Raw genomic sequence first — 57,671 nt, 5'->3', positions numbered from 1 at the left:
CACGGTGAGGTCCGCGTCGCGGGCGATGTCGCAGACCCTTCGGACGAGTTCGGGCGGCGCCAGGGTGCCGGTCGGGTTGTCCGGCAGGGTCAGCACCAGCAGCCCCGGCCGCCGCCCCTGTTCCCGGATCCGGGCCAGCGTCCCGGCCAGCGCGGCCGGTTCGGGCACGCCCCCGCACTCCGGCGGGATGTCCACCCCCCAGGCCCGGCGCCCCAGCAGCCGCGCCTGCGGCCCGTACGTCACCCAGGCCGGCCGGGGCAGCAGCACATCGCCCGCGACGGCGGCGACCAGCGCCATGAGCAGCGGTTTGCTGCCGGGCGCCACGACGATCTGGCCGCCCTCGGTGGGCAGCCCCCGCCTCCGGTGGTACCCGGCGACGGCGGCCAGCACCTCGGGGCGTCCCGCGACCGGCCCGTAGGCGGTGTGCCCGGCCGCTTCGCCGAGCGTGCGCACCAGACCGGCGGGCAGCGGCAGCCACGCCTCCCCGAACCCCAGGTGCAGCACCCGCTGCCCGGCGGCCCGGAGCCGCGCGACCTCCTGGTCGAGGGCGAGGTTGGGCGATATCCCGGAAGTCATCGCGCCACCCCCGCCCGGACCTCGCCGGTCAGCGCCGCGTGCAGCGGCTCGTCCTCGCCCGTCTCGCACCGCAGGTCGTCGAGCCAGGCGGCGGTCGGCGACCAGGGCGCCCGGAACGGACGCCCGACCAGCCGTGGGTCGCGGGCCTGGAGCAGCCGCAGCCGGAAGTACCGCCCCTCGGGGAGGTGTTCCACCCCGTCCACGACGGCCTTGCCGACGGTGGTCGACATCACCGGGCCGCGCACGGTCCGGGCCAGACCGGGCAGTTCACGGTAGGCGTCCTGGAAGATGTCCACCGCGCGGGCGAGCGGCACCCGGTAGTAGGCGTGCGGCCCGGTGTCCCGGGCCACGAACATGTAGTACGGCACCAGGCCCGCGGCGAGTTCGGCCCGCCACAGCGCCGACCAGGTGGCGGCGCTGTCGTTGACGTGGCCGATGAGGGGCGCCTGGCAGTACACCACCGCGCCGGTCGCCCGGATCCGCTCCAGGGCATGCTGGGCGAGCGGGGTGGCCAGTTCGCGCGGATGGCTGAAGTGGGCCATCACCGCGAGCGTGCGCCCGGATCCGACGATCCGCTCGAACAGCCGCAGGACGTCATCGGCGTCGGTGTCGCTGACGAACCGCTGCGGCCAGTAGGCCGGTGACTTGGTGCCGATCCTGACGGTCCGTACGGTCGGCACGTCGAGCAGCGGCTCCAGATGGGTGCGCAGCCGCTCGGCGGTCATCACCATCGGGTCGCCGCCGGTGACCAGCACATCGCTGACGTCGGGGTGGCCGCGCAGGTGCCGGATCAGTCCGGCCGGACCGGGCGCGGCGAACCTCAGGTCGGCGTCCCCGACGAACTGCGCCCAGCGGAAGCAGTACGTGCAGTAGGTGTGGCAGGTCTGGCCCTGGCCGGGGAAGTACAGGACGGTCTCGCGGTACTTGTGCTGGAGCCCCGGGACCGGACCGGAGTCGTCGCGGGGCACGTTCAGCTCCTGCTGCCCGCCGGGATGCGGATTGAGCCGGCCCCGGATCTCCCGGACCGCGGCGACCACCTCCCGGTCGCCGTCCCGGCGCCCGGCCAGCCGGCGCAGTACGGCCGTGTCGGCCTCGGCGAGCATCCCCGCCTGCGGGAAGACGAGTTGGTACATGGGGTCGTCCGGGACCCGGGTCCAGTCGACGAGTTCGGAGAGCACATACTCGTTCACCCGGAACGGCAGCACCCGTGACAGCAGCCGGACCGTGTCCCGCGCGGCGTCCGGGAGCGGAAAGCGCCGGGCGATGTCGTCCAGCTGCCGCGGCCCGTAGGCGCGGAAGCGGGTGGTGCCGTCGACCGTCACGTGCACGCTGGGTCCCCCGTCCCTCGACGCCCGGCAGGTTGACGCGGACGTTCGACTGCGACTCGAGGGGAACGCTAGGTCGGCGAACCGGCCCCGACGCCCGGATGGCACGTTCCTGACCGGACGACGTCAGCTTCCGGCAACGGCGCCGGTCGGCGGCGGATCCGGGTACTAGCGTCCGCCCGGAAGCATGCGGTTCGGCAGCGCGCCTTCAGGGGGCGCGGGGTGTATCGGTCTGCGCCTGCGCATCGTGGGCGCGCACGGTCACTACGGCGCCGCGGCCGGCCGGCCACCCACACCCCGCGCGCTTCCAGCGAAGCGGCCCGCACCACACCCGCGAGGAGTGAATCTGCGATGACCCGACCGATGGAACCCACGGACGCCACCGCGACACCCGACGTCCCACGACCCCCGACCGGCGTGGGTGACGGCAGTCAACTGCTGGACTGGCTCAGGACGATGCGCGACCGGCACCCCGTGTGGCGGGACGACATGACCGGCGCGGCCCACGTGTTCCGCTACGACGACCTGCTGAAGGTGCTGTCCTCCCCGGACGTCTTCAGCTCCGACTTCAGCGCGATCATGCCGCCGCCGGACCCGGACGCCCCCAACTTCACCGAGGGCGTGCTCACGATGACGGACCCGCCCCGGCACGGCAAGCTGCGCCGGCTGGTCAGTCAGGCGTTCACCCCGCGCATGGTCGCCCAGCTGGAGCCCAAGGTGGAGACGCTGACCCGGGAGCTGTTCGACACGGTCGCCGGAGAGACGGACTTCGACCTGGTCTCCGCGGTCGCCTATCCGCTGCCGGTCATCGTCATCGCGGAGATGCTGGGCATCCCGCCGGCCGACCGTGAGCTGTTCCGCGGCTGGGGCGAGGCCCTGCTGTCGACCAACTACGAGCTGCCGGTGGGCGCGGTCCCCGACGGCACGATGCCCGAGCAGATCGCGGGCCGGCTCAAGGAGATGCACGCCTATCTGCTCGGCCACGTCCAGGACCGCCGTACGACCCCGCGCGACGACCTGATCAGCCGCCTGGTGACAGCCGAGGTCGACGGTGACGCGCTGACCGACGGCGAGACGGTGAGCTTCCTGAACTTCCTGCTGCTGGCGGGCCATCTGACGACGTCGCTGCTGATGGGCAACACCCTGCTGAGCTTCGCGGACGAGCCCGCCCAGCTGAAGGCGGTGCGCGAGGACCGGGAGCTGGTGCCGGCGGCCCTGGAGGAGGTGCTGCGGCACCGCCCGCCGGTGGTCTTCCAGGCCCGGGTCACCCGTCAGGAGACCGAGCTCGCCGGGGTCACCCTGCCGGCGAACGTGCCGGTGATGTGCTGGCAGATGTCCGGCAACCGCGACGAACGGCACTTCGCGGAGCCGGACCGCTTCGACATCTCCCGCAAGCCGAACACCCATCTGACGTTCGGCCACGGCATCCACTTCTGCATCGGCACCCCGCTGGCCCGGCTGGAGTCCCGGATCGTCCTCAACGAACTCCTCGACCGCTACCGCCAGGTGGACGTGGGAACGCCCGTCTACTACGAACGCAGCCCCGAGATCTTCGGGGTGAAGAGCCTGCCGATCACCGTCCAGACCGCCTGAGGAGACGATCCGATGACGTCAGCGACACCCGAGGGCGCATCCTTGGAGGGCCCGCCGGCCGTGGTGGGCGACGGCCGGGAGCTGTACGCCTGGCTGAAGCGGATGCGGCGCGAGGCACCGGTGTGGATCGACCCGGCCAGCGGTTCGTGCCATGTCCTCACCCACGCCGACGCGCTGCGCGTACTGTCCGAACCGGCGGTGTTCTCCTCCGACTTCAGCTCCCTCGCGCCGCCGCCGGAGCCGGGAATGCCGAACTTCGCGGAGGCGTCCCTGTCCGTGACCGACCCGCCCCGGCACGGACAGCTGCGCAAGCTGATCAGCCAGGCGTTCACCCCGCGTACGGTGGCGGGTCTGGAACCGCGGATCCGGGCGGTCACCGAGGAACTGCTCGACTCGGTCGGCGGGCGCACGGAGTTCGATCTGGTGGAGGAGCTGTCGGGGCCGCTGCCGGTGGTGGTGATCGCCGAACTGCTGGGCATCCCGACCTCGGACCGGGAGATGTTCCGGCGCTGGGCGGAGTATCTGCTGCCGCCCAGCGACGAGGTGACGGCCGGTGAGTTCCTGGAAGGCGGTTACGCGAAGACGCGGGCCGCCGAGCTGAACGAGATGGCGGACTATCTCCTCGCCCACGTCCAGGACCGCCGTACGACCCCCCGGGACGACCTGTTGTCCCGGCTGGTGGCGGCGGAGGCCGACGGAGAACGGCTCAGCGACAAACAGATGGTCAACTTCTCGGCGTTCTTGCTGCTCGCCGGGCATCTGACGACCACGCTGTTCATGAGCAACGCGCTGCTCAGCTTCGACGAGACCCCGGGCACCCTGACGATGATGCGCGAGGACCCGTCACTGATCCCGGGGGCCCTGGAGGAGGTCCTGCGCTACCGCCCGCCGGTGTCCTTCCTGTACCGCCTGACCCGCGAGGACACCCGCATCGGTGAGGTGGACGTGCCGGCCGGCCGCATCGTGGTCACCTGGCTCCTGTCGGCCAACCGTGACGAACGTCAGTTCACCCACCCCGACCGCTTCGACCCCCGCCGCACCCCCGCGGGCCACCTGACCTTCTCCCACGGCATCCACTTCTGCCTGGGCGCCCCCCTGGCGAGGATGGAGTCGTCGATAGTCCTGCGAGCCCTGCTGGACCGCTACCGGACCATCACCGTGGGCACCCCGGTCTACCACCAGCGCCCGGACATCTTCGGCGTGACGAGCCTGCCGGTGTCGGCACAGCCGGCCTGATCCACCGAGACGGCGCACCGGGCGCCCCGACGTCGCCCCGGCTCACTCCGCCGGGGCGACGTCCCACGTCCCCGTAGCCGTGAAGCGCTCCATGTCGCTGAGCGGGCCGGCCAGTCGCCACCCCTTCGCCGCGACCCAGGAGTCGTCGTAGTACGTGTCCCGGTAGGTGGCCCCGCCATCCCCCACCACCATCACGACCGCCCCCCGTTCCCCGTCCCGCCGCATCCGGTCCAGAACGTGGAACGCGCCCCACAGACAGCTCCCGGAGGAGGGTCCCGCCATCAGCCCGGTGACCGCGTGCAGATGCCGCATCGCGGCCACGCTGGCCACATCCGGCACCGGAATGACCAGATCGACCACGGACGGATCGAAGGCGGGCTCCATACGCGGCCGTCCGATCCCCTCGATACGGGAGGGCATACCGGTGGTGTACCCGGGGAAGTCCGCGGCCCAGCCGGGAAAGTACGCCGAGTGCTCGGGATCGACCACGGCCAGCCTGGTCCCCACCCCCCGCATCCGCAGATGCTTCCCGACCGCGGCCGACGTCGCCCCGCTGCCGACCCCGACCACGATCCACACCGGCGCCGCCTCCCCCGCCTTCGCCAGGTCACCCAGGATCTGCGCCCCGAGACTCTCCGGCCCGCGCCAGTCGACGGCGTCCCCCACCCGTTCCAGATGGTCCAGACAGTGACCGCCGGACTCCTCGGCGAGGGAGCGCGCCTTGTCGTACACGGCGAGCGGCGGGTCGAAGGGATGGCACCGCCCGCCCCGCTCCTCGATCCGCCGCCGCTTGGCCATCCCCGTCCTGCCGGGTACGACGGCCGTGTACGGCAGTCCCAGCATGCGCGCGAAGTGGGCCTGCGCGACGGCCATGTTGCCGCTGGTGGCCTCGAACAACGGGGTGCCGGGCCCTATTTCACCGGCCCGCAGAGCGTCGAGGAGCAGATCACGGGCGGGCCCGTGCTTCAGGCTGCCTGTCGGCCGCCGCGACTCGTCCTTCAGATACAGCGCCGCGCCCGGCGGCCCGGCGAGCGGGAACTCGCGCAGCGGCGTGGGCGGTTCGGCGGCCCGATCGGCCAGCAGCAGCTCGATCGCCCGGCCGACCCAGGCGCGGTCCCTCTCGTCCCCGGTTTCCCGTGCCACGTGATGCGTCTCCGTTCTCGTAGCGCCAGGCCGTCACGGATGACCTTCCCAGGTTGGCCGGAATCCGCACCCAGACCCTCTCGTCCACTGTACGACTCAATCGTATGGTGTACGAGCCCGGCCCGGAAGGAGCACAGTCATGGCGACATCCGAACGTGACCGCAAGTGGTGGATCCTGGGGGTCCTCTGCCTGACCCTGCTGACGACGGTGCTCGACAACACCGTTCTCAACGTCGCCGTCCCCACCCTCATGGAGGACCTCGACGCCAGTACGGCCGATGTGCAGTGGGTGATCAACGCCTATTCGCTCGCCCTGGCCGGCCTCCTCATCGCCTCCGGGGGCATGGCCGACCACTTCGGCCGCAAGCGGGCCCTGTTCGCGGGACTCACCCTGTTCGGCATCGGCTCACTGACCGGGGCCCTGGCCGACTCGGTGGGCACCCTGATCGCGGCCCGGGTGACGATGGGCCTGGGCGCCTCCCTCCTGATGCCGGCCACCCTCGCGGTCCTCATGCACGTCTTCGGAGACGAGGAGCGCATGAAGGCCATCGGCATCTGGATGGCGGTGTCCGCGGCCGGCATGGCGGGCGGACCCGTCGTCGGCGGCTTCCTGCTGGCCCACTTCTGGTGGGGTTCGGTCTTCCTGATCAACGTCCCGATCGCGCTCGTCGGCCTGGTCGCCATCGCCTGGCTGGTCCCCGAGTCCCGCAACCCGCACAGCGAACGGCCCGACTTCGTCGGCCTGCCGCTGTCCGTGCTGGGCATGGTGTCCCTGGTCTGGGCGGTCATCGCGGCCCCCGAGCACGGCTGGACCGACGTGCTGGTCCTCGGCCCGCTCGCCGTGGCCGTCGCCGCCATGGCGGTCTTCGCGGTGTGGGAGCGCCGGACGTCCCACCCGATGCTGGACATGAGCCTGTTCACCGAACGACGGTTCACCGGCGCGGCACTCGGCGGCCTGCTCGCCGCCTTCGGCATGGGCGGCTCCCTCTTCCTCCTCACCCAGCAGCTCCAGTTCGTCCTCGGCTACTCGCCGCTCGAAACCGGCCTGCGGATCGTGCCGTTCGCCATCGCCCTCCTCATCGGCAGCGGCGCCGCCAGCGCACCGCTCGGCAAGAGGATCGGCCTCGCCCGGACCGTCGCGCTGAGCATGGTGGTGGCCGCGCTCGGCCTGTGCGCCATCGCCGCCACCAGTGACAGCGGCTACGGCTGGACCCTGCCGGGACTGATCGTGGTGGGGTTCGCGATGGGCACCGCGGGCCCCGCCGCCGGCGCGGCCCTGATGAGCGCGATCCCGCCGGCCCGGGCCGGTACCGCGTCCGGCGTCAACGGCACGCTCCAGGAACTGGGCACCGGTCTGGGCGTGGCCGCGCTCGGCGCCGCCCTGGTCGCCCGGTTCGACGCGGGGCTGCCCGCCGTGCTGCCGGACGGCGCCGAGGAGTCCTTGCCCACCGCGCTCGCCGAAGCGGGCGGCCGGGCGGAGGAGGTCCGCGACGCCTTCGTCTCGGCCCTGGAGACCAGCCAGTTCCTCGGCGCGCTGGCCGTGGCGGTCGGCGGTGTCGCGGCCGGTGCGCTGCTCGGCTGGGCCGGACGGGAACCCACCGAACCGCCGACCCCCGTCGCTGCCGTGCTCTCCGGCGACCCGGAGGACCCCGACCGGCACAGCACGGTGTGATCCGGGGCGGGCGGCGTACGGCCGTACGATGACAGGCCTGCGAACAGGTTCCGGAGGTGCCGGACCGATGCCGAGGGGGGCCGGGCGTGGCCGAGCGCAAGCGGGGTGCGGCGAGGACCGCGAGCGTGTGGCTGACACCCCCGGTACGGCAGCCCGGCCCACCGGGACTGAGCCGGGACCGCATCGTGCGCACCGCGGTCGAACTCCTCGACGCCGAAGGTCTCCAGGCCCTGTCCATGCGCCGGGTGGCCGCCCGGCTGGGCGCCGGTCACATGTCCCTGTACTGGCATGTGGCCACCAAGGGCGCGCTGCTGGAGCTGGCCCTGGACGAGGTGTTCGGAGAGGTCGCGGCGCCCGCGGAGGACCTCTCCTGGGACGAGCAGCTGCGCGCCCTGGCGGGCAGCCTGCGCACGATGTTCGGCCGCCACCGGTGGGCCGCCCGGCTGATCGGCGAGTACCTCAACATCGGCCCGAACGCCCTGCGGACGACCGATACGGCGCTGCGCGTGGTGAACGGCTCGGGTCTGGCGCCCGATCAGACCGACAGCGCCGCTGCGCTGGTCCTGGAGTACGTCTGCGGTTTCGCCACCGCGGAGACCCGCATGATCGAGAACGCGGCGACCGCGGAGCGCGGCGGTGCCGCCTCCCCGGACGAGGGCTTCGCGGAGGTCTCGGACGCGGTCCGCTCCGGCCTGACCGAGTTCGCCTCCCTGCGGGAGCTAGCGGGCCGCGACATCGGCACGGCCACCCAGATCCGCGACCGCAACTTCGCCTTCGGCCTCCAGTGCATCATCGCGGGCCTGAGCTCTCTCGCGGACCCCGACAACACCGCGGGCTGAGACACGCACCACAGGCCAGATCGTTTCTGCACGAGGGGCGCGCGGTGGGGCGGGTGGGACTCGAACCCACGGCCGACGGATTATGAGTCCGCTGCTCTAACCGGCTGAGCTACCGCCCCATAGCGGCGTGTCGCGCACATTTGTACGCGCCGTCTGCCGCAGCATAGCCGCTCATACGATCTCCTGCTTCGGATGGTCGACTACGCATGCCCTGAAGGACTTCGGCGCGCCCCGCGCGGTTCCCGGCACCGGATCAGGACATGAAAAAGGACCCCCAAGGGGCCCTCGTTCAACCTGCTCCCCCGACTGGACTCGAACCAGTAACCTGCCGGTTAACAGCCGGCTGCTCTGCCAATTGAGCTACGGAGGACCGAGCTCCCCCGACTGGACTCGAACCAGTAACCTGCCGGTTAACAGCCGGCTGCTCTGCCAATTGAGCTACGGAGGAATGCCTCGTTGCATCGAACGTAGCTACCTGGGTATTCGCCAGGGGGCGGACGCTCGCTGCGACACATACATTAGCGCAAGCAGGGGGGTGCTCCGCCAATCGGTACTCCGCCCACGAGGGAAGGCTGGCCGCCATGCGCTACAAGCTCACGTTCGCCGTCGGGCTGGCTCTGGGTTACGTGCTCGGCACACGAGCCGGACGCGAACGCTACGAGCAGCTGAAGAAATCCGCGCGCCAGGTAACGCAGAACCCGGCGGTGCGCAACACCGCGGAGACCGCGGCCCAGCAAGGCAGGGTCTACGCGGGCAAGGCCTACCACGCCGTCAGCGACAAGGTCGGCGACAAGGTCCCGGAGTCGGTGACCCAGCGCGTCCGCCACCTCCGCGACCGCCATCCGAACGGCGCGGCCGAGGACGACTGGGGCACCAGCACCACGTAGCCGCCCGCGCGGCGCGGGACCCATAGAATTTTCGCCATGGGGATAGTCGCCGGGTTGGACAGCTCGCCCGAGTTCACTCGAATCGTCGTCTGCGACGCGGACACCGGAGCCGTGCTCCGGCAGGGGTATGCGCCGCACCCGGTCGAGGGGCGGCCGTCCGACGTCGACCCCCAGGCCTGGCTGCTCTCCCTCGGCGAGGCCGCCGGTGGCGGTCTGCTGGAGGGGGTGCAGGCCATCGGCGTGTCCTCGCAGCAGAACGCCGTCGTGCCCCTGGACTCCCAGGGCAACACCACCCGGCCCGCCATGGTCGGCGGCGACAGGCGGGCCCAGGTCGCCGCGGCCGATCTCGTCGACGCGCTCGGCGGGCGGGAGGCGTGGGCGCAGGCCGTCGGCTGCGTGCCGCAGGCCGCGCAGCCGGTGACCAAGCTGCGCTGGCTCAGCAAGAGCGAACCCGACGCCGCCGCCCGCACCGCCGTCCTGCTCCAGGCCCACGACTGGCTGGTGTGGCAGCTGCTCGGGCGGCCGGTGCGCCGGACCACCGACCGCGGCGGCGCCTCCGGCACCGGCTACTGGTCCGCGGCCACCGGCGCCTACCGCACCGATCTCATCGAGCTGGCGCTCGGTCACCAGGCCATGCTGCCGGAGGTGATCGGCCCCGCCGAGGCGGCCGGTACGACGCCGGAGGGGCTGCTGATCTCCGCCGGGACCGGTGAGACGATGGCCGCCGCCTTCGGGCTCGGCATCGGCCTGGGGGACGCCGTCGTCTCGCTCGGCGCCTCCGGATCCGTGATGGCCGTCCACCCCGAGGCCCTGCACGACCCGACCGGGATGATCACCGCGCTGGCCGACGCCACCGGCATGCACCTCCCGGTCGTCACCACCCTGAACGCCGTACGGACCCTGCGCGGCACCGCCGAGCTGCTCGGGCTGCCCGATCTGGAAAGCCTGTCCGAGCTGGCGATGAAGTCGACGCCGGGGTCGCACGGGCTGGTGCTGCTGCCCTATCTGGAGGGCGAGCGGACCCCGAATCTGCCGCACACCGCCGGCACCCTGGCCGGGCTCAGGCGGGAGGCGATGCGCCCGGAGCATCTGGCGCGGGCCGCCTTCGAGGGCATGCTGTGCGGACTCGCGGACGCCCTGGACGTCCTGCGCGGCCGGGGGGTCGAGGTGCGGCGGGTCTTCCTGCTGGGGGCCGCCGCCGAGCTGCCCGCGGTGCAGGCCTCGGCGCCGTCGCTGTTCGGCGCCCAGGTCGTCGTACCGCAGCCCGCCGACTACGCGGCGATCGGGGCCGCCCGGCAGGCCGCCTGGGCGCTGGGGACCTCGCAGGGCACGCTCGACGTGCGGAACCCGCCGGCCTGGCGGGGCGCGGCGGCGCAGGTGCTGGAGCCCGGCGAGGAGCTGGCGGTGGGACAGGCGGTGCGCCAGCAGTTCGTGTCGGTGCGCGAGCAGACCCATCCGGGGGCCTTTCGCCCGTAGCGCACCCTTGTTGGGTTAATCAGTTGGGGTAACGCGGGCTGAGTGTCCGACGATAGGGGCCAGGGGCAACCAACCGCCCCGCCGCCGACTCCGAGAGACACAGCGTGCTCATACGACTCCTGCGGACCTACCTCAGGCCCTACCGAAAACCCATCGCACTGCTGGTGCTGCTCCAGTTCCTGCAGACCTGCGCCACGCTCTACCTGCCCACCCTGAACGCGGACATCATCGACAACGGTGTCGTCCACGGCGACGCCGGCTACATCCTCAGCTACGGCGCCCTGATGATCGGCATCTCGCTGGTGCAGGTCGTCTGCAACATCGGGGCCGTGTACTACGGCGCCCGGACCGCCGCGGCGCTCGGCCGGGACGTGCGCGCCGCCGTCTTCGACCGGGTGCAGTCGTTCTCCGCGCGCGAGGTGGGCCACTTCGGCGCGCCCTCGCTGATCACCCGGACCACCAATGACGTGCAGCAGGTCCAGATGCTGGCCCTGATGACGTTCACCCTGATGGTCTCGGCGCCGATCATGTGCGTCGGCGGCATCGTGCTGGCCCTCGGCCTGGATGTGCCGCTGTCCGCGGTGCTGGTCGCCGTGGTGCCGGTGCTGGGCATCTGCGTGACCTTGATCGTGCGGCGGATGCGGCCGCTGTTCCGGGCCATGCAGGTGCGTCTGGACACGGTGAACCGGGTGCTGCGCGAGCAGATCACCGGCAACCGCGTGATCCGCGCCTTCGTCCGCGACGAGTACGAGCAGCAGCGCTTCCGCAAGGCGAACACCGAGCTGACCGAGATGTCGCTGGGCACCGGGAACCTGCTCGCGCTGATGTTCCCGATCGTGATGACGGTGGTGAACCTGTCGTCGATCGCGGTGGTGTGGTTCGGCGCGCACCGGATCGACAGCGGCGGCATGCAGATCGGCGACCTGACGGCGTTCCTCGCCTACCTGATGCAGATCGTGATGTCCGTGATGATGGCCACCTTCATGTTCATGATGGTGCCGCGCGCGGAGGTGTGCGCCGAACGGATCCAGGAGGTCCTCGACACCGACTCCAGCGTGGTGCCGCCGGTGGCGCCGATGCGGGAGCTGCGCCGACACGGCCATCTGGAGATCCGCGGGGCGGGATTCCGCTACCCGGGTGCCGAGGAGCCGGTGCTCAAGGGCATCGACCTGGTGGCGCTGCCCGGTGAGACCACCGCCGTGATCGGCTCGACCGGCAGCGGCAAGTCCACCCTGCTGGGTCTGGTCCCCCGGCTGTTCGACGCGACCGACGGGCGGGTCCTGGTGGACGGCGAGGACGTGGCGACGATCGATCCCCGGGTGCTGGCCAGGACCGTCGGCCTGGTCCCGCAGAAGCCGTACCTGTTCGCCGGGACCGTCGCGACGAACCTTCGCTACGGCAATCCCGACGCCACCGACGAGGAGCTGTGGCACGCGCTGGAGGTCGCCCAGGCCACGGAGTTCGTGCGGCGGCTGGAAGGCGGGCTCGACGCGCCGATCGCGCAGGGCGGCACCAACGTCTCCGGTGGTCAGCGCCAGCGGCTCGCCATCGCCCGGACACTCGTGCAGCGCCCGGAGATCTATCTGTTCGACGACTCCTTCTCGGCGCTCGACTACGCCACCGACGCGGCCCTGCGCGCCGCGCTGGCCCGGGAGACCGCCGAGGCGACCGTGGTGATCGTCGCCCAGCGGGTGGCGACCATCCGGGACGCCGACCGGATCGTGGTGCTCGACGAGGGCCGGGTCGTCGGCACCGGGCGGCACCAGGAGCTGATGGCGGACAACGAGACGTACCGGGAGATCGTGCTCTCCCAGCTGACGGAAGCGGAGGCCGCCTGATGGCCGGGCCGATGGGGCGGATGATGGCGGGCACCGGCCCGGACCACCGCTCGCTGGACTTCAAGGTGTCGGGCCGCCGGCTGGTCGCCCAGTTCAAGCCGGAGCGGCTCACCATCTGGGTGCTGCTGCTGTGTGTCGTGGTCAGCGTGGGTCTGACGGTCGTCGGGCCGAAGATCCTCGGCCAGGCCACCGACCTGGTCTTCGCGGGCATCGTCGGACGGGAGATGACACCCGGCGCGACGAAGGAGCAGGTCCTTCAGGACATACGGGACCGGGGCGACGACAACGTGGCCGACATGCTCCGCAGTACCGACTTCACGCCGGGCGAGGGCATCGACTTCACCGCCGTCGGGAACGTGCTGCTGCTCGCGCTCGCCGTGTTCACCGTCGCCGGGCTGCTGATGGCGGTGGCGACGCGGCTGGTGAACCGGGCCGTGAACCGGACCATGTTCCGGCTGCGCGAGGACGTGCAGGTCAAGCTGGGGCGGCTGCCGCTGTCGTACTTCGACAAGCGGCAGCGCGGTGAGGTGCTGTCCCGCGCCACCAACGACATCGACAACATCGGGCAGACCCTCCAGCAGTCGATGGGCCAGCTCATCAACTCGGTGCTGACCATCATCGGGGTGCTCGCGATGATGTTCTGGGTGTCGTGGATCCTCGCGCTGGTCGCGCTGGTGACCGTGCCGCTCTCCTTCTACATCGCCACCCGGGTCGGCAAGCGCTCGCAGCCGCACTTCGTGCAGCAGTGGCGCTCCACCGGCACGCTCAACGCGCACGTGGAGGAGATGTACACCGGGCACACCCTGGTGAAGGTGTTCGGGCGGCAGGACGAGTCGGCGCAGCAGTTCGCCGAGCAGAACGAGGCGCTGTACGAGGCCGGGTTCAAGGCGCAGTTCAACAGCGGGATCATGCAGCCGCTGATGATGTTCGTGTCGAACCTCAACTATGTGCTGGTGGCGGTGGTCGGCGGTCTGCGGGTCGCCTCGGGCTCGCTGTCCATCGGTGACGTCCAGGCCTTCATCCAGTACTCGCGGCAGTTCTCGATGCCGCTCACGCAGGTCGCGTCGATGGCGAACCTGGTGCAGTCCGGGGTCGCCTCCGCCGAGCGGGTCTTCGAACTCCTCGACGCGGAGGAGCAGTCGGCGGACCCCATGCCGGGGGTGCGGCCGGAGGAACTGCGCGGGCGGGTGGCGCTGGAGGGCGTGTCCTTCCGCTACGACCCCGACAAGCCGCTCATCGAGGACCTCACGCTGACGGTGGAGCCCGGGCAGACGGTCGCGATCGTCGGCCCGACCGGCGCCGGGAAGACCACGCTGGTCAACCTCCTCATGCGGTTCTACGAGGTCTCCGGCGGGCGGATCACGCTGGACGGGGTGGACGTGGCGACGATGTCCCGGGACGAACTGCGTACCGGGATCGGCATGGTGCTGCAGGACACCTGGCTGTTCGGCGGGACGATCGCGGAGAACATCGCGTACGGGGCCGCGCGCGAGGTCACCCGGGGCGAGATCGAGGAGGCGGCCAGGGCGGCCCACGCGGACCGGTTCATCCGTACCCTGCCCGACGGCTACGACACGGTGATCGACGACGAGGGTTCCGGGGTCAGTGCCGGTGAGAAGCAGCTGATCACCATCGCCCGGGCGTTCCTGTCGGATCCGGTGATCCTGGTGCTGGACGAGGCGACGTCCTCCGTCGACACCCGTACCGAGGTGCTGATCCAGAAGGCGATGGCGAAACTCGCGCACGGCCGTACGTCGTTCGTCATCGCGCACCGCCTGTCGACGATCCGCGACGCGGACACGATCCTGGTGATGGAGAACGGCTCCATTGTGGAACAGGGCGCCCACGGCGAACTGCTGGCGGCCGACGGCGCGTACGCCCGCCTGTACAAGGCCCAGTTCGCGGAGGCGGTCGCCGAGGTGGACTGAGCGTGCGGGGGGCCGCCGTCCGGCGGCCCCCCTCCTAGTCCAGATAGCCCCTGAGCTGGTCCGCGAAGGCGTGGTCGCGCAGTTTGTTCAGGGTCTTCGACTCGATCTGGCGGATGCGTTCCCTGGTCACGCCGAAGATGCGGCCTATCTCCTCCAGCGTGCGGGGGCGCCCGTCGGCCAGGCCGTAGCGGAGCTGGACGACCTTGCGTTCGCGCTCGCCCAGCGTGGACAGCACCGCCTCCAGGTGCTCGCGCAGCAGGAGGAACGCCGCCGATTCCACCGGGCTCGCCGCGTCGCCGTCCTCTATGAGGTCGCCGAGCGCCACGTCGTCCTCCTCGCCCACCGGGGCGTGCAGGGACACCGGCTCCTGGGCCAGCCGCAGCACCTCGCTCACCCGCTCCGGCGCGAGGTCCAGCTGGCCGGCCACTTCCTCCGGGGTCGGCTCGTAGCCGCGTTCCTGCAGCATGCGGCGCTGCACCCGGACCACCCGGTTGATCAGCTCCACCACATGGACCGGGACGCGGATCGTGCGGGCCTGGTCGGCCAGGGCCCGGGACATGGCCTGGCGGATCCACCAGGTGGCGTACGTGGAGAACTTGTAGCCGCGGGCGTAGTCGAACTTCTCCACCGCGCGGATCAGGCCCAGGTTTCCCTCCTGCACCAGGTCCAGCATGGTCAGGCCACGGCCGACGTACCGCTTGGCCACGGAGACCACCAGGCGCAGGTTCGCCTCGATCAGGCGGCGCTTGGCCATCCGGCCCATCACCACCAGCCGGTCCAGGTCCAGCGCCAGCTGGCTGTCCAGGTCGGGGGTGCTGCTGAGCTTCTCCTCCGCGAACAGGCCGGCCTCGACGCGGCGGGCGAGTTCGACCTCCTCGGCGGCCGTGAGCAGCGGGATGCGGCCGATCTCCCGCAGGTACTGGCGGAACAGGTCCGAGGACGGCCCGCTGTTGTCGGCCCGGGGAGCGCGCACCGGCTCGGGCGGTTCGTCGAGGGCGGCCGGGGTCTCCGGCTCGGTCTCGGGGTGGTGCGCGGCACGGTTCTGCGGGGGCACCGCGACGAGGACGTCGGGCTCCTCGTCGGGTGCGGCGTCCGTGCCGCCGGCGGTACCGGTGTCGGTGTGGGTGAGGGTCTGGGTCTGCACGGGGGCGACCTCCAGGATGATCGCTGCTGAAAAGAGCGGCAGCGCGGCTTCGGGGGCGGAGTCGGCGGCCTCGCCGCTGTCCGTCCCGTACGCGATGAGCGGAACCGCGGGGGTATGGGACCCGTAGGGGACGGATCGGCCGCGCTCCGAGGACTCAGGCACCGGAACCCAGTGTGGAGTACGACACATCGCCGCCACGAGGGGCGTGCGGTGACTTTTTGCGTTCGGTCCGTGACCGCGCGGTTATCGCGGGAGGGCCGGCAGGGCTACAGAGCTGCGGCTCCGTGCTCCCGCAGGGCCTGGTCGTACTGCTGGAGAACCCACAGTTCGTTCTGCACCGCGGCGAGTTGGGCCGGGTCCCCGCCCGCGGAGAGCCGGGTCATCTGGGACTGGACGTCACGGATGCGGCGCTCGACGGCCCGGCGGCGGACGGTGACGAGCTGTTCGCCCGCGTAGTTCTCGTCGACGGTACGGCGCATGATCGCCTCGACGGCCAGCTCGGTGACCATCGCGCGGACCGCGTCGTCGGGCGCCGCGTCCCGCACCCGGACCAGGTAGTCCTGCGCGTCCTGGACGCCGTACTCGACGCCGCCCGCCTCCATGACCGCCTGGCGCACGGCGGCGTAGGGCGCGGCCGTGAACTCGTCGATGCCGTACGCGTCGAAGGCCGGGGAGACCAGCTCGGGGCGCTGGAGGGCGAGCTTGAGCAGTTCGCGCTCGGTGGCGTAGACGGGGTTGCGGAGGTTGAGCGCCGGGCCCGCCGCCTGGGGCCGGGGGGCGGCGTCGTACGGCTGTCGCGGGCCGCGCGCCGGGGCCGGGCCCTTGCCGCCGCGGTCCCGGGCCCAACGGGCCAGCTGGGCCACCCGCTTGACCACGAACTGGGTGTCGAGGATGCCGAGCATGCCGGCCAGCTGGACGGCGACCTCGTGCTGGGCGCCGCTGTTCTTGATGCGGGCGACGATGGGCGCGGCCTCGTCCAGTGCCGCGGCCCGGCCGCCCGGGGTGTCCAGGTCGTAGCGCAGGACGATCTGGCGGAGCGCGAACTCGAAGAGCGGGGTGCGGGGTTCGACCAGGTCGGCGACGGCCTCGTCGCCCTTGGCCAGGCGCAGCTCGCAGGGGTCCATGCCGTCGGGGGCGATGGCGATGTAGGTCTCGGCGGCGAACTTCTGGTCGTCCTCGAAGGCGCGCAGGGCCGCCTTCTGGCCGGCCGCGTCACCGTCGAAGGTGAAGATCACCCGGGCCGAGCCGTTGTCCATCAGCAGCCGGCGCAGGATCTTGATGTGGTCGCCGCCGAAGGCGGTGCCGCAGGTCGCGATGGCCGTCGGGACTCCGGCGAGGTGGCAGGCCATGACGTCGGTGTAGCCCTCGACGACGACCGCGCGGGAGGACTTCGCGATCTCCTTCTTCGCCAGGTCGATGCCGTAGAGGACCTGGCTCTTGCGGTAGATCGCGGTGTCGGGGGTGTTGAGGTACTTCGGGCCGTTGTCCGCCTCGTACAGCTTGCGCGCGCCGAAGCCGACGACCTCGCCGCCGATGTCGCGGATGGGCCACATCAGCCGGCCCCGGAAGCGGTCGATGGGGCCGCGGCGGCCCTCCTGGGAGAGGCCGGAGAGGATCAGTTCCTTGTCGGAGAAGCCCTTGCCGCGCAGATAGCGGGTGAGGTGGTCCCACCCCTGCGGGCTGTAGCCGACGCCGAAGTGGACGGCGGCGGCCTGGTCGAAGCCGCGCTCGGCGAGGAACACCCGGCCGGTCTCGGCCTCGGGGCTGGCGGCGAGCTGCTCGGCGTACCACTCGGCGGCGATCTTGTGGGCCTCGACCAGCCGGATCCGCTCGCCGCGCTGGTGGGAGGGGTTGTAGCCGCCCTCCTCGTAACGCAGGGTGATGCCGGCCTGGCCGGCGAGGCGCTCGACCGCCTCGGAGAAGGAGAGGTGGTCGACCTTCATCACGAACGTGATGGTGTCGCCGCCCTCCTGGCAGCCGAAGCAGTGGAAGAGCCCCTTGCTCGGGCTGACCTGGAAGGAGGGCGACTTCTCGTCGTGGAACGGGCAGAGCCCCTTGAGGTTTCCGCCGCCGGCGTTGCGCAGCTGGAGGTACTCGGACACCACGGCGTCGATCGGGACCGCGTCCCGAACCGCCTTCACGTCCTCGTCATTGATCCGTCCTGCCACGCGTGAATTCTACGGGGACGGACCGACAGCTAAGGGATGAGGCTTTCGAGCGCTGTGTGCGGGTCCGCCAGCGCCTCGGTGTTCACCCGGGCCCGGGAGCGGATCAGCCGCTGGACCGGGTCTGTGACGTCCCACACATTCACATTCATCCCGGCCAGCACCCGGCCCTCCTTCAGCCAGAACGCGATGAACTCCCGCTTGCCCGCGTCCCCTCGGATCACCACTTCGTCGTAGGAGCCGGGGGGCGCCCAGCCGGAGTACTCCATCCCCAGGTCGTACTGGTCGGAGAAGAAGTAGGGCACCCGGTCGTGGACGACGTCCCGGCCGAGCATCGCGCGGGCCGCGGCCGGGCCGCCGTTGAGGGCGTTGGCCCAGTGCTCGACGCGCAGGCGGGTGCCGAACAGGGGGTGCGGGAAGGACGCGACGTCGCCGGCGGCGTAGATGTCGGGGTCGGAGGTGCGCAGCCGTTCGTCGACGAGGAGTCCGCCGCCGTGGGCGCGGTCGGCGATCTCCAGGCCCGCCGCCTCCGCGAGGCCGGTCCGCGGCGCCGCCCCGATCGCCGCCAGCACGTCGTGCGCGGGGTGTTCCTCGCCGTCGTCCGTGCGCGCGGACAGCACCACGCCGTCCTGCCCGATGATCTCCGTCAGCCGCGCCCCGAAGTGGAAGCGCACCCCGCGCTCCCGGTGCAGCTCGGCGAAGAGCTGGCCGAGCTCCGGGCCGAGGACGCCGTGCAGCGGGGTCGGCTCCGGCTCGACGACGGTGACCTCGGCGCCGTACTCCCGGGCCGCCGCCGCTACCTCCAGGCCGATCCAGCCGGCCCCGGCGATCACGATGTGGCCGTTGTCCCGGCCGAGCGCGGCCAGGACGCCCTTGAGCCGTTCGGCGTGCGCGAGCCGGCGCAGATGGTGCACGCCGGCCAGGTCGGTGCCCGGGATGTCCAGGCGCCGGGGCTCGGCGCCGGTGGCGAGCAGCAGCTTGTCGTAGTGGACGACCGTGCCGTCCTCGCCGAAGCGGACCGTCTTCGCCGTACGGTCGATCCTGTCGACGGTCTGCCCGAGGTGCAGCTCGACGTCGTGCTGCGCGTACCAGCCGGGCTCGTGCACGAAGACGCTGTCGCGCTCCTCCTTGCCGAGCAGATAGCCCTTGGAGAGCGGCGGACGCTCGTAGGGGTGGTCGCGCTCGTCGCAGATCAGTATCACGCGGCCCGTGAAGCCCTCCGCGCGCAGCGTCTCGGCCGCCTTCGCGCCGGCGAGTCCTCCTCCGACGATGACGAATGTCTGATCCGCGTCGACCACTTGATGCCTCCTCGTAAGGGTGTCGCCACTTGGGAGCGTCCCGCACGGAGTGTGATGGGGGAAGAGGGAGTGGCCCGATCAGGCCACGGAGGGTCACATTCGGGCGCGTTGCATGTCACGCACGCCCCCTCACTCTCACGCGTGCCCCGTAAGGCGTACGTGAAGCGAACGGGCCGAGGCGTCGGTGAGGGACGCGATCTGGTCCACGATCACCCGCTTGCGCTCCCGGTCGTCGGGCGCCCGGTCGAACAGCGCCCGGAACTGGGGGTCCAGCCCCTCCGGCGCCCGCGCGGTCAGCGCCTCGGCCAGTTCGGCCACGACGATCCGCTGATCGGCCCGCAGCAGCTCCTGCTCGGCCCGCTGCATGACGTACCGGTCGGCGACGGCCTTCAGGACCGCGCACTCCAGCCGGATGTCCCGGGGGACGACGAGTTCGGCGCCGTACCGGGTGAGCCGCCCGGAGCCGTGGGCGGCGCGGGTGGCGCCCTCCGCGGCGAGGCAGAAGCGGCCGATGAGCTGGCTGGTGGCGTCCTTGAGGCGGGCCTGGGCGGCGGCGGTGCCGTCGTAGCCGTGCGGCCACCACTCCTGGTCCTGGAGCCGGTCGAGGGCGGCGGCGAGTTCGGCCGGGTCGGTGTCCGCCGGGACGTACCGTCCGACGGCCACCGCGAAGACCGCCTCGCGTTCGGGTTCGGCGTGCAGGCAGTTGGGGTCGATGTGGCCGGCGTGCAGGCCGTCCTCGACGTCGTGCACGGAGTACGCCACGTCGTCGGCCCAGTCCATCACCTGGGCCTCGAAGGTGGCGCGGGTGCCGGGGGCGCCCTCGCGGACCCAGTCGAAGACGGGCCGGTCGTCGTCGTAGACGCCGAACTTCACGGACGTGGGGTCGGTGGGGTGGGCGCCGCGGGGCCAGGGGTACTTGGTGGCGGCGTCGAGGGTGGCGCGGGTGAGGTTGAGTCCGACGGAGCCCTGGGGGGTGAACCGCTTGGGCTCGATCCGGGTGAGGAGCCTCAGCGACTGGGCGTTGCCCTCGAATCCGCCGACGTCCTGGGCGAATTCGTTGAGAGCCTGTTCGCCGTTGTGGCCGAACGGGGGGTGGCCGAGGTCGTGGGCCAGGCAGGCGGCCTCGACGAGGTCCGGGTCGCAGCCGAGGGCCGCGCCCAGCTCCCGGCCTACCTGGGCGCACTCCAGGGAGTGGGTGAGGCGGGTGCGGGGGCTGGCGTCCCACATCTGGCTGCGGGTGCCCGGGGTGACGACCTGGGTCTTGCCGGCGAGCCTTCTGAGGGCGGAGGAGTGGAGGATGCGGGCGCGGTCCCGCTGGAAGGCGGTGCGGCCCGGGCGCTTGTCCGGTTCTTTCGACCAGCGTTCCACGGAGGGCGGGTCGTAGCCGGGGGGTGGGAGGTGGTTCTCGGGGGCCATGCGTCGACACTAAGCGCCGGCGCGTCTGCCGGGTTCCGTTTCGGGCGGGTGCGGCGTTCGTTGTGGCTGGTCGCGCAGTTCCCCGCGCCCCTGGGTATGTCCGGGTCGCCCTTGGTTTCAAGCCGATGCCAACGCTCGTTCCTTGACCGCCGGGGTCGCCAGGCTCTGGTCGTAGCGGTGGAGGACGAGTCGGGCCATCGCCGGGTGGGGGCCCAGGGGGGCCGATGCCAGCCACGGGGCCTGGGTCGCGCACTCCGTCGCGAAGCGGCCGGGGGCCGTGAAGCAGGAGGCGACCGCCGTGCGGTGGTGGCCCCGGGCGGTCAGCAGCCTGATGGCGTCGGGCACGGTGGGGGTGGCCGTCGTGGCGTAGGAGGGGAGTACCGGTACGCCCAGGCGCTCCGACAGCGCGGCCGCCGTGCGTTGCGTGTCCACCGTGGAGTCGGCGTCGCGGGAGCCCGCCGCCGCCAGGACCACGGCCGTTCCGGGGGTCCGGGCCCAGCCGGCCTCCATCAGGCGGTCGTACAGGGCCTCCACCAGAAGGGGGTGCGGCCCCAGCGGCTGGGCCACGCTCGTGCGTACGGCGGACTGCACCGCCATCTCGGGGATGTCCCGTTTCACGTGGTAGCCGCGGCTGAGGAGGAGGGGGACCAGCACGGCCTCGTCCGTGTCGAGGGCGGCGAGCGTGTCCGGGAGCAGGGGCTCGTTCAGTTCGATGTGGCCCAGCCGTACGGGCAGGCCCGGGCGGAGTTCGCGGACGCGCTCCAGGAGGGCGTGGACGGTGCTCAGGGCTCGCGGGTCACGGCTGCCGTGGGCCACGACCACCAGTGCGGGCGGGGTGGGGCGGCGCCGGCCGTCGAGCGCGGCGGTGCCGGGCCGGCCGGCGAGCTGGCTGCTGATCCGGTTCATGAGATGCGCCGAACTGTCGAGGGACGTGGACTCGTCGTGAAGTGATGGCGACGCCGTCATGAACCAATGGTGGGGGCCGGAGGTTGCCGCGCCGTTGCGCGGGGGTCACGGGTCTTTTCCGTAGGTTCACCGTCCGCGCCCCGACGGTGTGAACCGGCCTGACCTGGGCTTTCGACGGCGGGAGTGACCTTGGTCACGCAACCGGGCGCGGGCGCCCGGCGTCCTACGGTGCATGAGGATCCGCCTGCCGCGCACCCGCACCGCACAACGGCGGCTGGTGCAGGCGCTGATGGCGGCGTGTGTGCTGGCCCTGACTCCGATGACCTGGATGTACGTCTCCACCGGCGACCGGCTGCGCCCCCTCGCCGACGCGCCCCGCACCGACGTGGCCGTCGTCTTCGGCGCGGGCCTGTGGCAGGGCGAGCCGTCGCCGTACCTGGCCCACCGGCTGGACGCGGCGGCCGAGCTGTACCGCGCCGGGCGGGTGAAGGTCGTCCTGGTCACCGGCGACAACAGCCGCGAGGACTACGACGAGCCGGACGCCATGCGCGCCTATCTGACCCGGCACGGGGTGCCCGACGCGCGGATCGTCAGCGACTACGCGGGCTTCGACACCTGGGACTCCTGCGTGCGCGCGAAGAAGATCTTCGGGGTGGACGAGGCGGTGCTGATCAGCCAGGGGTTCCACATCCGGCGGGCTCTCGCCCTGTGCGAGGCGGCCGGGGTGACGTCGTACGGGATCGGGGTGGCCGCCGCGCACGACGCCACCTGGTACTACGGCGGCACCCGGGAGATCTTCGCGGCGGGCAAGGCCGCGCTGGACGCGGTGTTCCGGCCGGACCCCACCTTCCTCGGACCGGCGGAACCCGGGGTCGCGGAGGCGCTCGGGGCCGGCCGGTGAACGGTCCCTCACCGGACTCGGGGGCCGACGGGGAGGTGGCCGTCGACGCGGCGTAACAATCCGCCGTCACGGCACGTAACACGGCCGAAGCACGCTGGAGGGCATGCAGAACACCGCCACGCCCACGCACTGTCCGTACTGCGCCCTGCAGTGCGGGATGAATCTGACGCCCGCCCCCGACGGGACGGTCGAGCTGAGTGAGCGGGCGGACTTCCCGGTGAACCGGGGCGCGCTGTGCGGCAAGGGCCGTACGGCGCCGGCGGTGCTCTCCTCCCGGGTGCGGCTGACCTCCCCGTTGGTGCGCTCCGAGGGCACGCTGGTGCCCGCCTCCTGGGAGGAGGCACTGGACCGGATCGCCGAGGGGCTGAGCCGCACGCGGGCGGAGCACGGCCCGGACGCGGTCGGAGTCTTCGGCGGCGGCGGTCTGACGAACGAGAAGGCGTACACGCTCGGCAAGTTCGCGCGGGTGGTGCTCGGCACCTCGCAGATCGACTACAACGGCCGCTTCTGCATGTCCTCGGCGGCGGCCGCCGGGATCAAGGCGTTCGGCCTGGACCGCGGGCTGCCGTTCCCGCTGGAGGACATCCCGAAGACGGGCTGCGTGATCCTCGTCGGCTCCAATCTCGCGGAGACGATGCCGCCGTCGCTGCGGTTCTTCCACGAGCTGCGCGAGAACGGCGGCACCCTGATCGTCGTCGACCCGCGCCGCACGAAGACCGCCGAGCAGGCCGACCTGCACCTGGCGCCCCGCCCCGGCACCGACCTCGCCCTCGCGCTCGGGCTGCTGCACCTGGTCGTCGCCGAGGGGCGCACGGACGAGGAGTACATCCGCGAGCGGACCACCGGCTGGGAGGAGGCCCGCGCGGAGGCGCTGGCGCACTGGCCCGAGTACGTCGAGCGGATCACCGGCGTGTCCGTGCCCGAACTGCGGGAAGCGGTACGGATGTTCTGCGAGCCGGAGGCGGCCATGGTGCTCACCGCCCGGGGCCCGGAACAGCAGTCCAAGGGCACCGACACGGTGGGCGCCTGGATCAACCTGTGCCTGGCGACCGGCCGCGCGGGGCGCCCGCTGTCCGGCTACGGCTGCCTCACCGGGCAGGGCAACGGCCAGGGCGGACGCGAACACGGCCAGAAGGCCGACCAGTTGCCCGGCTACCGCAAGCTGACGGACCCCGAGGCCCGGCGGCACGTGGCCGAGGTGTGGGGCGTGGACCCCGACTCGCTGCCGGGCCCGGGACGCAGCGCCTACGAGCTGCTGGACGCGCTGGGTACGGACATTCGCGCGCTGCTGCTGATGGCCTCCAACCCGGTGGTCTCCGCGCCGCGCGCCGCGCACATCGAGGAACGCATCAAGTCCCTGGACTTCCTTGCCGTCTGCGACGTGGTGCTGTCGGAGACGGCGGCGCTGGCGGACGTCGTGCTGCCGGTGACGCAGTGGGCGGAGGAGACGGGCACGACGACGAACCTGGAGGGGCGGGTGCTGCTGCGCCGGCAGGCGATCACGCCCCCCGACGGCATCCGCAGCGACCTGGAGGTCATGCACGAACTCGCCGACCGCCTCGGGGTGGAGAAGGGTTTCCCGACCGACCCCGAGGAGGTCTTCGAGGAGCTGCGCCGGGCCAGCGCGGGTGGTCCCGCCGACTACTCCGGCATCACCTACCGCAGGCTCATCGAGGAGAACGGCGTCTTCTGGCCGTGCCCGGCGGACGGGGACGCCCCGGAGCCGGCCCACCCCGGCACGCCCCGGCTCTTCCACGACCGGTTCGCCACGGAGGACGGCCGGGCCCGGTTCGTGCCGGTCGCGCACCGGGCGTCGGCCGAGGAACCGGACGAGGAGTACCCGGTGCTGCTGACGACGGGGCGGGTGGTCTCGCAGTACCAGTCGGGCGCCCAGACCCGCCGGGTCGACGAGCTCAACGCCGCCGCGCCCGGCCCCTTCGTGGAGCTGCACCCGCGGCTGGCGGCGCGGCTCGGCGCGGCCGAGGGCGACCCGCTCGCGGTGGTCTCCCGCCGCGGCCAGGCGGTGGCCCCGGCCCGCATCACCACCGCCATCCGCCCCGACACGGTGTTCATGCCGTTCCACTGGCCGGGCGAGGGCCGCGCGAACACCCTCACCAACCCGGCGCTCGACCCGACCTCCCGCATGCCGGAGTTCAAGGTGTGCGCGGTGCGGGTGGAGGCGGTGGAGGACTCGCTATAGGCGTACGGCCCAGTCGCCGCCGTCGATGAGCCTGCCGTGGGCGCGCAGCCGTGCCGCCACGGCGGGCGCGGCCACGTACACCCACGCCCGCACCGGACGTGAGGCGGTGCGCACCTCTCGCTCGACGCGCTCGTAGAGGTTGCGCGATCCCCCCGGCGTGTAGTCCTCCAGCCTGTCCAGGGCCCTCAGGAGGTCCGGGTATGCGTCGGGGCGCGCCGTGATCAGCTCGCCGTGGACCCGTCCGCCGGGCGCCTCGACGACGTAGGGATATCCGGGTCCGTCGTAGAGCCACGCCCCGTTGAGGGCCGCCGGCTCCTCCGTCAGCGTGCGGCCGCGCAGGAAGAGGTCGTGGTTCGGCCCGCCGGGCCGCAGCGTGCCGTAGACGAAGAACGGAAGGGTCACAGAAACGATTCTGACCCCTCACACATCTCCACGGGACGGCCCTGGCCACTGATCTGTCATGCCCCCTTAAATCACAGGACAAGATCACCCGCTCCCTCCCGAGGAGATCCATGAGCCGGATACGGCCGCACGTCCGAGGTTCCCGTCTCGCCACCGCCGGGGTCGCCGTCACCGCCGCCGGGCTGCTCGCCGCGACGCTCACCCCGTCCGCGGGCGCCGCCGACCGGCCGACCCGGGCCGTGGCCGTCGAGAACGCGGCCGCCGCCCTCGCCGACCACGCCGCGGCCCTGGGCCTGACCTCGGCGCAGGACACGCAGGTGCGGGACGTCGTCGTGGACGCGGACGGCACGCAGCACGTCCGGTACGACCGGACGTACCGTCAGCTGCCGGTCCTGGGCGGTGACTTCGTCGTCCACCTCGCCAAGGACGGCACCTACCGCGGCGCCTCCCGCGCCGTCAGCGGAACTCCCGCCCCGGCCGCCGGTGTCACCCCCGCGCTCCCCGCCGCCCGCGCCGCGGACCTCGCCGTGAACGCCCTGCGCGCCGCCAACCTCGGCGAGGCGCTCCGGCAGCTCACCGCCAAGCCCCGGCTCGTGGTGGACGCCCTGCACGGCGCACCGAAACTGGCCTGGCGGACGGACGTCCTGGCCAAGGACTCCCTGGGCAACCCGGTCGGGCGGACCGTGCTGACCGACGCGCGCACCGGCACCCAGATCGACGCCTGGGACACCCTGGAGACGGTGGGCGGCGACGGGAAGTCGCTGTACAGCGGGACGGTACCGCTCGACACGACGCTCTCGGGATCGACGTACCAGCTCAAGGACGCCTCGCGCGGCGGCACGTACACCGGCGACGCGGGGGGCCAGTCGGACCTTTGCCTGCTGGGCACGATCTGCATCAGCCGGGCGCCGTCGACGGTGTTCACCGACGCCGACAACCATTGGGGCACGGGCACGACCACCGACCGCGCTTCCGCCGCGGTGGACGCCCAGTACGGCACGGACGTGACCTGGGACTACTTCAAGGGCGTGCACGGCCGCAACGGCATCGCGGGCGACGGCAAGGGCTCGTACAACCGGGTGCACTACGGCACCCGGTACAACAACGCCTTCTGGGACGACAGTTGCTTCTGCATGACGTACGGCGACGGTGACGGGACGAATCTCGGCCCGCTGGTCTCGCTGGACGTGGCCGGGCACGAGATGGCGCACGGGGTGACGTCGAAGACGGCCGCGCTGACCTACTCGGGCGAGTCCGGCGGGCTCAACGAGGCGACCTCCGACATCTTCGGCACGCTGGTGGAGTTCCACGCGGCCAACTCCGCTGATCCCGGGGACTACCTGATCGGTGAGAAGATCGTCCGGGACGGGTTCGGGCACGACGCGCTCCGCTACATGGACCAGCCCTCCAAGGACGGCAGTTCGGTGGACTGCTGGACCCCGGCGACGGCCGGTCTCGACGTCCACTACTCCTCCGGCGTCGGCAACCACTTCGCGTACCTCCTGGCGGAGGGCAGCGGCGCGAAGACGATCAACGGCACCGCCCACAACTCCCCCACCTGCGACGGATCCTCGGTGACGGGGATCGGCCGGGACGCGTTGGGCGCGATCTGGTACCGGGCGCTGACGGTCTACATGACGTCGTCCACGAACTATGCGGGTGCGCGCACGGCGACGCTGAGCGCGGCGAAGGACCTGTACGGGGTTGGGAGTTCGGAGTACGCGGCGGTCGGGGCGGCGTGGAGCGCGGTCGGCGTGGGCTGAAGCGCGCAAAGGCGGTGTCAGGGGTGCGGCATTGCACCCCTGCAGTCCGCCCCGCCACGCCCTGGCTCACCCACTGGTCGGGCTTCTCCTGTCTCGGTTGATGGTTGGCGCTCTGGCTTCACCTGATGCCTGACACCGCTTGCCTCGGCTTGGCTGGGCGCGTCTGATCATCCCGCTTCGGTGGTACGCCGTGGCTGCCGGCGGGGCGTTCGAATGGGTGCGGTCGGGTGCTCGGGCCGGCAGATGCGGTACCTGTGGCCGTCCGGGTGATCATTGTTCGGCTGATCCTGGGCGGTGTGCTGGGGGTACCGTCGGAGTGTTGCCGCAGAACGGAGTTGGCCGTGTCGCAGAGCATTGAGGAGCACACAGGCGCTCGGATCGCCCGTATCCGGAAGCAGCGCGGCCTGACACAGCAAGGGCTGGCGATGCGGGCGCATCTGTCGAAGTCGCTGTTGTCGAAGGGCGAGTGCGGTCAGAAGCCCGTGATGCTCGGGTATTCCTCGCGCTAGGGAAATGCACGCCCGGCCGGAATATTGGCCGCACTCACAGCGGTAGCAGCCATCACTTCCTCAGGCAGCACAGGGGAATTGGACCCCTGCCCCGATGGCAGAACGGAACGTTTTCTCGACGACCGTCAGTCGCTCCGAGCACGACTGCTCTTCCAGCTCATCGAGGAAGGCCTCAACCGTGTCGCCGTCGAGCGAGCCTGATCCCCGGTTCCCGCTACAAACTCCAGTCGAGACTTACGGCAGGTACCCCTGAATCGGACTTCAACTCTGAATCTCTCAGTTCTAGAGACTCCAACCCCTCTTTCTTACTCCTTCGATCATCGTTTGCTCCATACCGCGAATCGCTACCCCGCCTGCACCGCGCTGCAGACTGTTCACGGACTCCGACTGAGTCGCAGCCGTAGTCCGTGAACAGTCGCAGCCGGCAGGGCTCACACCGTGGCGAACCACAGATCGTTTGCCGAGAAGGTCTCCATTTCCAGCTCTCGAAGCTTCTCCTCCTCGCCGAAGGCCCGCCCGAGTACTGTGATATCGCAGTGCATGACTGGAGCGTCGAATGACGGAACAAGAATCACCGTTCCCCCCCGGGCGAGAACCTGCAAGTCTCCTGAAGTGCGTTCCTCGGCGACGATCAATCGCAGCGTTGTGGACACCATTGCCACGCGAGCGTCCCGGACCAGGACACTCAGCCATTCCTCGTCGGCTTCTTTATCCCAATCGACAACCCCTCCAACCGATCGGGCCAGATAGTCGGCGATCTCGACTGCGACCTCTTCGCACCAGGTGACCGGCGGATCACCCAACTGCGCCAGCGCATCCGAGACATTGATCACGGTGCACCCCCGGGGCTCCCATGGATAGCACCCCGAGCATTCCGGTAGACATTTATGTAGTGAGTCAATTCCCCAGTCCTTCCGACAACCCCAACAGGCCCATTCGTGACATACACCTTGGCCTTGTTTCCAGCCCATAGTCCATGGGCGTCAGCATAGGCGGCAGCGTCCAGCGTTGCCTTTTCCGCATCCACGCCCTTGAGGAAGACGCTCTTTGTCGGACCTGACGAACCCGGGAGGTGCTTCAGCATTGCCGGGTAGCTGACGGTGTATGTGCCGTTCGTCAGCTCCCCATGACGGTTCAGGTAGCTCGCAGGCGGCGTGAAGCAGTTTGCATTGTGAACCAGTACCGGAGTTTCTCCCGCCAGCACATAGTACGTGTGGAGGTCGTCCACGGTGAGGTTGTACGTGCGCGCATGCTGGGTGTAGGGGCGGTTGGCGGTGACGATCACCGTGTCGCCGTCGTCGGTGAGCAACGTCATGCCCGGGGTGAGCGAAGCGGCTTCGACCCAGTCGTGCTCGGAGGGTGACCAGAAGGGGTGTTCGTGGGTTGCCGTGAGCTTTTCGATGCCGTTCGCCGTGGCAATTGAGAGCTCGTTGAAGTGTTTGTCGTCCTCGGTGACGATGAGGTGGGTGACTTCCCGGGGTCCGGTTTCGCCGGTTTCGGGGTCGGTGGCCTGGACCTTGTCACCGGGTTTGACGTCCTCGATGTCCTTGGTCGAGCCGTCGGCCATGAGGACATCTGTTCCAGCAAGGAAGCACTTGGCACAGTTCCCCAGGCGGGCAAGGGTCCCACTGATTGATTTTCCGCTGGCAGCTGCTGCGGGTACTGCACCCCTCATGAGGCGTCCGAAGAACGCGCCAACGACATAGAGCGCGTCTGTGACGATTGCTTCGACGCAGTCGCCCTTGCCTGTGATGCAGTTGATATTCGCGTCGACACCGAACGGGTCGTTACCGGTTTCGAGCAAACCGTTGTCTTTCGCTGTGACGCAGAAGGCAGCGTACTTAGGGTGCGTGGCACTGGAGCCCTGACATGTACCTATGCTCCATTTATGCAGCGCCTCCTCATAGGTGTCGCCAGGGAAGATCGCGCCTCTGTAGATCAGTTCTTCCTCTGTGGGGATGGGGGTCCCCTGAACGATGAGCTTGCCGCTGCTGTTGTCGTTCGTGCCGCTGTCGGACGTCGCGGTGCCGCTGCTGCCCGCGTTACCGGTCGGGCTCCCGTCCTTGTCGTAGCAGCCCTCGGTCGTGCAGCCAGGCCCATTTTCCGGAATCCAGGCAGTGTCGGGGTTGCCGATGCTGCAGCCGTCACAGAACAGGCCCGTGGGATCTGAATGGGTGACGGGGTTGTTGCCAGCGTAACTGTAACCGTTGAGGGAATGCGGATCTGCCGGGTCGAGGATGGGGTCGACGGACAAGAACTGGCCAAGGGCCGAGTCGTATTCGCGAGCACCGATGTGGGTCAGGCCTGTGGTGGTGTCTCGGGTTTTACCGAGGAAGCCCTTGTCGTCGGGCCAGGTGGTGGTGTCGCCACCAGGAGCGCCTCGGTCGGCGCCGAAGGGGGTGAGGTGTCGTCTGGTAAAGGTCTGGGTGGTGTTCGGGGTAATGGCGAGGGTGCTGGTGCCGTGATGGTCCCCGGTCAGGTAGGCGAAGGTGCTCGTGCCTGACTCGTTGGAACGGAGCGCTGCTGTCACACCGCCCCCGGCGTAGTAGCGCTGGGCCCAGGTCGTGCCATCTGCCCTGAGGTGTAGTTCTGTGGCGCCGGCGTACAGAACTCGTTCGCCGTTCTCCGTTGCGCGGATCAGCAGGTTGCCGGCGGCGTCGTAGAGGTACTTGGTGACGATGTTGTTGGGTGCGGTGCTGGTGGCGAGGTGGCCTTCGTCGTCCCAGGTGTGTGAGTGGGTACCGGAGGAGACGGGTGCGGTGCCAATCCAGGAACCGGCGCTCCACTTCAGCTTCCAGGCGGCGTCGTAAACGGCGAAGCTGCCGCTGTCCTGGAGTGTGGCGAAGTGACCTGAGCCGGCGCCGACGGCGGTCTTCGTGGACCACAGCGAGGTACCGGCGGCGCTGTACACGACGAAGTTGCCGTCGTCCTGCATGGTTGCCCATGCGCCGGCATTACCCCCGGTGTTGGTGTGCCAGCGCAGTTTGCCGGTGTCGCGGTCATAGATGGCCAGGTCGCCGTCCTTCTCCATGACCATGCGGGCGCGCTGGCTGCGCACCTCCTGGCCTGCCGTGAGCTTCGAACCCGCCCGCAGGTACTGGTGGGACACCGTCGTGGCGCGCCGCTCGGTGTTTCCCGCGTCGTCGTAGCTGAACGACTGTGTCCGGGTACCGTCGCCGGTCGTGCTCACCGAGGTCAGGGTGTGCGGCTGGGCCGCGCCCGCCGGGGGGTAGTCGTAGGCACGCTCGGTGTCCTGCCCCGTGCGGATCCCGACCCCGTGCTGGGTCTCGGTCAGGCGCTGGCCCGCGGCGTTGTAGGTATAGCTGGTCCAGTACGGGGCCGGGCCCGAGAGCGCGGATCCTGTGCGGGTGGCGGAGCAGTCCTGCGAGGACGGCGTCCACGCCTCGACCAGGCGCTGATAGCCGTCGTATGCGAAGCACTGCGTCTCCGCGCTACTGGTGCCGCCCAGCGTGGTCGGGTCCGTGATCGCGGTGACGTTTCCGGACTGGTCGTAGCGGTAGTTCAGGTCCTGCAGCATGTACGGGTGGGTCTGGTCCGTGACGTGACTGCGGAGCAGGCGGCCGGTGCCCTCCTCGAAGCGGTTGGAGACGTAGATGTTCTTGGCGCCCGTGCCGCCTGTCCCCAGTGTCAGCAGTTGCGGCTGGGAGAGCGCCGAGTACGACACATCACGCAGGTAGCCCGTCGAGCCGCCGATCGAGGCCAGATTTCCCAGGTCGTCGTATGTGAAGCCGATGGTCTCCGACGGCAAGCCGCCCATTGCGGGCTGCCGGTCGTACTGCTGGGTTCCGTCGAGGTTGAAGTACGTCTCATAGGCCAGCTTGGACAACGACGGGTCCGCCTTGACGAACGCGTCGTCGGCGGGTAGTTCCAGCTGGGTGTGGGTGGCCCGGCCGAGACTGTCGTACGCGGTGACGGTCTGTTTGTAGGCCTGGCCTGACTTGCCGCCCACGTACCGGGTGGAAGAGGTGGGCAGGCCCTTGAGGGGCGTGTCGTAGGTGTAGCTGGTGAGCTGGTTGGCATCCGTCTTCGAACTCTTCCAGGTTCCCGTGACACGGCTGAGTTCGTCGTAGTCGGTGACGATCGACTTGTTGCGGGCATCAGTGATCCGGATGGGCCGATCCAGGTCGTCGTACTCGGTGAGCGTGGTGCCACTGTCCGGGTCGCCAGCGCTGACCTGGCGGCCGAACAGATCGTATGTGTACGTCCACTCGGCGTTGTCCGGGCCGGTGATGGACCTCGGGAGGCCGTCCAGGGTGTGGGTGAACTTGGTGGTCGCGTACGAGGTGCCGGGCCCGGTGCCGAACGAGGCGTCGGCCGGGCTTTCGTTCGCGTACTGGCGGGTCTGCGTCGTCCGGCCGCGTATGTCGGTGATCGTGCGCTGGGCAGACCCGCCTTCCAGAGCGGTCGTCGCGACCGAGTCACCGGTGTAGCTCGTGGTCGTGGACCACTTCTTGACTCCGTAGACGTACAAGGTGCTGGTCGTCGGCCGACCCGCGCCGTCGAAGACCGTCCCGGTCTGCACAGGCGCTTCGCCGTACTCGGCCCGTGTGTAGGTGCCGTTGGGCGTACTGGTCGTGTCGAAGATGTCCGCGTACGTCTCGTAGGCGAGGCCACGGGTGTCGTAACGGGTATCGGTCAGCAGGCGCCCGCCCTGCGGCGTCGGCGACTGGGTCTGCAGCGGACGCAGCAGGGAGTCGTACAGCGTGTAGGTGGTGTTGTGGGTGGTGCCGTCCTTCTTCAGCGTCGAGGTCGACACCCAGGATGGCTTGGTGTTCTCCAAGCGGTAGTCGAAGATGATGCTCGCCGCGTCGCTTCTGGTTCGGTTGGGCTGCCAGACCGCGGTCAAGCGGCCCAGAGCGTCGTAGGAGCTCTCGTTCTTCTTCAGGTTCGCGTCATAGACGCGCAGTGCCAGGCCCCGGCGCGGATCGAGGAAGCTGACCGTCTTGTACTGCTTGGGGTCGACGGCGACGGTCTTGGTCAGTGGGCCCGCGTCGGTCGGTGTGTACTCCGTGGAGGACGTGTTACCCGCCGTGTCGGTGATGCTCAGCAGACGGCCGAGAGTGTCGTACTTCGTCCTCGCGGTCGTCTGCCAACCAGTTGGCAGCCGATCGCCATTCAGGTCCGCCGTTGCGGCGTAGCCGGTGGGCCGGCCGGTCCAGGTCGCTTCACCCTTGGTGGGCTTCTGAGTTGCTGACCAACTCATCGCCGTGGCGTTGTCGTAGACGATCGCTGTGTCGGACAGGATGTCGCCGCGCGTGTCGGAGTTCGCCGACAGGGTCAGGTTGCTGTCCGTGATCGAGCACTCCCGGGCGACCGTGCGGGTGCGGGAGACCAGGCTGGTGATGCCCACGTCGGTGTTGCGGGCGTACCAGCGGAGGGTGCAGGTCTCGTCGCCGCCCAGGCCCTTCTGCCCGTAGTCGTCGAAGGCGTACACCATGCCGAGGGAGTCGTATCGCTTGGTCCCGACATGACTGCGCCAGTTGCCGGTGGTGGTGAGGTGAGTGCTGCTGTAGCTGACGGTGTCGCGGACCCAGCGGGCGATGTGGGCGGCCGCGTCGGGGACGGTCTGGGTGGCCGTCTTCTTGTGCGTGTAGCTCTTGAAGGTGCTGCTGATGGGCTGGCTGCCGTTGTAGGTGACCTGCTGGCGCAGTAGGCCCTTGAAGTATTCGCTGTCTTCGGCGCCCGTGAAGTCCACGTCGGTGTCCAGCAGCGGGTCCACCGTCACGGACTTGGTGGTGCCGTCCTTCTTCTTGTCACCGTGCATGCCCTGCATGTAGAGCGACACCGTCTTGGAGCGGGTCACACTCGTCGCACCGGTCCAGGCAGTGACCTTGCGGTAGCCGCGCCAGTCCGACCACGTCCGCTCGTCCTTCGGCGTGAACGGGTCATCACTGTGGTGCCAGGCCGCGCCACTGTAGTCGTAGGCGTGCTCGACCATCTCGTTGCCCGCGGTGGGGTCAGCGACGCCTACGGCCAGCACACGGTACTTGTGGAACCAGTCGACCGATGCGTTCTCGGCGCCGTTGATGTGCCAGTACTGCGGATAGCAGGAGCGGGTGTTGGTGTCCTCGGCCGCGCCCAGGACCTGGCTGCGCACGCACTCCGGTGACGACAGCGTCACCGTGGTGATCGCGCCCGTCTCCGAGGTCACGGTGGAGATGCGGGGGCGGGTCAGGGGCAGGATGTCGTCGGTGGCGTCGACCCTGTTGGGGCGCATCTGGTACGTGAACGAGATCGGGTTGAGCGCGATGCTCGTGTCGCCCGCCTTTGCGGTGCGCTTGAGCGACTTCAGGGTCAGCGTCTGATCGGAGCTGTCGCCGATGTCCCCGCCGTCCAGGTACTGCTGGACCAGGGCCCAGGAGTCCACGGGGTCGTAAGCGTCGCTGGTCGCGTTGTACGAGTAGGTGTTGACGCTGGTGACACGCTTGCGGGAGAAGAACGACGGGCCTGAGGCGTTGCACTCGGTGTCGCCGCTGGTGCAGATCGCGTCGAACGGGACGTCCGGCCAGTTGTCGGCCGTTGCCTCGGTCAGGCTGGAGCAGTCGGAGGCCGTGCAGCGCTCGGAGTGGCCGAAGGTGACCTTCGCGTCCGCCTTGTCGGTGAACAAGGCGCCCTTGCGCAGACCGTACTCGATGCGGCTGAGGTATCCGCCCCGGGTGTAGGAGGCGTTGGCGGTCGTCGCCTTGTTCTTCTCGTAGTAGTTGGATTCCTTCGTGTACCAGTACGTGGCCGCGTTGCCGTGGGTGTCCTCGACGTAGTCGAGGTTCCAGCGCCACGCCTGGGTCACCGACCGGTCACCGAAGGTCTCACCGGCCGAATAGCCCGGCTCGCCCGAGTCGTCACCGAACACCGGAACGGTCCAGGTGGAGTTGGTGCGCTGGGTGTCCGCGCCGTCGAGCATGTTCAGGCCGAACACGTACTTGGTGCCGTCGCCGGTGACGACGGTCCAGTACTCACCGTTGTTGTCGCCGTTGTCTGCGCCCGTGGAGCGCGTCACCTGCGAGGCGTCGTCGTCCTCCAGCCGCCACTGGCCACTGGCATCGTCCCTGACCAGGCGGGTGGACTTGCCGTTCAGGACCAGGCTCGCGTTGTCGTACTTCCAGCAGAGGTCGAAGACGTCCGTGTGGCCGTCGTCGTCGCAGGAACCGTAGCTGCGTTGAATGTAGGACTCCGTGAGTGAAAAACCCTCACCGATCGCCGTGCCCTGGTTGTTGGTGGCCGCGGTGCGGCCGTCGATGCTTCCTGAGTCGTAGGACATGGACAACGAAGGTGCGGGGCCGGCAGCGGCTGGGGGCATCGTGAAACCGTACGACCAGGTGAAGGAGCCCGAACTGCCTCCCGCCTGCCACTCCGAGGACGCCGACAACGGGGTGGCCGAGTAGTCTCCGGTGCCCTTGGGCGACTGACCGGTACCGTTGGCCGCGGCGGTGACCGCGAGTACCGTCGCCCCGGATGTGGTGCTCTCGGCGGAGCGCGTCAGTTGAGGGTGCGCGCCGCTCACGGCCTCAGCCAGCTCCACCTGAGCCGAGACCACCTGCCGTGTGGCGTCGTTGTCCGAGGTGAGCGGGTGTTGCTCGCGGCACTCGGCTTTCTGAGGGGTGGTCAGCGCGCAGGCCGGCAGCTGTACCAGGCGCAACCGCTGCGACCAGTCGCCGCCCACCATTGAGGCGAAATCGCTGTAGTCGACGCGCAGTTCGGCAGCTCCAGCCGTCTCTGCCTGAGCGGTCAGCAGAACACCGGTGATCCCTGTCTTCCGGGCAGCCTTCTGGTCCAGAACAGTAATGCGCACGTCGCCTTCGGCCGTGGCCTCCTGACCGGAGCCCGAGGGCATGGGGCCCACCACGAGCGGGACGCCTCCCGGCGCGGCCTTGGCCGCTTTGCCGCCGGTGAGCCCGAGCGTCGCGGTACCGCTCCTGGGCCAGGCAGCAGACCTCTGCTCCGACTTGGCGCGTTCGGCCTGTGCCGCGTTCGCCTTCCCGTCCTTGGCGACCTTCTGCCGGGCTTTCTTCGCCCCTGGCCCGTCGTACGTCTTGACCTTGCTCACCCGGGACTCGGGCACATCGGGCCGCCCCAGACCACCCGGCTCGTCGGCCTCGGCCACCTGAGCCAGCCCCAAGGGCACCACCAGCGCCAATGCCAGCGCCTGCACCACCAGTCGGCCGGTACGGTGCCATGGCATCCCGCGGTGCCGATTTGAGGTGCCTATGCCAAAAGCCATCGTATTCGTCCCGCCCAGTCCGCAATCAGTAAGAAGTTCACAAACCCGCGTCCGTCGGCTGGTGCGGGCAGCGCTTGGCCGCACGCACCGGCCGGTTCTCATTCACCCGCCTGAGCCTCAATCTGTTCAGAGGAGGCCATGGCTCCCGCCCACACACGGACCTCCGCGATCCGGGCCGGGAGGAAGTGCTTCCACGCGCCTGCGTCAAGTGCCTTGCCGACGGCGAACTCACCCGCTCCGACCAGGGCCGTGAACGCAAGAGCGTCTCCGTTGGGGGTGCCACCCAAAGAAAGACTGATCGTGCCCGCCTGCGCATCGAAGACCCCGGTCAACCGCACTCCGACATCCAGCAGCGCACCCTCGTCGGAGGTCACCGCGCTGAACGTGCCATCGGCGTTGAGCCGACCGAACCGCCACTTGCCGATCGGAACGGTCTTCTCCGTGCCGGTCTCTCCATCGAGTACGGCTTCTTTACCGGTCAGCTCGTACCACAGCCCCCATGCCGAGCCGTCCGCAGTACGCTGCCCAGCGAGCTGGCCCTTGTAGCCGACCTCCTTGGACAGCAGGCGTGCCGAGTCAAGTTCGGCCAGGGTAGTCACCGTGAAGGACCCGGTACCGTCCACCAGCGGACCTGCCGCCGTGGCGGCGTCGTCCACGCCGTCCAGGACGATCTCCTCGCCGTTCAGCGATGCGCCACCGCTCAAGGTCATCGTGCGGCCATACCCCGAAACCGTGTCCGCGATGGTGGTGCCGCTGCCCTTGTCGGCCAGCCAGCCCCCCACGAGCTCCACGCCCGCGAAACTCTCGGCAACCTTCAGCCGGGACTCGTCCAGGATCTGCTCGTCGGTGAGCGCGTTCTGCCACACGGTCACTTCGTCGATCACCCCCTTGAAGTGATCCACATAGCTGTCCGCCCACATCAGCCGACCGATCTGCATGCTTCCGTCAGCCGACCAGGACGTGCCGGCATCAACGGACGCCTCCCGGTGGCCATTTACATAGAGGTGAACTTTCTTGGCCTCTTTGTCGTGCACCGCAGCCACATGCGTCCACACACCCTTGGGATGAGCCACCGTCGACGTGGCCTCCCGAGCGAATGCGCCTTCGGTGGAGAAGACGCGGATACTCCATCGGCTGCCGTAGGAGATGACGAACGGGCTGAACTTCTGCGACCAAGGGCTTGCGCTCGTCGGGGTCTGGCTGAGTACCGAGACCGTCTTCGTCACGGACGGATCCACTCGCACCCAGGCCGAGACGGTGTACGACGAACGGGTCTCCAGGACCGGGCCGGCAGAAGACGCGTAGCCCGCGCTACTGCCGTCCAGCAACAGCCCTTGATCCGTAACCGCCTGCTCCAGCGGCAGGCCTTGAGCGTCGTGGGTGAGCAAGCCCCGTCGGCCGGAATGATGCCGCACCGCACCTGTGGCCAGGCTCGCGTCGTCCGCGCCGTCCCCGACAGCCGTGTCCTGCGCCGTTCCGCTCGCCTCGTCGAAGTGCCACTGGGCGACGGGATCCTCGCCTGTCGCGACCTTGAACTCCACCACGTTCTGCTCACCCCAGCCGATGGAGTCCTTGGCCCGGACAAACAGTTGATGCAGTCCCGGGCGCTGGGGGGTGATGTCCTCCGACACCGTCGAGCCCGACTTGGGGGCGGACCATGCATCGTCTTTCGACAGCTTGTACTGGTAGGCGACGTTGGAGGTGGTGTCCGCCAGGGCGGGCCTGAAGGTGAACGTTCCCTTCACCCCCGGTCCGCCGGCCTCTGCGCAGGCGTTGGACGTGCACTCGCTGTACGGGTTCCCGATCGTGATCTGCGGGGGCTTGGGGCGCGATGGATCGACCTTGAAGTAACACCACCCCGTGGTCGAGGCGCTGGCTGGGCCAGCCAGGTGGTCCGCGCCACCGTTGTAGTAGGAGCGCACCCACGCCCGGTACCGGTACAACGTGCCTTCCGTGAGCGTCGACCAGGTTATGTTCACCTTGGCGTTGTCGCCGGTGTAACCGGTCGAGGGCCGCAGATCCCCATTGCGTGTCGGGGTGTCGACCCAGGAAGTTCCGCTCTTGTGATCGACGTCGAAGTACACCCGCAGTTGCGCGTCCTTCTCACCGCCCGGCATCGTCTGAGCCGTCGCCATCAGGGACGGTGTGGGAGAGGCCACCACCATCGGATCCGAGGAGTCGGTCTCGCACACCGGCTTGCTGTCCACATTCAGCCCGACACTGGTGGGTTTGGCCGGAAGGCCGACAAAGTCCACCGCAAGGACCGCGTCGTTCTTGAACCGCTTCCACGCCGCCGTATCGGTCTCGTCGTTGGCCTTGATCAGCAGTGTGAGCCGGTCGAACTTACCCGCAGCGAAGTCCCGCACGGTGGGTGTCAGGTTCTCGTTCGACTCGGTCGGGCTGTCGTTGAACTCGATCGGGGCGTCCGGCGAGTCCGGGTCGCACGCCGAGCCACGCCCGGCGGACACATTGCGGTCCACCATCAAGTCCAGGTGGGCCGGGCGGGACGACCAAGTGGTGGCGTCCGAGATGTTGCGCGTACGGACCAGGTCCACCCAGCGTGGGTCGCACTGAAACGCCCACGGCTCCGTCACGCGGAACGTGGCATCCAACACCCGCTTGCCCTTCAGGCTGGCCGCGGAGAACTCGAAATACAGCCGCTGCACATAACCCGGACCGCAGTAGTAGCCGTTCCATGTACCGCACTTGCCGGCACCCTTGCCGACCTCGTCTTCCCCGTTGCTCCAGCCGTACGACTCATAGCCGTCGCTGCGCAGCAGGGTCCGCTCCGACTCTCCCCAGCTCACCGTCGGATCAATGAAGAGCGGAAAGGCCGACTCCGGTGTCTTCGACATCATCTCCGCGTCCGGTACGACGGTCAGAGAGTCCTCAGTGACGTCCACGTCCATACGGGCCACCGCATCGCCCTGCCCGGGCTCCAGGCCCGAACCCGACGGGGCCGTCTCCGAGGGGTCGGACGGCTCGGCCTCATCCGCAGCGACCGCTTGCGCTGTCAGGAGTTGCGTCTGCGTCCCGGATGCCGTGCCGGCCTCTCCGGCCGAGTCCCACATGCGCGCGGGCGGTGCCCTGAAGACCCGACGTCCGTCCATGTCGACGGCCGCAAGATTGCCGGCCGCCCCCTCACTTACGACCAGGCCCTCGGTATCAAGACCGAAGGTGAGCTTCTTCAGCTCCTCGCTCGCCGCGGCCTCTGGAGTCCTGACCACGAACACCGGCTGGAAACTCTCGGGCGTCGCAGTCACCTTCAGGTCGACGCCCGGCAGCACATCGGCGTACAGAGCCGTGGTCCCAGCCAGCTCCGGGGCAGGCAGCGCACCCGGCCATTCGAGCTCCAGGGATCTGCCGTGATCGTCAATCCTGGCGAGAGTCGACCCCTCGCCGCCGCCTGAGAAGGTGATGTGCACCGCAGCGGCCTTCGGCCCCACCGAGCCGTCGGATCGTCTTTCCAACGTCGCGTCCGGCGCTTGCCAGCCACCATCCGGCTTGGCCACACGTACCGGGACCACCGACTCCTCAAGGGTGAAGGTGTAACCGTCGGGGTTGGCATAGACCGTCGTCCGCTCCGAACGCTCCCCCGTCACCTCCACCCGCCGACCGCTCTGCTGAGCCTCTGCCAGAGCCTGCTGTCCTTCGGACAGGGCCGCCATCGCCTCGTCAGCGGCCGCCGTCGCACCGGAAAGCGGGGTCAGCACGGGCAGAGCCGAAAGCAACGCCCACGCGGTGATCGCGCCGATCAGACGCCGACCGGATCTGCCACCCTCGCCGTCGGCACAACGGCTCCCTCTCAACTTCACAGCCCCACCCCTGAGTTACTGTCCCGTTGCCGTGCGCGCTCACTTGTTCGCAGTCGACCACACAAGCCGACATGCATGTGACTGACCGGAGTGAATCGTTGACGGGATGCAAGTGAAAGTAAAGACACCGTGATGAAAATATGACTGCCCACGGTAGCTCCCAGCCACTTCGAGAACAGCGATTGCAGCCACCACTCATGGACGTACGGCGGCTCCCTGGGGGCCAGCGACGAGGTCGTGCACCGGGCGGGGCGCCGCATCCAGCAGCTCGGGCAGGTCGGAGGTGCGGGCCTCCAGGAAGCCCGCGCCCGTGTTGGACAGCAGGGACAGGGTGTGGGTGACCTGGTAGTCCTCGAAGCCCTGGTCCGCCAGTGCGGCGCGCGCCTCGGAGAGGGGCGCGGGACGGTAGGTGACGGTCCTGCCGTACCGCTTGGCGAGCAGGTCGGCGATGTCGTCGCCGCCGAGCGCGGTACCGCCCTCCAGCTCGTACGTCCGTCCCGCGTGCCGGCTGCGGGTGCCGGCCGCGAGCGCGCGGTCGGCCTCGGCCGCCACCCGCACGGTGATGTCCGCGAGGTCCGCCCTGGCCACGACCGACATCCGTCCCGTGCCGAGGGCGGCCGAGAAGACGCCGGTCCGGGCCGTCGTTCCGGCGCCCGCCGCCGCGAGGCCGCCGAGCAGTTCGGCGTAGAGGCCGTTGCGCAGGACCGTGGTGGCGAAGGGCCCCTGGGCCAGGCGGTTCTCGGTCCAGCGGTGCGGCAGGGCGAGGGTCGTGCGCTCGCCGGAACCCGCCAGGCTGGTGTAGATCACCTGGCGTACGCCCGCCTCGGCCGCCGCGTCGGCCACCGCGCCGTGGCGGGCCAGCACGATGTCGTCCTCGGCGTAACCGGCCGAGATCATCACCAGGACGTCGGCCCCGGCGAAACCCTTCGGCAGGCTCGCCGGGTCGTCGAAGTCGATCCGGCGGGCGGCCGTTCCGTCGCCGCCGCGGGTGCCGGCCACCACCTCGGGTCCGCCGAGCGCGGTCAGGCCCTGGAGCACCAGACGGCCGAGTGCTCCTGAAACGCCGGTCACGAGAATCATTCGAACAGTCCTTGCGTTGATGCCGGTGAGAACAGCACCGAGCATCCGCCGGGTCCGGCGGGTCCGTAAGGAGGCACTTTCGTGTCAGTCCCGAACACGGCCGTAAGTTCCCAGCTCAGCACCCCTGTTCCGGAGGGGCCGTGTGGCGATGACGACTGCGGGATCCGCGATGTGCTGGACCGGCTCGGCGACCGGTGGACGGTTCTGGTGGTCGTGGAACTGGCCAAGGGCAGCCGCCGCTACGGCGAGCTGGAGCGTGCGATACCGGGCATCTCGCAGCGCATGCTGTCGCTGACGACGAAGCGGCTGTGCCGGGACGGGCTGGTCGAACGGATCGTCCATCCGACCCTCCCGCCCCAGGTCGAGTACCGCCTGACCGCGATGGGCGGCAGCCTCTCGGGCATGATCTCCGGCCTCGCCGACTGGTCCCGCGATCACAAACCGGCGATAGCGGCGGCGCGTGCGGTATGGGACGCCGAACACCCGGGCAGACCGGCACCTCCGGGCACCGGCCTTCCCGCACCCTCCTGACGGAGGGCGACCGCGCCACGTCAGCCGCCCGAGCCGTCGCACCAGGCCGCCTGGGGGACGGCGGTGAACCGAGCGGGTCCGGGTGGGTGCGGGTGGGTGGGTGCGGTGGGTCTGGGTGGGTCTGGGGGGGCCGGCGGGACCGGGCGGGTGCGGCGGGACCGGGTGGGTCTGGGTGGGTCCGGCGGGACCGGGCGGGTGCGGCGGGACCGGGTGAGTCCGGGCGGGTGCGGCAGGACCGGGCGGGTGCGGCGGGACCGGGTGAGTCCGGCAGGACCGGGCGGGACCGGCAGGGCCGGGTCGTCGTGCCGTCCGGGGCGAGTTCGGCCGCGACCATCCCGGCCGACTGCCCCCGCTCTCCGCCCAGGCCGGCAACCGGCGTCAGTACGCCGAAGGTGTTCGGTCCCGCGCAGGCGGAGCAGTGGGCGGGCCCCGGGGCGGCCACCGCCGCCGCCCACGCAGGTGCGAGGGCCGGTCTCGCGCGGTCCGGCGGTTTCCGGACGCGCCCCGACCCGGCCCGGCGGTTTCCGGACGCGCCCCCGACCCGGCCCGGCAGTTTCCGGACGCGCCCCCGACCCGGCCCGGCAGTCTCCGGACGCGCCCCCCGCCCGGCCCGGCGGCCTCCGGACGCGCCCCCTGCCCGGCTCGGCGGCCTCCGGACGCGCCCCCGCCCGGGCAGGGCTACGCCGCGTACGGCCTGCGTTCCTTTGCCTCCCTCAAGGCGGTTCCCCACCACGCCAGTTGGTCCAGCATCGTCTTGGCCGCCGCGTCCGGTCCGGCCGGGTCCTTCAGGCGGCCGGCGTCGTCGAAGGAGGCGCCGGCGTTGTGGAAGGAGACGGTGTCCCGGACCGTCACGGCGTGCAGTTCGGCGAAGACCTGCCGGAGGTGTTCCGCGGCGCGCAGACCGCCCGCGAGGCCGCCGTAGGAGACGAGGGCCACGGGCTTGGCGCGCCACTCCGCGTAGTGCCAGTCGATGAGGTTCTTCAGGCCCGCCGGGAAGGAGTGGTTGTACTCCGGGGTGAGGACGACGAAGGCGTCGGCGCGGGCCAGTTTCGGGGTGACGCCGGCGAGGGCGTCGGCCGCCTCGGGGGTGCGGGCGAAGGACGTGGGCAGGGCGATCTCGGCGACGTCGACGACCTCGGGCGTCAGGTCCTCGCGGCGCTGGACGTGGTCGAGGATCCAGTCGGCGACGACGGGGCCGAAGCGGCCGTGGCGGTTGCTGCCGATCACGACGGCGACATTCAGGGGTTCCATGGTGGAAGTCATGCCGACAGCGTGATACCTCAACCTTTATTGAGGTCAAGCGCCGTAGCGGGTCACCCGTTCACACGCGCCGCGCACGCACTTCCCCGGCATCTCTACGCAAGGGCACTGACCTGCGCAAACACGCCCCCATACCCGGGTTCCTGACACCCATTCACCCCAATTCTGACGGCCCCTCAGGAAGCGCGTCCGGCCCGCTGCCCCTTACCTCGGAAGGGCAGTGATCCACCGCTGATCCCCAGGGAGCATTGATGCGCCGTACCGCCCGTCTGCTGATCGGGAGCGCGCTCGCTGTCGTGACCGCCGGTCCGGTCGCCGCACCGGCCTACGCCGCGGGTGCCGGGAGCCTGGAAGTGCGCCCCGCCTCGGCCGTGCCGGGCGAACAAGTCACCGTGCACACCTCTGCCTGCGGAGACGGCGGCACCGCGGCGGGCGACGCCAGCGCGGTCGGCGCCGGGACCTTCACACTGGCCCCGGACGGCGAGGAGCGGGACGCGAGCGGCCGGTTCCGGGTGCCCCCGAGCGCGCAGCCGGGGACGTACGAGATCACCGCGGCCTGTACCGGTGGCGGGCGCCAGGTCACGGGCGACCTGGTGGTGACGCTGACCTCGCAGCGGCAGCCGGTGCACCCGCGAGGAAGCGTGAAGACGGGGGTCGGCGGCGCACTCGGCCCCGACCCCGTGCAGACCGCGGCCGGCGTGGCGGCTCTCGCCGTCGCCGCCGCGGGCGGTACCTGGCTCCTGCATCGCCGGGCGAGAGGCGACGGGATCTGACGGACACCCTCCGCTGTCCGTCCCGCCGGTACCGCATGTCCCCTCCCCCTCCGGGTCCGACGCCCCTCGCGGCCCGGAGGGGGAACAGGGCTCGTCCAGGAGGCTCGGGTGCGCAAGTACAGCAACGCCGCGATAGCGGCCGTCACCGTGGTCGCCCTGTGCTCCGGGGCCTGGCTGCTGGGCAGCGGCGCCGAGCGGCACCCCCCGCCGCAGCCGTCCGCCGCCCAGGCGCACGCCGACCCCGCCGGCCGGCAGCCGTCCGCCGCGCCCGGGCTGCCGCCGTCCCCGCCCGACCGGATCCGCATCCCGTCGATCCGGGTGGACGCCCCCCTGATGGGCCTCGGTCTCACCCCGTCCGGCAGCCTGGACGTCCCGCCCGCCGAGCGGACGAACCTGGCCGGCTGGTACGAGGCCGGGACGACCCCCGGCGAGGCGGGCACCGCGATCGTCGCGGGCCATGTCGACAACGCCGAGGGGCCCGCCGTCTTCTACCGCCTGGGCGCCCTGCGCAAGGGCAGCACGGTGGAGGTGGACCGGCGTGATGGAGGCATCGCCGTCTTCACGGTCGACTCCGTCGAGGTGTACGACGCCCGCGACTTCCCCGACGAGAAGGTCTACGGCGCGGCCCGCCGCCCGGAGCTGCGGGTGATCACCTGCGGCGGCGGCTACTCACGCGCCACGGGCTATCAGGGCAACGTCGTCGTCTTCGCGCACCTCACCGGCAGCCGCTGACCCGCCCAGGATGTTGCTCTTGCCCCAGTCGCCCAGCGGTTCCAGGGCGGTGTTGAGGCTCACGCCCTTCGGTGTCAGCGAGTACTCCACCCGCGGCGGCACCTCGTCGTACTCCTCGCGATGCACGATGCCGTCCGCCTCCAGCTCCCGCAGCTGGGCGGCGAGCACCTTCTCCGTCACCCCCGGCAGCCCGCGGCGCAGCTCCCCGAAGCGGTGCGGACGCACCGACAGCTCCCACAGGATGAGCACCTTCCACTTGCCGCCGATCACGTCCATCGCCGCGTCGATGCCGCATACGTACGACCCCGGCCGTCGCCCCGTCGCCATGTCGGTCCCCCTGCCTCGATGCTTTCCCGGAGGTAAGCGCCCACTCGAAAGTACGTACTTGAGCAGGACGTTCACCCTCTACGAGGCTAACCGCCATGACTGACAACGCCTCCTCCCCGACCCCGCGCACCCCCCTCACCCTGCTCGGCACCGGCGCCATGGGCACCGCCCTGGCCCGTGCCTGGCTCGCCGCCGGACATCCGGTGACCGTCTGGAACCGCACCCCCGCCCGAGCCGAGGCGCTGGCCGCCGAGGGGGCCACGGTCGCGAGCAGCGCCGCCCGGGCGGTGGCCGCCAACCGCCTGGTGATCGCCTGTCTGCTCGACGACGACTCCCTCGGTGATGCCCTCGCCGACGCCGATCTCACCGGCCGGGACCTGGTGAACCTCACCACCGGCACCCCGGCCCAGGGCCGCGCCCGTGCCGCCTGGGCCGAGGAGCGCGGCGCGCGTTTCGTGGACGCCGGGATCATGGCCGTACCGCCGATGATCGGCAGCGCGGACAGCGGGGCGTACGTCTTCTACAGCGGCTCCCCGGGCCTCTTCGAGGAGCACCGGGAGACCCTGGCCGTACCGGCCGGGACGGCTTGGGTGGGCGCCGACCCGGGGTTCGCCGCGCTGCACGACGTGGCGTTGCTCAGCGCGATGACCGGGATGTTCGCCGGGGTCTTCCACGCCTTCGCGCTGGTGCGCCGGGAGGACATCGCGCCGAAGGAGTTCGCCGCGCTGTTGCAGGGCTGGCTCACCGCGATGGCACACACCGTCCACTCCACGGCCGACCAGCTGGAGAGCGAGGACTACACGAAGAACGTCGTCTCCAACCTCGCCATGCAGGCGGCGGGCAACGCCACCCTGCTGCGCACCGCCGAGGAGCAGGGGGTGAGCGCGGAGCTGCTGACGCCGTACATGACCCTGATGGACCGGCTGCTCGCCCAGGGCCGGGGCGAGGAGGACACCACGGGAATGATCGACCTGCTGCTGCACGACAAGCGCTAGGCCCCCTACCCCCCGACTCCCCGACCGCGAGGCCGCCAGGCCGCAAGGCCACCAGACCGCAAGGCCGCAAGGCCGCAAGGCCGCAAGGCCACCAGACCGCCAGCCCTCCAAGCCGAGGGCCCCCGGAACCCTCCCCCGCCCTCACAGCCCGCCCCGGCCGCCCCCCGGAAACCCTCACACCACCCCCCGGGCCCCGCTGAGGGCAGCGTTCCTCGCGGGAAACAGGCGTGATGCGGTCGGGAAACACCCGCACCGCACGCTCAATGGCATGACCTCGAATACGCGTGTGGTGGTGATCGGCGCCGGCCTCGCGGGCGTACGGCTCGCCCGGCGGCTCGGTGAGCTCGGCACGCCCGCGCTGCTGATCGGCGAGGAGGAGCACCGGCCCTACAACCGGGTCCTCCTCGCCGAGGTGCTGGCCGGACGGTACGCCCCCGAGGTGATCGCGCTGCCCACCCCGGCCGGACTCCTGCGCACCCGGGTCACCCGCATCGACCGGGAGGAGCGCACCGTCGAGTGCGCGGACGGCGCGAAGATCGCATACGACACGCTGGTCCTGGCCACCGGCTCCAACCCGGTGCTGCCGCCGCTGCGCGGACTGTTCACCGCCGATCATGTGCTGCCCGAGGGCGTGCACGCGTTCCGCACCATGGACGACTGCCTGGGCCTGTCCAAGGCGGTACGGCCCGGAGTGCGCGCCGTCGTGATCGGCGGCGGGCTGCTCGGCGTCTCCGCGGCCCGCGCGCTCGCCGTGCGCGGTGCCCAGGTCGTCCTCGCCCAGCAGTCCGAGCGGCTCATGGAGCGCCAGCTCGACCCGGGCGCCTCCAAGCTGGTGCTGCGGCATCTGCGGGACCTCGGTGTCGAGGTGCACACCGAGTGCCGGGTGCGCGACGTGCGCTGCGTCGGCGGCGCGGTCCGCTCGGTGGAGATGGCCGACGGATACGCCCTGGACGCCGACCTGGTGGTGCTGGCCTGCGGGGTCCACCCGCGCGCCGGGCTCGCCAAGGACGCCGGGCTCGCCGTCCACAAGGGCATCCTCGTCGACGACGAACTGCGCACCTCCGACCCGCACATCCGGGCCGTCGGCGACTGCGCCCAGCACGACGGCACGCTCTACGGCCTCGCCACCCCGGCGCTGGAACAGGCCGACGCGCTCGCCGGACTGCTCGCCGGGGACGCCACCGCCCGCTACACCGGCACCCGGGCGCTGACCCGGCTGACGCTGCACGGCAACTCCGCCTTCGACCTCGCCGCGTTCGGCGAGACCGAGGCGCTCCCGGGCGACGACGTCGTCCAGCTCACCGACGCCACCCGAGGCACCTACCGCAAGGTCGTCGTCCGCGACGACCGCGTGGTGGGCGGGGTGCTCGTCGGTGAACTCGGCACCGTCGGCGCGCTCGCCCGCGCCTGGGAGGGAGCGGAGCCGCTCCCCACGGACGGCGCCCCCCTGCTCCACCTGCTCACCAACGACGGAGGCTCCTGATGACCGCCACCCCGGGGGCCACCCCCACGATCGTGCTCGTCGGCCACGGCATGGTCGGCCAGCGCTTCCTCGAAGCCCTCGCCGAGCGCGGCCTGACCGCCACCCACCGCGTGGTCGTGCTGTGCGAGGAGCCGCGTCCCGCCTACGACCGCGTCGCGCTCACCTCGTACTTCTCGGGCAAGACGCCCGAGGACCTGTCCATGACGGACATGGAGTTCATCGAGAAGCACGCGATCGAGCTGTACGTCGGTGACCCGGCCGAGACGATCGACCGCGCCGCGAAGAAGGTCACCGCCCGGTCGGGCCAGGTCTTCGCGTACGACACGCTCGTCCTCGCCACCGGCTCCTTCCCGTTCGTGCCGCCCGTCCCGAACAAGGACGCCGAGGGCTGCTTCGTCTACCGCACGATCGAGGACCTGCTCGCGATCGAGGAGTACGCCAAGAAGGCGACCACCGGCGCCGTGGTCGGCGGCGGTCTGCTCGGCCTGGAGGCGGCCGGCGCGCTCAAGGGCCTCGGACTGACCTCCCACATCGTGGAGTTCGCGCCGCGGCTGATGCCGGTGCAGGTCGACGAGGGCGGCGGCGCGGCGCTGCTGCGCACGATCGAGGACATGGGCCTGAGCGTGCACACGGGGGTGGGCACGCAGGAGATCGTCGTCGACGACGAGGGCGCCGTCACCGGCATGAAGCTCTCCGACGGCTCCGAACTCGCCACCGACCTGGTGGTGTTCAGCGCCGGGGTCCGCCCCCGCGACCAGCTGGCCCGGGACTGCGGCCTCACCGTCGGCGAGCGCGGCGGCATCGCGGTCGACGAGCAGTGCCGCGCGGTGAACGACCCGCAGGTGTTCGCGATCGGTGAGTGCGCGCTGGCCGCCGACGGCCGGGTGTACGGCCTGGTCGCGCCCGGTTACGAGCAGGCCGAGACGGCCGCCGCGACCATCGCCGCCGACGAGACGGGTCAGTCGTTCACCGGCGCCGACCTGTCCACCAAGCTGAAGCTGCTCGGCGTGGACGTGGCCTCCTTCGGCGACGCGCACGGCACCACCGAGGACTGCCTGGACGTCGTCTACTCCGACTCCCGCGCGGGCCTGTACAAGAAGCTGGTCATCGGCCGCGACGGCACCCTGCTCGGCGGCATCCTGGTCGGCGACGCGGAGGCGTACGGCACCCTGCGCGCCTTCACCGGCTCGGTCCCGCCGGTCTCCCCCGAGTCGCTGGTGCTGCCGGCCGGCGCGGGCGCCCCGGTCCAGCTCGGCCCGTCCGCCCTGCCCGACGACGCGATCGTCTGCTCCTGCCACAACGTCTCCAAGGGCACCATCCGCGGCGCGGTCACCGACCACCGGTGCACGACCGTGCCCGAGGTGAAGAAGTGCACCAAGGCCGGTACCGGCTGCGGCAGTTGCGTCAAGGTGCTCGGCCAGCTGGTCACCGCCGAGCTGGAGGCGTCCGGCGTCGAGGTCGACAAGGGCCTGTGCGGCTGCTTCGGCCAGACCCGCGAGGAGCTCTACGAGATCGTCCTCGCCCTGCGCATCAACAAGTACCAGGACCTGCTGGACCGCTACGGCCGGGACGGCGCCCGGGGCGGCGACGGCTGCGAGATCTGCAAGCCCACGGTGGCCTCGATCATCGCCTCCCTCGCCCCGGCCATCGGCGCCGAGGGCTATGTCCTCGACGGCGAGCAGGCGGCGCTGCAGGACACCAACGACCATTTCCTCGCCAATCTCCAGAAGAACGGCTCGTACTCGGTCGTGCCCCGCATCCCCGGCGGTGAGATCACCCCGGAGAAGCTGATCGTGATCGGCGAGATCGCCCGCGACTTCGGGCTCTACACGAAGATCACCGGCGGCCAGCGCATCGACATGTTCGGCGCCCGCGTCGAGCAGCTCCCGCTGATCTGGACCCGGTTGGTGGACGCCGGTTTCGAGTCCGGCCACGCCTACGGCAAGTCGCTGCGCACGGTGAAGTCCTGCGTGGGCCAGACCTGGTGCCGCTACGGCGTCCAGGACTCCGTCCGGATGGCGATCGACCTGGAGCTGCGCTACCGAGGGCTCAGGTCACCCCACAAGCTCAAGTCGGCGGTCTCGGGCTGCCAGCGCGAGTGCGCCGAGGCCCAGTCCAAGGACTTCGGCGTGATCGCCACCGCCAACGGCTGGAACCTCTACGTCGGCGGCAACGGCGGCGCCACCCCGCGCCACGCGGACCTGCTCGCCCAGGACCTTTCCGACGCCGAACTGATCCGCCTGATCGACCGGTTCCTGATGTTCTACATCCGCACCGCCGACCGGCTGGAGCGCACCTCGACCTGGCTGGAGCGGATCCCGGGCGGCCTGGACCACGTGCGGGACGTGGTCGTCGAGGACTCCCTCGGGATCTGCGAGGAGCTGGAGTCCCTGATGGCGGCCCATGTCGACCACTACCGCGACGAGTGGGCCGAGACCATCAACGACCCCGAGAAGCTGGCCCGGTTCGTGTCCTTCGTGAACGCGCCGGACACCCCCGACCCGGTCGTCGGCTTCGTCCCCGAGCGCGACCAGATCAAGCCCGACCTGCCGCTGCTGTCCATCGGCCGCCGCCCCCTGGAAGGAAGCGCCCAGCGATGACCCTGGCCCCCGAGACGACCGACCTCAAGGTCCAGCTCCAGCTGGACTCCGGTGAGGACACCTGGTTCACGGTCTGCGACCTGAGCCGGCTGCTCCCGGGCCGCGGAGTGGCGGCCCTGCTGCCGGACGGCAGCCAGGCGGCCCTCTTCCGCGACCGCGCCGGCACGCTGTACGCCATCGACAACCGCGACCCGTTCAGCGGGGCCGGGGTCCTCTCCCGGGGACTGACCGGCACCCATCAGGGGCGGCCCTTCGTGGCCTCCCCGCTGCTGAAGCAGCGGTTCGACCTCGCCTCCGGGCAGTGCCTGGACGACGAGTCGGTACGGGTGAGGACGTACCCGGTCCGCACGGCCGTCGGTACCGGCCCGGTGCTGGACGGCGGGGCCGCCGCCTGAGAAAAACGGCTGGCCGAGCGGGGGCGGGCGCTGCTTCGATGGCGGCATGGTGCCCACCGACCGTCTCCTCGCCTTCGCGGCCATGTCGTTCCTGCTGATCGTGGTCCCCGGACCCAGCGTGCTGTTCGTCGTCGGCCGGGCCCTCGCCCAGGGCCGGCGGGCCGCCCTGACGACCGTGGCGGGCAACACCGCCGGGGCCTATGTGCTGGTCCTGGCGGTGGCGTTCGGGGTCGGCTCGGTCGTCGAGCGCTCGGTGCTGGTGTTCACGGCGCTCAAGCTCGCCGGCGCCGCCTACCTCGTGTACCTGGGTGTCCGGGCCTGGCGGGAGCGCGGGGCGCTGCGGGCCGCGTTCGCCGAGGACCCGGCGGGGGCTGCCGGGCCGGGCTCCGCGCGCACCTTCTGGGAGGGATTCGCGGTGGGCGTGACCAACCCCAAGACGATCGTGTTCTTCGCGGCCGTGCTGCCCCAGTTCGTGGACCGGGGCGCGGGCCAGGTGGCGGCTCAGATGCTGCTGCTCGGCCTGGTGTTCAACGTCATCGCGCTCGCCTCCGACAGTGTCTGGGGACTGGTCGCGGCGACCGCCCGGGACTGGTTCGCCCGCTCCCCCAGGCGGCTGTCGGCGGTGGGCGGAGTCGGCGGGATGACCATGATCGGCCTCGGTGTCACGGTCGCCGTGACGGGCCGCAAGGACTGATCCTCACGCGGTCAGGGCGTCGTAGGACACCCCGCCTCACGCGTCCAGGGCGTCGTAGGACACGCCGGTCAGCCGCTCGGAGGCGGCCCACAGGTGCTGCCCCGTCGCGTCGTCGACGGTCCAGGGCGCCCGCCAGGCCGGTGCCGGCGCGCCGCGCCAGCCCGCGAGGGACGGCCCGGTGAAGGAGTCGGGCGCCACTGCCGGTGCGGTGGCCGCGTACAGCGTGGGCAGGGCGCCGGAGTCGGCGGACTGGGCGACGACGCGGTTGCCGAGCCCCATGACGCGCTCCGCGATCCGGCGGCCCGCCATCCGGGGCCCCGCCGCCTGGAGGTTGGTCGCCGCGTATCCCGGGTGGGCCGCGGCGGCCACCACATCCGACCCGTGCGCGGCGAGCCTGCGCGCCAGCTCGTGCGTGAACAGCAGGTTGGCGGTCTTGGACCGGCTGTAGGCGATCCAGCGCCGGTAGCGGCGCTCGCTGTTGAGGTCGGCGAGGTCGACGTTGGACACGGCGTGCATCAGGCTGGAGACGGTCACCACCCGGGCCCCCGGGGTCCGCAGCAGCACCGGCAGCAGCAGCCCGGTGAGCGCGAAGTGCCCCAGATGGTTGACGCCGAACTGCCGCTCGAACCCGTCCGCGGTCGTCCCGTAGGGCAGCGCCATCACCCCGGCGTTGTTGACGAGGAGGTCGAGCCGGTCGTACGGCAGGCAGGACGCGAACTCCCGTACCGAGGCGAGGTCCCCGAGGTCGAGCCGCGCGTACTCCACCTCCGCGCCCGGTACCTCGGTCACCAGCCGGTCCCCGGCCTCGGCGCCGCGCCGTTCGCTGCGGCAGGCGAGCACCACCCGGGCGCCCCGGCGGGCCAGTTCGCGTGCGGTGACGTACCCGATGCCGCTGTTGGCGCCGGTGACCACGGCGACGCGTCCGCTCTGGTCGGGGACGTCCCCGGTGTTCCAGCCGGCCATGACCGGGCTCCCTCCGCTGCGGGCTCCGGCCCAGCCTACGAGAGGACGCGCTCCGCGGAACGTCACAACCTGTCCATGGACTGTCAACCCGGTGCCCCTGGGCACGGTAACCCCGCCGCCCTAGCGTCCCTCTCCGCACGGCCCCCGCCGCCGACCGGTGGCGGGGCGGTCACTCCTCCCTTGGAGCGAGAGTGGAACGTCGTACTGTCCTGCGTGCGGCCGTCCTCGGCGGGTCCTCCGCCGTCTTCGGCGGAACCCTGTGGCGCGGCGCCGCGTACGCCGCGCCCGCCCAGCCCGGCACCGGCCCGTACGGGGCGCTCGGCGCGCCGGACGCCCGCGGCATCCGGCTGCCCAGCGGCTTCACCAGCCGGGTGATAGCCCGGTCCGGGCAGACGGTCCCCGGCACGTCGTACACCTGGCACAACGCCCCCGACGGCGGGGCCTGCTACGCGGACGGCACGGGCTGGATCTATGTCTCCAACTCGGAGATCAACCCGGGCGGCGGGGTGAGCGCGGTGAAGTTCTCCGCCACCGGCGCGATCACGGGGGCGTACCGCATCCTGTCGAACACCCGCACCAACTGCGCGGGCGGCAAGACGCCGTGGAACACCTGGCTGTCCTGTGAGGAGGTCTCCCTCGGCTACGTCTACGAGACGGACCCGTGGGGCGTGAACGCGGCCGTGCGGCGGGACGCGATGGGCCGCTTCAAGCACGAGGCGGCGGCCGCCGACCCGGTCCGCAAGGTCGTCTACCTCACCGAGGACGAGACGAACGGCCGCTTCTACCGCTTCGTGCCGAACACCTGGGGCAACCTCTCCTCCGGCACCCTCCAGGTGATGGTCGCGGGCTCCGGCACCTCGGGCTCCTTCAGCTGGGCGAACGTCCCCGATCCGGACGGCTCCCCGACCACCACCCGCACCCAGGTCTCCGGCTCGAAGTCCTTCAACGGCGGCGAGGGCTGCCACTACGCCGACGACAAGGTGTGGTTCACCACGAAGGGCGACAACCGGGTCTGGCAGCTCAACCTCCTCAACAACACCTACGAGCTGGCCTACGACGACTCCCTGGTGACGTCGGGCACGGCCCCCCTCACCGGCGTGGACAACATCACCGGTTCCTCCTCCGGTGACCTGTTCGTCGCCGAGGACGGCGGCACCATGGAGATCTGCGTCATCACCCCGGACGACGTCATCGCCCCGTTCCTGCGCATCGACGGCCAGTCCGGCTCGGAGATCACCGGCCCGGCCTTCTCCCCCGACGGCCGCCGCCTGTACTTCTCCAGCCAGCGCGGCACGACGGGCAGCTCCTCGGGCGGCATCACCTACGAGGTGACGGGTCCGTTCCGGGCCTAGCCCCACGGCCGGGCGGTGGCGCAGAGCTACCGCCCGGTCACGTCACGCTTGTATCACAGGTCCGTCGAACCGCCACGCCACCATGCGCCCCTCAATACGGTCAACACCTCAAATCCGGACCAAGGGGGGTTCCATGAACCTGTTCCGCATGCCCGCCGCCTTAGCCGTGGCCGCGTTCGCGCTGGCCGTGACGCCCGGCGCCGCCCAGGCCCACGAGGGCACTCACCCGTTCGAGAACTGCTCCGAGGCGTACGCCAACGGGTACGCGAACATCGCCGAGGGCGACGAGCACTACGGCAGCCATCTGGACCGCGACGCGGACGGCATCGGCTGCGACCAGCCGCCCGCCGACTTCGAACCGGCCGACGACGCGGCGGAGGACACGGCCGACGACGCGACCGACGACTCGGGCAAGGACACCGCCGACGACACCGACCTCGCCGCGACCGGCGGCGACGGCGCCACCTCCTACCTCGCGGGCGGCGGCGCGGTCGTCATCCTCGCCGGCGGCGGCGTGCTGATGGCCGTCCGCCGGCGCCGGGCCGGAACGGAGTAGGACGCGCCAAGGGGCGGCACCCCCGCACGGGTGCCGCCCCCTTCTCGCGTTCCGGAGCCGCCGTGGATCGGTACTGAGGGTCGGGGACCCACGACGGCTCCGGAGCCTGGGAAGGTCAGCGGTGGTCGCTGCCCTCCGACTGGGTGGCCGCACGGCCCGCTTCCAGGCGGGCGACCGGGATGCGGAACGGCGAGCAGGAGACGTAGTCCAGACCCACCTCGTGGAAGAAGTGGACCGACTCCGGGTCACCGCCGTGCTCGCCGCAGACGCCGAGCTTGAGGTCGGGGCGCGTCTCGCGGCCGGCCTTCGCGGCGGCGGCGACCAGCGAGCCCACGCCGTCCTTGTCGATCGTCTCGAAGGGGCTGACGCCGAAGATGCCCTTCTCCAAGTAGGCCGTGAAGAATGAGGCCTCCACGTCGTCCCGGCTGAAGCCCCACACCGTCTGGGTGAGGTCGTTCGTGCCGAAGGAGAAGAACTCCGCCGCCTCCGCGATCTGACCGGCGGTCAGGGCGGCGCGCGGCAGCTCGATCATCGTGCCGATCGCCAGCTTCAGCTGGGTGCCGGTGGCCGCCTCGACCTCCGCGATCACCGCGTCGGCCTCCTCGCGGACGATCTCCAGCTCCTGGACCGTGCCGACGAGCGGAATCATGATCTCCGCACGCGGGTCGCCCTTGGCGTTCTTGCGCTCGGCCGCGGCCTCCGCGATGGCCCGTACCTGCATGGTGAACAAGCCGGGGATGACCAGGCCGAGGCGGACGCCGCGCAGACCCAGCATCGGGTTCTGCTCGTGCAGCCGGTGCACGGCCTGGAGCAGCCGCAGCTCGTTCTCGTGCGGGTCCTTGCGGGCCTCCGCCAGCGCCACCCGCACCGACAGCTCGGTGATGTCCGGCAGGAACTCGTGCAGCGGCGGGTCCAGCAGCCGGACCGTCACCGGCAGACCGTCCATCGCCGAGAACAGCTCCACGAAGTCCTGCTTCTGCAGCGGCAGCAGGCCCTTCAGGGACTCCTCGCGCTCGGCCTCCGTGTCGGCCAGGATGAGGCGCTCGACCAGCTCGCGCCGGTCACCGAGGAACATGTGCTCGGTACGGCACAGGCCGATGCCCTGGGCGCCGAAGCGGCGGGCCCGCAGCGCGTCCTCGGCGTTGTCGGCGTTGGCGCGCACCCGCAGCCGTCGCTTGCGGTCGGCGAACGCCATGATCCGGTGCACGGCCTCGACCAGCTCGTCGGCGTCGTTGGCGCCCGCGTGCATCCGGCCCTCGAAGTACTCGACGACGGGAGAGGGGACGACCGGCACCTCGCCGAGGTACACCTTGCCGCTGGAGCCGTCGATGGAGATGAGGTCGCCCTCCTCCACCACGTGCCCGCCCGGCACCGTCATCCGGCGCCGCTTGGTGTCGACCTCCAGCTCCTCGGCGCCGCAGACACAGGTCTTGCCCATGCCCCGGGCGACCACGGCCGCGTGGGAGGTCTTGCCGCCGCGGGAGGTGAGGATGCCCTCGGCCGCGATCATGCCGTCCAGGTCGTCGGGGTTGGTCTCCCGGCGGACCAGGATGACCTTCTCGCCCGAACGCGACCACTTCACGGCCGTGTACGAGTCGAAGACGGCCTTGCCGACCGCCGCGCCCGGCGAGGCCGCGATGCCCCGGCCGACCTGCTGGGTCTTGGCGTCCTCGTCGAACTTCGGGAACATCAGCTGCGCGAGCTGGGCGCCGTTGACGCGCTGGAGCGCCTCGGTCTCGTCGATCAGGCCCTGGTCCACCAGCTGGGTGGCGATCCGGAAGGCCGCGCCCGCGGTCCGCTTGCCGACGCGCGTCTGCAGCATCCACAGCTGGCCGCGCTCGATGGTGAACTCGATGTCGCAGAGATCCTTGTAGTGGTTCTCCAGGGTCTCCATGATCTGCATCAGCTGGTCGTACGACTTCTTGTCGATCGTCTCCAGCTCCGCCAGCGGCACGGTGTTGCGGATGCCCGCCACCACGTCCTCGCCCTGCGCGTTCTGCAGGTAGTCGCCGTACACGCCCTGGTGGCCGGAGGCCGGGTCACGGGTGAAGGCGACGCCGGTGCCCGAGTCCGGGCCCAGGTTGCCGAAGACCATCGAGCAGACGTTGACGGCCGTGCCCAGGTCGTGCGGGATGCGCTCCTGGCGGCGGTACAGCTTGGCGCGGTCGCCGTTCCAGGAGTCGAAGACCGCCTTGATGGCGAGGTCCATCTGCTCGCGCGGGTCCTGCGGGAAGTCGCGGCCCGCCTCGGTCTTGACGATCTTCTTGAACTTGGTGACGAGCTTCTTGAGGTCGGCCGCCTCCAGCTCGGTGTCGACGGTGACCTTCTTGGCCGCCTTCGCCGCCTCCAGCGCCTCCTCGAACAGATCGCCGTCGACGCCGAGGACGGTCTTGCCGAACATCTGGATGAGGCGCCGGTAGGAGTCCCAGGCGAACCGGTCGTCGCCGGCCTGCTTGACCAGGCCCTGCACCGACTTGTCGGAGAGGCCGATGTTCAGGACCGTGTCCATCATGCCGGGCATGGAGAACTTGGCACCGGAACGTACCGATACGAGGAGGGGGTCGTCGGCCTGGCCGAGCTTCTTGCCCATCTTCGTCTCGAGGGCGTCGAGGTGCGCACTCACCTCGTCACGCAGTGCCGCCGGCTCCTCGCCACTGTCGAGGTAGACCTTGCAGGCCTCGGTGGTGATCGTGAAGCCGGGGGGGACGGGGAGGCCCAGGTTGGTCATCTCGGCGAGGTTCGCACCCTTACCGCCCAGAAGGTCCTTGAGCTCCTTGTTGCCCTCGGTGAAGTCGTAAACGAACTTTTTGTTTTCCGACACGGGTCCCAACTCCTCGAGGACTCGGTGGCTGCCCTGACGGCGAGGAACATACCCAGATCGAAGGCGCCTGGGTACGTCCACTTGTGCGTCATGAGCCTGTAACCAGTCGTCACCCACCGGATCGAAAGTCAAAGCTTGGCAAGGAAGCGCACCGCCATGTGTTCACCTCTTGAACGAACTCACCTCCCCGGACCCGGGGAATACGCTCACATGAGCACCTCTCTCCACGTCTGAGTTCGATCGATGAACGATCAAGGGGTGGCACCCAGTGCCACCCCTTGGAGAAGTGCAGTAGCCCATGATTCGCTCATCTGAGCGCAACCCTTATCAAGGGTGGCGAGAATCACGCTGCCACAGCCGCCGGGATTTCACCATGCGGACGTGGCGTGAGACCGGAAACGCGCCGGTCACACGCCGAGCGCGGTGAGCCGCTCCTCGGCCCGCTCGGGCGCGTACAGATGCTCCACGACCAGCGCTCCGGCCCCGACCAGACCGGCCCGCTCGCCCAGCCGCGAGGTGACGACCTCCAGATGAGCGGTGGAGCGCGGCAGCGCCCGCTGGTAGAGCAGCTCGCGTACGCCGGTCAGGAACGGCGTCCCGGCCAGGTCGCCCGCGATCATCAGCACCCCGGGGTTGAGCAGCGTCACCACGGTCGCCAGCACGTCCCCGACCTGCCGTCCCGCCTCCCGGGCCAGCCCCACGGCCTCCGGATGCCCCGTCGCCAGCAGTTCCCGCACATCCGAGCCGGACGCCGCCCGCACCCCGGCCTCGGCCAGCCGCCGGGCCACGGCACCGCCGCTCGCGACGGCGGCGAGACAACCGTAGGAGCCGCAGCGGCACAGGGCGTCGGCGCCCACCCGGATGTGTCCGATGTCCCCGGCGCCGCCGTCGATGCCCCGGAAGAGCGAGCCGTCCACGACGACCCCGGCGCCGATCCCGGTGGAGACCTTGACCAGCACGAACGCCGAGCAGCCGGGGTAGCCGGTGCGCTGTTCGCCGTACGCCATGAGGTTGGCGTCGTTGTCGACGAGGACCGGCACCCGGGGCGCCGCGGTGTGCTCGGTGAAGGATCTGGCGAGGCGGCCCGTGATGTCGTAGCCGTCCCAGCCGGGCATCATCGGCGGCTGGATCACCCGGCCGGTCTCGCTGTCGACCGGGCCCGGCACCGCGAGTCCGATGCCGCAGACCTCGCCGGCCCGGTGGCCGGCCTTCTCCAGCAGGCCGGCGAACCAGCGGCCCAGTTCGCCGAGGACCGCCTCGGGGCCGTCCTCGACGACCAGGGTGCCGCCGTGCTCGGCGAGGATCTCGCCGGTCAGCGTCAGGACGGCGGCGCGGGCGTGCCGGGTGTCGAGGTCGGCGGCGAGGACGACGGCGTGGGCGTCGTCGAACTCCAGGGTGATCGAGGGACGTCCGCCCAGCGGGGAGCCGACCGGGCCGCCGGCGCCCTCGCGCAGCCAGCCCGCACGGAACAGCCGGTCCAGGCGCTGCCCGACGGTGGCCCGGGACAGCCCGGTGACCTGTTGCAGGGCACCGCGGGTGGTGGCCCGGCCGGTGCGGACCAGTTCGAGCAGATCGCCGGCGCTGACCTGACCGCGACCCGTCATGCGCACCCCCTTGTGTTTCTCAAGCTTGCATTACATATTGAGTTTTGCGTGTTAAATAGACGTAAACCTACGGTAGCCACTGCCGAACCGATCAGCCCAGTCGTCTCCGGGGAGTCCCGAGTGGATCGCATCGCCGCCTTAGTACTGCAACGGTGCTTGTTCTGAGTGCTGGGCAGTTTTCAAGGGCTGTGTCCACGGCGCTTGTAGTGACTGAGCCGTGCTTGATACTGGCGT

Annotated in this window: 40 protein-coding genes and 3 tRNA genes (1 of these 43 running past the window's edge); 22 read left to right on the top strand and 21 right to left on the bottom strand. The window is 70.6% G+C overall.

Annotated elements, in window-relative coordinates:
- Together ACWD1Z_RS31660 and ACWD1Z_RS31655 are read right to left on the bottom strand one after the other, a co-directional pair.
- Positions 1-576: the 5' portion of a pyridoxal phosphate-dependent aminotransferase gene (locus tag ACWD1Z_RS31660; protein WP_451123365.1), read on the bottom strand. Its footprint begins 678 nt before the window's first position; 576 of the gene's 1,254 nt are visible here — the first part of the coding sequence; its start codon is at positions 574-576; its stop codon lies off the left edge, out of view.
- Positions 573-1,904: a KamA family radical SAM protein gene (locus ACWD1Z_RS31655; RefSeq protein ID WP_451123363.1), complete on the bottom strand. Its 1,332-nt coding sequence runs from the start codon at positions 1,902-1,904 to the stop codon at positions 573-575. Before ACWD1Z_RS31655 ends, ACWD1Z_RS31660 begins: the two co-directional genes overlap by 4 nt.
- A 348-nt stretch (positions 1,905-2,252) precedes the next feature.
- On the opposite strand from ACWD1Z_RS31655, the gene ACWD1Z_RS31650 reads away from it, so the two are divergent.
- Positions 2,253-3,494 carry a cytochrome P450 gene (locus tag ACWD1Z_RS31650; protein WP_451123361.1) on the top strand — a complete coding sequence of 414 codons (1,242 nt, stop codon included), beginning with the start codon at positions 2,253-2,255 and terminating at the stop codon, positions 3,492-3,494.
- 12 nt (positions 3,495-3,506) lie between these two features.
- Positions 3,507-4,730, top strand: a complete 1,224-nt coding sequence (locus ACWD1Z_RS31645) for a cytochrome P450 (RefSeq protein ID WP_451123359.1) — start codon at positions 3,507-3,509, stop codon at positions 4,728-4,730.
- Between the two features lie 42 nt (positions 4,731-4,772).
- Here the strand turns inward: ACWD1Z_RS31645 and ACWD1Z_RS31640 are convergent, their stop codons facing one another.
- Positions 4,773-5,873 (bottom strand): PLP-dependent cysteine synthase family protein, encoded by a 1,101-nt coding sequence (locus ACWD1Z_RS31640; RefSeq protein ID WP_451123357.1) that lies wholly within the window; start codon positions 5,871-5,873, stop codon positions 4,773-4,775.
- A gap of 139 nt (positions 5,874-6,012) precedes the next feature.
- On the opposite strand from ACWD1Z_RS31640, the gene ACWD1Z_RS31635 reads away from it, so the two are divergent.
- Both ACWD1Z_RS31635 and ACWD1Z_RS31630 read left to right on the top strand, forming a co-directional pair.
- Positions 6,013-7,545 carry a DHA2 family efflux MFS transporter permease subunit gene (locus tag ACWD1Z_RS31635; RefSeq protein WP_451123355.1) on the top strand — a complete coding sequence of 511 codons (1,533 nt, stop codon included), beginning with the start codon at positions 6,013-6,015 and terminating at the stop codon, positions 7,543-7,545.
- A gap of 86 nt (positions 7,546-7,631) precedes the next feature.
- On the top strand, positions 7,632-8,384 hold the full coding sequence (locus ACWD1Z_RS31630; protein ID WP_451123353.1) for a TetR/AcrR family transcriptional regulator: 753 nt from the start codon (positions 7,632-7,634) through the stop codon (positions 8,382-8,384).
- A gap of 45 nt (positions 8,385-8,429) precedes the next feature.
- Here ACWD1Z_RS31630 and ACWD1Z_RS31625 read toward each other — a convergent pair.
- The 3 genes from ACWD1Z_RS31625 to ACWD1Z_RS31615 all read right to left on the bottom strand — a co-directional run bounded on the left by ACWD1Z_RS31625 (position 8,430) and on the right by ACWD1Z_RS31615 (position 8,832).
- Positions 8,430-8,503: transfer RNA gene (locus ACWD1Z_RS31625), tRNA-Ile, on the bottom strand.
- 178 nt (positions 8,504-8,681) lie between these two features.
- Positions 8,682-8,754: transfer RNA gene (locus ACWD1Z_RS31620), tRNA-Asn, on the bottom strand.
- Positions 8,755-8,759: 5 nt separating this feature from the next.
- Positions 8,760-8,832 (bottom strand) — tRNA-Asn (locus ACWD1Z_RS31615).
- Positions 8,833-8,965: 133 nt separating this feature from the next.
- Here ACWD1Z_RS31615 and ACWD1Z_RS31610 point away from each other — a divergent pair.
- The 4 genes from ACWD1Z_RS31610 to ACWD1Z_RS31595 all read left to right on the top strand — a co-directional run bounded on the left by ACWD1Z_RS31610 (position 8,966) and on the right by ACWD1Z_RS31595 (position 14,513).
- Complete coding sequence (locus ACWD1Z_RS31610) at positions 8,966-9,271, top strand: YtxH domain-containing protein (protein ID WP_451123351.1); 306 nt, start codon at positions 8,966-8,968, stop codon at positions 9,269-9,271.
- A 36-nt stretch (positions 9,272-9,307) separates the two neighbouring features.
- Positions 9,308-10,747 (top strand): xylulokinase, encoded by a 1,440-nt coding sequence (locus ACWD1Z_RS31605; RefSeq protein ID WP_451123349.1) that lies wholly within the window; start codon positions 9,308-9,310, stop codon positions 10,745-10,747.
- Between the two features lie 104 nt (positions 10,748-10,851).
- Entirely contained in the window at positions 10,852-12,585 is a 1,734-nt protein-coding gene (locus ACWD1Z_RS31600; RefSeq protein WP_451123347.1) for an ABC transporter ATP-binding protein, read from the top strand.
- A complete protein-coding gene (locus ACWD1Z_RS31595) occupies positions 12,585-14,513 on the top strand; it encodes an ABC transporter ATP-binding protein (protein ID WP_451123345.1) in 1,929 nt (642 codons plus the stop codon). The genes ACWD1Z_RS31600 and ACWD1Z_RS31595 overlap by 1 nt, the downstream gene beginning before the upstream one ends.
- A 34-nt stretch (positions 14,514-14,547) precedes the next feature.
- Here ACWD1Z_RS31595 and ACWD1Z_RS31590 read toward each other — a convergent pair whose 3' ends face one another.
- From ACWD1Z_RS31590 to ACWD1Z_RS31570, 5 genes are all read right to left on the bottom strand, one after another.
- Positions 14,548-15,819, bottom strand: a complete 1,272-nt coding sequence (locus ACWD1Z_RS31590; RefSeq protein ID WP_451123343.1) for an RNA polymerase sigma factor — start codon at positions 15,817-15,819, stop codon at positions 14,548-14,550.
- A 104-nt stretch (positions 15,820-15,923) separates the two neighbouring features.
- Positions 15,924-17,825 (bottom strand): DNA primase, encoded by a 1,902-nt coding sequence (gene dnaG / locus ACWD1Z_RS31585; RefSeq protein WP_451123341.1) that lies wholly within the window; start codon positions 17,823-17,825, stop codon positions 15,924-15,926.
- Positions 17,826-17,854: 29 nt separating this feature from the next.
- Positions 17,855-19,120 (bottom strand): NAD(P)/FAD-dependent oxidoreductase, encoded by a 1,266-nt coding sequence (locus tag ACWD1Z_RS31580; RefSeq protein ID WP_451123339.1) that lies wholly within the window; start codon positions 19,118-19,120, stop codon positions 17,855-17,857.
- Positions 19,121-19,255: 135 nt separating this feature from the next.
- Positions 19,256-20,536 (bottom strand): deoxyguanosinetriphosphate triphosphohydrolase, encoded by a 1,281-nt coding sequence (locus ACWD1Z_RS31575; RefSeq protein ID WP_451123337.1) that lies wholly within the window; start codon positions 20,534-20,536, stop codon positions 19,256-19,258.
- Positions 20,537-20,653: 117 nt separating this feature from the next.
- Positions 20,654-21,502 (bottom strand): sirohydrochlorin chelatase, encoded by an 849-nt coding sequence (locus ACWD1Z_RS31570; RefSeq protein WP_451123335.1) that lies wholly within the window; start codon positions 21,500-21,502, stop codon positions 20,654-20,656.
- Between the two features lie 172 nt (positions 21,503-21,674).
- On the opposite strand from ACWD1Z_RS31570, the gene ACWD1Z_RS31565 reads away from it, so the two are divergent.
- Both ACWD1Z_RS31565 and ACWD1Z_RS31560 read left to right on the top strand, forming a co-directional pair.
- On the top strand, positions 21,675-22,343 hold the full coding sequence (locus tag ACWD1Z_RS31565) for a SanA/YdcF family protein (RefSeq protein ID WP_451123333.1): 669 nt from the start codon (positions 21,675-21,677) through the stop codon (positions 22,341-22,343).
- A 103-nt stretch (positions 22,344-22,446) separates the two neighbouring features.
- A complete protein-coding gene (locus tag ACWD1Z_RS31560) occupies positions 22,447-24,543 on the top strand; it encodes a molybdopterin oxidoreductase family protein (protein ID WP_451123331.1) in 2,097 nt (698 codons plus the stop codon).
- Here the strand turns inward: ACWD1Z_RS31560 and ACWD1Z_RS31555 are convergent.
- Positions 24,538-24,945 (bottom strand): gamma-glutamylcyclotransferase family protein, encoded by a 408-nt coding sequence (locus ACWD1Z_RS31555; RefSeq protein ID WP_451123329.1) that lies wholly within the window; start codon positions 24,943-24,945, stop codon positions 24,538-24,540. The two genes, ACWD1Z_RS31560 and ACWD1Z_RS31555, sit on opposite strands and share 6 nt — an antisense overlap.
- A gap of 110 nt (positions 24,946-25,055) precedes the next feature.
- On the opposite strand from ACWD1Z_RS31555, the gene ACWD1Z_RS31550 reads away from it, so the two are divergent.
- Together ACWD1Z_RS31550 and ACWD1Z_RS31545 are read left to right on the top strand one after the other, a co-directional pair.
- Complete coding sequence (locus ACWD1Z_RS31550; RefSeq protein ID WP_451123327.1) at positions 25,056-26,708, top strand: M4 family metallopeptidase; 1,653 nt, start codon at positions 25,056-25,058, stop codon at positions 26,706-26,708.
- Positions 26,709-27,049: 341 nt separating this feature from the next.
- Positions 27,050-27,217 carry a helix-turn-helix domain-containing protein gene (locus tag ACWD1Z_RS31545; protein ID WP_451123325.1) on the top strand — a complete coding sequence of 56 codons (168 nt, stop codon included), beginning with the start codon at positions 27,050-27,052 and terminating at the stop codon, positions 27,215-27,217.
- A gap of 431 nt (positions 27,218-27,648) precedes the next feature.
- Here ACWD1Z_RS31545 and ACWD1Z_RS31540 read toward each other — a convergent pair whose 3' ends face one another.
- The 4 genes from ACWD1Z_RS31540 to ACWD1Z_RS31525 form a co-directional block, all read right to left on the bottom strand.
- Positions 27,649-28,050, bottom strand: coding sequence for a hypothetical protein (locus ACWD1Z_RS31540; RefSeq protein WP_451123323.1), 402 nt, complete (start codon positions 28,048-28,050; stop codon positions 27,649-27,651).
- Positions 28,047-35,417: a polymorphic toxin-type HINT domain-containing protein gene (locus ACWD1Z_RS31535; protein ID WP_451123321.1), complete on the bottom strand. Its 7,371-nt coding sequence runs from the start codon at positions 35,415-35,417 to the stop codon at positions 28,047-28,049. Before ACWD1Z_RS31535 ends, ACWD1Z_RS31540 begins: the two co-directional genes overlap by 4 nt.
- A gap of 137 nt (positions 35,418-35,554) precedes the next feature.
- A complete protein-coding gene (locus ACWD1Z_RS31530) occupies positions 35,555-39,124 on the bottom strand; it encodes a LamG-like jellyroll fold domain-containing protein (RefSeq protein WP_451123373.1) in 3,570 nt (1,189 codons plus the stop codon).
- A 342-nt stretch (positions 39,125-39,466) separates the two neighbouring features.
- On the bottom strand, positions 39,467-40,351 hold the full coding sequence (locus ACWD1Z_RS31525; RefSeq protein ID WP_451123319.1) for an NmrA family NAD(P)-binding protein: 885 nt from the start codon (positions 40,349-40,351) through the stop codon (positions 39,467-39,469).
- Positions 40,352-40,432: 81 nt separating this feature from the next.
- Between ACWD1Z_RS31525 and ACWD1Z_RS31520 the strand changes: the two genes are divergently transcribed.
- The gene (locus ACWD1Z_RS31520) at positions 40,433-40,882 is read left to right on the top strand and encodes a winged helix-turn-helix transcriptional regulator (protein ID WP_451123317.1); all 450 of its coding nucleotides are present in this window, start codon (positions 40,433-40,435) and stop codon (positions 40,880-40,882) included.
- 678 nt (positions 40,883-41,560) lie between these two features.
- On the opposite strand, the gene ACWD1Z_RS31515 is transcribed toward ACWD1Z_RS31520, so the two are convergent.
- Positions 41,561-42,145, bottom strand: a complete 585-nt coding sequence (locus ACWD1Z_RS31515; protein ID WP_451123315.1) for an NADPH-dependent FMN reductase — start codon at positions 42,143-42,145, stop codon at positions 41,561-41,563.
- Between the two features lie 248 nt (positions 42,146-42,393).
- Between ACWD1Z_RS31515 and ACWD1Z_RS31510 the strand changes: the two genes are divergently transcribed.
- Both ACWD1Z_RS31510 and ACWD1Z_RS31505 read left to right on the top strand, forming a co-directional pair.
- On the top strand, positions 42,394-42,915 hold the full coding sequence (locus ACWD1Z_RS31510; protein WP_451123313.1) for a hypothetical protein: 522 nt from the start codon (positions 42,394-42,396) through the stop codon (positions 42,913-42,915).
- 108 nt (positions 42,916-43,023) lie between these two features.
- Positions 43,024-43,647, top strand: a complete 624-nt coding sequence (locus ACWD1Z_RS31505; RefSeq protein WP_451123311.1) for a class F sortase — start codon at positions 43,024-43,026, stop codon at positions 43,645-43,647.
- On the opposite strand, the gene ACWD1Z_RS31500 is transcribed toward ACWD1Z_RS31505, so the two are convergent.
- Positions 43,585-43,974 (bottom strand): winged helix-turn-helix transcriptional regulator, encoded by a 390-nt coding sequence (locus tag ACWD1Z_RS31500; protein WP_389416162.1) that lies wholly within the window; start codon positions 43,972-43,974, stop codon positions 43,585-43,587. The two genes, ACWD1Z_RS31505 and ACWD1Z_RS31500, sit on opposite strands and share 63 nt — an antisense overlap.
- Positions 43,975-44,069: 95 nt before the next feature.
- Here ACWD1Z_RS31500 and ACWD1Z_RS31495 point away from each other — a divergent pair, with 95 nt between their 5' ends.
- The 5 genes from ACWD1Z_RS31495 to ACWD1Z_RS31475 all read left to right on the top strand — a co-directional run bounded on the left by ACWD1Z_RS31495 (position 44,070) and on the right by ACWD1Z_RS31475 (position 50,141).
- Complete coding sequence (locus tag ACWD1Z_RS31495; RefSeq protein WP_451123309.1) at positions 44,070-44,969, top strand: NAD(P)-dependent oxidoreductase; 900 nt, start codon at positions 44,070-44,072, stop codon at positions 44,967-44,969.
- A 268-nt stretch (positions 44,970-45,237) separates the two neighbouring features.
- A complete protein-coding gene (locus ACWD1Z_RS31490; protein WP_451123307.1) occupies positions 45,238-46,452 on the top strand; it encodes an NAD(P)/FAD-dependent oxidoreductase in 1,215 nt (404 codons plus the stop codon).
- A complete protein-coding gene (gene nirB / locus ACWD1Z_RS31485) occupies positions 46,452-49,052 on the top strand; it encodes a nitrite reductase large subunit NirB (protein ID WP_451123305.1) in 2,601 nt (866 codons plus the stop codon). The genes ACWD1Z_RS31490 and nirB overlap by 1 nt, the downstream gene beginning before the upstream one ends.
- Complete coding sequence (gene nirD / locus ACWD1Z_RS31480; protein ID WP_451123303.1) at positions 49,049-49,447, top strand: nitrite reductase small subunit NirD; 399 nt, start codon at positions 49,049-49,051, stop codon at positions 49,445-49,447. The genes nirB and nirD overlap by 4 nt, the downstream gene beginning before the upstream one ends.
- 46 nt (positions 49,448-49,493) lie before the next feature.
- Positions 49,494-50,141 (top strand): LysE family translocator, encoded by a 648-nt coding sequence (locus tag ACWD1Z_RS31475; protein WP_451123301.1) that lies wholly within the window; start codon positions 49,494-49,496, stop codon positions 50,139-50,141.
- Positions 50,142-50,177: 36 nt separating this feature from the next.
- Here the strand turns inward: ACWD1Z_RS31475 and ACWD1Z_RS31470 are convergent, their stop codons facing one another.
- Entirely contained in the window at positions 50,178-51,104 is a 927-nt protein-coding gene (locus ACWD1Z_RS31470; RefSeq protein WP_451123299.1) for an oxidoreductase, read from the bottom strand.
- 191 nt (positions 51,105-51,295) lie between these two features.
- Here ACWD1Z_RS31470 and ACWD1Z_RS31465 point away from each other — a divergent pair, with 191 nt between their 5' ends.
- Positions 51,296-52,456: an alkaline phosphatase PhoX gene (locus ACWD1Z_RS31465; RefSeq protein ID WP_389416155.1), complete on the top strand. Its 1,161-nt coding sequence runs from the start codon at positions 51,296-51,298 to the stop codon at positions 52,454-52,456.
- A 133-nt stretch (positions 52,457-52,589) separates the two neighbouring features.
- Positions 52,590-53,012 carry an LAETG motif-containing sortase-dependent surface protein gene (locus ACWD1Z_RS31460; protein ID WP_451123297.1) on the top strand — a complete coding sequence of 141 codons (423 nt, stop codon included), beginning with the start codon at positions 52,590-52,592 and terminating at the stop codon, positions 53,010-53,012.
- A gap of 115 nt (positions 53,013-53,127) precedes the next feature.
- On the opposite strand, the gene ppdK is transcribed toward ACWD1Z_RS31460, so the two are convergent.
- Entirely contained in the window at positions 53,128-55,833 is a 2,706-nt protein-coding gene (ppdK, locus tag ACWD1Z_RS31455; RefSeq protein ID WP_451123295.1) for a pyruvate, phosphate dikinase, read from the bottom strand.
- A gap of 407 nt (positions 55,834-56,240) precedes the next feature.
- On the bottom strand, positions 56,241-57,437 hold the full coding sequence (locus ACWD1Z_RS31450) for an ROK family protein (protein WP_451123293.1): 1,197 nt from the start codon (positions 57,435-57,437) through the stop codon (positions 56,241-56,243).
- Between the last annotated feature and the right edge of the window lie 234 nt (positions 57,438-57,671).

The organism is Streptomyces sp. NPDC002784 (assembly GCF_053592135.1).
The sequence above is the reverse complement of the archived record's forward strand: the minus strand, read 5'-3'. Positions and strand labels throughout refer to the sequence as shown.

Excerpts from the sequence above, each read along its gene's own strand:
- nirD (WP_451123303.1), top strand. The coding sequence starts at position 49,049 with ATGACCCTGGCCCCCGAGACGACCGACCTCAAGGTCCAGCTCCAGCTG.
- ACWD1Z_RS31535 (WP_451123321.1), bottom strand. The coding sequence starts at position 35,417 with ATGCCATGGCACCGTACCGGCCGACTGGTGGTGCAGGCGCTGGCATTG.
- ACWD1Z_RS31470 (WP_451123299.1), bottom strand. The coding sequence starts at position 51,104 with ATGGCCGGCTGGAACACCGGGGACGTCCCCGACCAGAGCGGACGCGTC.
- ACWD1Z_RS31610 (WP_451123351.1), top strand. The coding sequence starts at position 8,966 with ATGCGCTACAAGCTCACGTTCGCCGTCGGGCTGGCTCTGGGTTACGTG.
- ACWD1Z_RS31460 (WP_451123297.1), top strand. The coding sequence starts at position 52,590 with ATGAACCTGTTCCGCATGCCCGCCGCCTTAGCCGTGGCCGCGTTCGCG.
- nirB (WP_451123305.1), top strand. The coding sequence starts at position 46,452 with ATGACCGCCACCCCGGGGGCCACCCCCACGATCGTGCTCGTCGGCCAC.
- ACWD1Z_RS31525 (WP_451123319.1), bottom strand. The coding sequence starts at position 40,351 with ATGATTCTCGTGACCGGCGTTTCAGGAGCACTCGGCCGTCTGGTGCTC.
- ACWD1Z_RS31575 (WP_451123337.1), bottom strand. The coding sequence starts at position 20,536 with ATGGCCCCCGAGAACCACCTCCCACCCCCCGGCTACGACCCGCCCTCC.
- ACWD1Z_RS31635 (WP_451123355.1), top strand. The coding sequence starts at position 6,013 with ATGGCGACATCCGAACGTGACCGCAAGTGGTGGATCCTGGGGGTCCTC.
- ACWD1Z_RS31650 (WP_451123361.1), top strand. The coding sequence starts at position 2,253 with ATGACCCGACCGATGGAACCCACGGACGCCACCGCGACACCCGACGTC.
- ACWD1Z_RS31515 (WP_451123315.1), bottom strand. The coding sequence starts at position 42,145 with ATGACTTCCACCATGGAACCCCTGAATGTCGCCGTCGTGATCGGCAGC.
- ACWD1Z_RS31450 (WP_451123293.1), bottom strand. The coding sequence starts at position 57,437 with ATGACGGGTCGCGGTCAGGTCAGCGCCGGCGATCTGCTCGAACTGGTC.
- ACWD1Z_RS31645 (WP_451123359.1), top strand. The coding sequence starts at position 3,507 with ATGACGTCAGCGACACCCGAGGGCGCATCCTTGGAGGGCCCGCCGGCC.
- ACWD1Z_RS31565 (WP_451123333.1), top strand. The coding sequence starts at position 21,675 with ATGAGGATCCGCCTGCCGCGCACCCGCACCGCACAACGGCGGCTGGTG.
- ACWD1Z_RS31560 (WP_451123331.1), top strand. The coding sequence starts at position 22,447 with ATGCAGAACACCGCCACGCCCACGCACTGTCCGTACTGCGCCCTGCAG.
- ACWD1Z_RS31550 (WP_451123327.1), top strand. The coding sequence starts at position 25,056 with ATGAGCCGGATACGGCCGCACGTCCGAGGTTCCCGTCTCGCCACCGCC.
- ACWD1Z_RS31530 (WP_451123373.1), bottom strand. The coding sequence starts at position 39,124 with ATGGCGGCCCTGTCCGAAGGACAGCAGGCTCTGGCAGAGGCTCAGCAG.
- ACWD1Z_RS31570 (WP_451123335.1), bottom strand. The coding sequence starts at position 21,502 with ATGACGGCGTCGCCATCACTTCACGACGAGTCCACGTCCCTCGACAGT.
- ACWD1Z_RS31500 (WP_389416162.1), bottom strand. The coding sequence starts at position 43,974 with ATGGCGACGGGGCGACGGCCGGGGTCGTACGTATGCGGCATCGACGCG.
- ACWD1Z_RS31490 (WP_451123307.1), top strand. The coding sequence starts at position 45,238 with ATGACCTCGAATACGCGTGTGGTGGTGATCGGCGCCGGCCTCGCGGGC.
- ACWD1Z_RS31510 (WP_451123313.1), top strand. The coding sequence starts at position 42,394 with ATGCGCCGTACCGCCCGTCTGCTGATCGGGAGCGCGCTCGCTGTCGTG.
- ACWD1Z_RS31605 (WP_451123349.1), top strand. The coding sequence starts at position 9,308 with ATGGGGATAGTCGCCGGGTTGGACAGCTCGCCCGAGTTCACTCGAATC.
- ACWD1Z_RS31595 (WP_451123345.1), top strand. The coding sequence starts at position 12,585 with ATGGCCGGGCCGATGGGGCGGATGATGGCGGGCACCGGCCCGGACCAC.
- ACWD1Z_RS31495 (WP_451123309.1), top strand. The coding sequence starts at position 44,070 with ATGACTGACAACGCCTCCTCCCCGACCCCGCGCACCCCCCTCACCCTG.
- ACWD1Z_RS31475 (WP_451123301.1), top strand. The coding sequence starts at position 49,494 with ATGGTGCCCACCGACCGTCTCCTCGCCTTCGCGGCCATGTCGTTCCTG.